Raw genomic sequence first — 55,242 nt, forward strand, 5'->3', positions numbered from 1 at the left:
AGGATTTCCGAAACCGGCCTCGCCGCACTCGATCTGAAGAGCCATCATTCAATCCGCGTCCGTATCGGCGTCAAGGACGACGCCAGGCGCCCCGGCGGGATCAACATTTTCGGCAAGGGCTTTGGAAATTACGATCAGGACATCCTGCTCAGGATCAAAACCGGTTGATATCATCGATCCCGGTTTGAAAAATAGTGAACCCAATTTCAGCTGCTTCCTTTCATCTAGCCAACTCGCATCCAATGGTCAGACTTGCGGCTATCTTGTCACCGGCGCTGAGAAACCGATTGGCACGACTGGTCTCACCGAGGAGTTCGAAGAGAGAATTTAAATGTATTATCTGACGACCAGCTTACCTTGATCCATTTTATACTCTCAACCTGCCTCGTCGCAGGCTTCGCCGACTGCCTACGTCATCCGCCTGGGACATCTAGCCCATCCGTTATCGCTTGACGACCATTGATCCGAAACGGCGACTGGCAGCACCATTGTGATGAGCAAGCTTAATCTGTGCCTTTCTTGGGTTTTGTCGGCGTCCGTCGGCAATGCGACCTGGACGAGGTGGGTAGCCCAGCGGCTACGATTGGATCACGTTCTCTAGGCTACTCTGGAAAGTATGTGCCGATCCAAGTCGCACTTGGCCAAGCCATATCGCCAGCGGTGGTTCGTCGTCTCGCGTCTGCTCTGGTAGAACAAAGTCAATTGCCGGCCTTCGATCATTACGGTCGAATGGCCATTCTCGCCGGGCTCACCAGGGTCGAGAACGGGGCCAACGGAAACGTAGGGACCCTTGACGTCATCGGCGATGGCGAAGAAGACGCGCTGCCGGCTGCCGCGCGGACCTTCGGGGAGGAAGCAGGTGGCGTTAAGAAGCACACGACCGTCCGGGAGCTCGACGAGCTGCGCGCCTTCGATCCCCCATTCGTAATCCGGGTGTTCGCGCGCATTGTGATGCGGCACGTCGAGATGATCGAGTATTTTGCCGAGACGTTTCCATGGCCCGAACCAGGAATCGGATTGGCTGCGCGCCAGATAGACATCAGGCTGGGGCACCCTGGTGAATTTTGGCATGCCTGAATAGACGATATAGCGCTTGCCTCCGATGATTGCGGGGTGGGGATCGTAGATGCCGTCCTCATCGGTGTCGGGCAGCGACAATATCGCCGGATTGAGCACGACCCAATGAAAGCCGTCATTGGACACCACGTGCTCGCAACGTCCGCCGGACTTCATGAATTCGGTCTGGATAAACATGTGGAAGACGCCGCACTCATGAATGACGCCGGGCGCCGCAATGCCCGATCCGGTTACCGGCAAAACGATCGCCTCGTGCTCTGTCCAGGGTCCATAAAGATCCGGCGCTGTGGCGTGGAGGATTTTCCAGCTCTCGGTTGTGACGGTGCCGCTGGAGCCGAAGACGTGCCAGAGCGTGCCATCGAACACCGGACAAGGGTCCTTCAGATCATCCACCGCCTGCGGGTGAAACAGTGGAAAGACGTTGGTTTCAAAGTCGATCTTCATTCGCAAGCATTCCCGCGATTGTTTCGCGGACCCCTTTCATTTGGACCGTCTGCGTGACTCAGCCGAATCGATTCGCAGCCCTCATTTATAACTCCGCCCATGAACGGTTGTTGAACGATTGAACGATTTCAACCGTTCTGTGGCAATGCGCCACATTTTGGGTGAGGTCACGCACGGCGCGGGGCTTCAGCTTCTGGAGCGGCCATCATGTCAGCCGGATGCAGGGTCGTTCGGCTTGACCTTCTCTGTTGAGCCATGGCCGGAATGGAGCGGACCGCTGGCCTCGCCCGAGACAGTTTGGAACTATGGAACAACTTACTGGGATGAAAGTTATATAGATGGCTGCGAATTTCATTCGAAGCTGCCTCGATTAACGTATGTTAGCCGAGGCAATTTCTAATTGTAACGAAGGATTTCTATATGGAAATGGCGGTGGGCACCTCCCTAAAACCAAACACCACCGTACAGTCGTCAATTTTACTTTGCTTTTCCCACCTCCGATGGAATTTTGTATTCCAAAGACCGCAACAGATTCTGACGCTCGCCTCAAAACAGCAGCAGCTAATTTATTTCGAGGAGCCGATCTTCGACGAAAGGCGCCACGCTTCGACGCGGGTGAACGATGTTTCACCTACGATCAGAATTGTGACGCCGCTGATCCCAGTTGGTACTTCCGCGACCAGGGCGAACGCGATCCAGCGCAGGTTCGTCGATCAGATCCTCGCCTCCACGCCGCATGACCGATTGACGACCTGGTATTACACGCCCATGGCGCTACGCTTCAGCGATCATCTCGCCTGTGACGTCTGCGTCTACGACTGCATGGATGAACTCTCCGCGTTCAAAGACGCTCCCGCAGAGTTGACGCAGTTGGAAAAGGCGCTGTTGCAACGTGCCGATGTCGTCTTCACGGGCGGGCAGAGCCTTTACGAGGCCAAGCGAAGCCTGCATCGTTCGATCTTTGCTTTTCCAAGCAGCATCGACGTTGCACATTTCCATCAGGCGAGAGAGCCGGGTGAGGACCCACTCGACCAGGCCAACATACCTCACCCGAGAGTGGGGTATTTCGGGGTCATTGACGAGCGGCTCGACGTCGAATTGGTAGCGGAGACGGCTGCAGCAATGCCGGACGTGCAATTCGTCATGCTCGGCCCTGTGGTCAAGATCGATCCGGCGAGGCTGCCCACGGCAAGCAACCTGCATTGGCTGGGCGGCAAGTCCTATGCCGACCTGCCACGCTACCTCCGGCATTGGAGTGCCGGCTGGATGCCTTTCAAGCTCAACGAGGCGACACGCTACATCAGTCCGACAAAGACTCCTGAATTCCTGGCGGCAGGACTGCCGGTGGTTTCGACAGCGATCGTCGACGTCGTGCGCACCTACGGCGCCGAAGGCCTTGTCGACATTGTCGACGCCGAGGATGTCGAAGCCAAGCTTCGATCCATCCTGGCGCGTCCTCGCGATTTCCTGGTGGAGAAAGCCGACGCCTACCTCGCCGATATGTCCTGGGAGAAGACCTGGAATGCGATGGCGGCCCACATCCAGCGCGCCCACGCGATGAAGAGCGTCGTGCCGTTGCTGAGGGGAGCGTGAGCATGTTCGACTGGCTGATCGTCGGCGCCGGCTTCGCCGGCAGCGTGCTGGCGGAACGCATCGCATCGCAGCGACAAGAAAGCGTCCTGATCGTCGACAGACGAAATCACATCGGCGGCAATGCGTATGACTGTTATGACGAGGCAGGGATCCTGATCCACCGCTATGGGCCGCACATATTCCACACCAACGCCCAATCGATCGTCGACTACCTGTCGCAGTTCACCGAATGGCGGTCTTACGAACACCGCGTGCTGTCGCTGGTCGACGGAAAGCTGCTGCCGATACCGATCAACCTAGACACCATAAATCGCCTTTACGGCCTTAAGCTGACATCCGAGCAGCTGCAGGAGTTCTTCGCTTCCCGGCGAGAGACGGTGGAAGAAGTCCGCACAGCCGAAGACGTCGTCGTGAGCACCGTGGGCAGGGAGCTCTACGAGAAATTCTTCCGCGGCTACACGAGGAAGCAGTGGGGTGTTGACCCTTCCCAGCTGAGCAAGTCGGTGACGGCGCGAGTCCCAACCCGGACCGATCGGGATGATCGCTACTTTGGCGACACTTTCCAGAAAATGCCGGCAGGCGGGTATACGCGCATGTTCCAGCGCATGCTGGATAATCCCAAGATCAAGATCATGCTGCAGACCGACTACCGCGAAATTCGCGACAAGATCCCCTTCCAGCGGATGATCTATACCGGTCCGATCGACGAGTATTTCGACTGGAAGCTTGGTCGCTTGCCCTACCGTTCGCTGCGCTTTGAGCACACGACGCTTGATTGCGAGGAGTTTCAGCCGGTCGCCGTCGTCAACTATCCGCAGACGGAAAACTACACCCGCATCACCGAGTACAAGCATCTGACCGGACAGAAGAGTCCGAAGACCAGCCTGACCTACGAATACCCCTCGGACATCGGAGATCCCTATTACCCGGTGCCGCGGCCCGAAAACGAGGCGTTGTACAAGAGCTACGAAGCGTTGGCAGCGGCGTGCCCACAGGTCTGGTTCGTCGGACGTCTGGCGACATATCGCTATTACAATATGGATCAGGTCGTCGGGCAGGCTTTGGCGACGTTCGCGCGCCTTCAAAAGAGCATGCCGGTAAACGGCATCGGGCAGATGCCGAGGCAGCGCGAGGCGGCGGAGTGAACGATGCGCCGGGATTAAGCTGCATTCGCGGTGACCATTAACATTTGAGATGGCGCAAAGATCAGCCGAAGCTAATATGCCGTTGGAGGGGTCGTGCGTACGAGACGTTTCACAAAGCCGATAGTCGTTCAACCGGCCGGATCGATCGCGACAGGGTTGTTGTCTCGGTAACGGACGCGGCCGAGGTTCTGCTGAAGGATTGGCCGGAGCCGGCTTGCAAGCGTCGAGACTCGCAACAATCGAGGCGTGCCTTGCCGTCATGCGCGGTGAAAAGTCGCCAAGAGTCGCACGCGAGGCGATCATCGCTGCGGCCAAGGACCCCAGGATCTTTCTCGGTGGACAGATTTAGGCTTACCGCGTTGCCGATGCAGTTAAAGCGCGGCGCACTATCGGCGGGGCTATACCGCGCCTGCTGGCTCGTTGTCGAAGGCCTCGAACAATCGGCGTTGGCGCTCCAACTCGTCGGCAAGCGGCTTGTGAAGAGTGCGCGAGCCGTTCGCATGAATGGTGGAGAACAAGCCTACTTCGGCGTGGCGCGAATTGTCCCAACCGGGGTAGGCCGTCACCGGGTACAGGCATATGCCCTGAATAGGTGCGCCGAGGCTCATCGCATCGCGCACTTCGTCGCAAACATAATGGAGCCAAGCCGGCCGTCCCGACCCCTCGGCGCCGGTCTCGGCAATAATCATCGGCTTCTTGTAGCGCTCGTCGACCTCGACCAGCATTTCCGAAAGCGCCCGGTATTCGTGGTGTCCCATCGGTATCGTTGGCCCATTCAAGTACCATTGGTTGTGCGGATAGAAGTTGAGGCCTATGACGTCGACAAGGTCCTCGCTGCCACCCAACTCCGGCTCAGCGCGCCCGACCAGCATGTCGTAAGCCTCGAACTGGCCCTGACGAGCATTTTCGGCGCGCCGCCGCTCGGCGCGACTGCGGTCACGAGGAGCAATATGGATGAGCGGTTCAGCCCAGATGAACCTGCAACTGGGTTCGGCCTCCCGCATTGCTCTGGTCCCGGCGATCGCTGCCCTGACAAGGTGGCGTTTGAACCATCCGCGCTTATTCTGCCCGGCGCGCGGGAAATAGCCGACCTCCACCGCCCACGCAAAGAAAGAAATTTCGTTGATCGGACACACCAGGGGAGCCACTCCGGTGGCTAAGCGATGAACCCGAACAGCTTCCGCGGCGAAACGGACATAGGCCTCGACAAAGCCGGGGCCACCTTGGTCGACGTGGTCTGGCGAACCATAGTGGAAGATATCCCAGATGACCTGCACCCCGGCCGCCTGGGCTGCTTCGATCACCAACATCCAGCTCGACCAGTCAAAGACTCCCGGCGCTGTTTCGATCAAGTGCCAGCGCAAGCCGTCGCGGATCGTGTGAAGCCCAAGCTCGGCACAGTGGCGATAGTCGCCGGATGCATGGGTGTCATGTGAGGTCGCACGGATCAGATCAAGGCGCACCCCGTCGGCACGTCGATGCGAGGAACACTCGAAACCAGCCATGAAAAAGCTCTCGATGCCAGAAGGATCTGCCGCGGGCCGACGAGCCGGTTCCTCGTTCATACCGGCATCCTGTCGGCCAGGGATGGCGCAAGTACTTGCGTTCGGCGACCGCCCTTTGCCAGGTTCGGTCGCCTCTTCGATTTCGATGAGGCTGCCGTCACGTCGAGGTGTTGGCCTTGCCTGGCGTTCACAGCCATGATTTCCTCGCGCAACACGGAGACGAGATCGGGCTGGTTGCGGTTGCGGCGCTCGTAAGCCAACAGCAGTTGCAAGCGCTCGCGCGCCACGGACGCGCTGCCGCGGCGCTTGAATATATCGAGCAGGTTCATGCTGCCCTCCTTCCCAACAGCCGGTCGAGGAGGCCCCTCCGCTCGAAAGGCAGAATGACCGGCAGGTCCTCGCCCTCGAGTCTTCTTGCTGCGTCGATACAGGCGCGTGCGGCGGGGTTGGTGTTTTTGCATAACCGGCGCGCCCACATTGGTGCGCGTAGTAGTACAATGCGGTTAGAGCCAAAACACGTGTGCTCGACGGGCAAGCGACAGAGGAAATGGCCAAATCCGAATTCGCCCATTGCGCTGCTCACGAAGATGCAAATTTCGGATTGGCCACCCCAGCAATGCGCGACCTCACGCGGCCTGCTGCATTGCCCGTTCGTTGACGCCAGTTTCGCCGAGTTGGGTGAGCGCCTCATCGGTGGCTTTTTCTTCTTCGAGAGTCTGTTCCAGAAGTGGGACTGCGTCTCGTAGGCCGAGCAAGCCCGCCCACGTCACAAGAGTGCCGTAGCGCGCGATTTCATAATGCTCGACCGCCTGGGCTGCAGCCACGAGCCCTGCGTCCAATGCTGGAGCGTCTCCGAATTCTTCCAAAATCTCCTGCCCCTCCTCGATCATGCCATCGATCGCTGGGCACGTCTTACCCTGAGCCCTCTTGCCAAACGCGTCGAAAACCTGCTGCAGGCGCTCGATTTGACCTTCTGTCTCGTCTCGATGCTTTTCGAACGCGGCCTTCAGCTCTTCGGACTCTGCGCCCTTTGCCATTTTCTTTAAGGCGGTCAGAATCTTCCGTTCGACGTAGTAGATGTCCTTCAGACCATCGTAGAAAAGGTCTTCCAAGCCCTTGGAACTGCCCTGTGATCTTCGCGTCGTCGCCATTCTCATCTCCTGTTGAAAGCTATCGATGGATGTACGGCTCTAACGAGGCCAGTGCCTTGTTGTTCCTTCACGATGGCCCCACTGACGCCGACTCATGGTGGCGAGCGGCGTCGCTTGCAGGTCATCAAGATGCGTGGGGCATAAATACGCGGCGGCTATCACGACTTCGTCATCCAGCCGGACGTCGTTACCGTCTTTGCGCGGCTGGTAGCCGCCGAGCACCCTAAAGCCGAACACGGCTCGCCGGCCTTAAGCGGAAATTCCGTGGACACTCTGATCGGCGGCCGCCTCGATCGGGGCACAAGCTCGCTCTTGATCGGCCCTCTCAGGTGTCGGGAAGTCCACCATCGCTTGCTGCTACTCTCACGCGGCGCTCTCAAGGCCGCCTCAAGGTGCGATGGTGGATCCGCGGTTCCGCGGCTGAGCAGGTTGTTTACCTCGACCGGCAGGAGCGAAACGGCCCCGCCGTGGAGCCCCTGAAGCGGCGAGGCTTTGGAACGACATTGCTGGGAAAGGTAGTTGCCGTGCATTGCAATGCAAAGATCGAATTACACTACAACCCCGAGGGACAATCCCGAGGGCCTGCATTTCACCATGGCGTTGCCATTGCGCGAGCCAGGCTCGTGCCAGCATACTCCTGAGCGCCGGGTCGAACGCAACGTGGGAAGCATGCAGCTATGCCCCAGCAACCAATACTTGGTAACCAAATTGGCGGTTCGGCGTTTCCTTTCAACGTGGTCCACGGTGCACTCACGGTGCGGTTTTGCAGTGTCAGGATTTCTGAATGGTCGACAGAGACAAAGCGCGCCGCGATCGGATGTTTGACTCCCTGGTTGTGGGCGGCGGGCCAGCAGGCCTCGTGGCCGCGACCTACCTTGGACGTTTTCGGCGTCGGGTAGTTGTCGTCGATGCAGGTCAAAGCCGGGCAAACTGGATTCCCTTGACGCGCAACTGCCCGGGCTTCCCGCGCGGAATCACCGGCCCTGACCTGCTTCACCGCCTCAAACTGCAGGCCACCCGGCACGGCGCAGATTGGGTGTGCGATACGGTCGTGGGCATTCGCATCGCGGAGAATGGATTTTTAGCGCAGGCTTCATCTCCCATTCATGCCCGCTCACTGCTTATTGCCACTGGTGTCGTCGACAGCCTCCCCGACGTTCCGGGCACCGCCGACATGATTAAAGCCGGAGCCTTGCGATTGTGCCCTATCTGCGACGGCTATGAGGTCATTGACAAACGGGTGGCCGTCATCGGACCGGCCGAACACGCAATGAAAAAGGCGCTGTTCATGCGGACCTTCACTCGAGACGTAACTTTGCTGATTGCTGATGCAGCCCAGCCCAGCCCGGATGACGTTCTTAGGCTAAAAAGGGCTGGAATCGAGTTCGGCGCATGCGCCCGAGACGCAATTTCAGCTGAGGGCCGTCGGGCAGTTGTCGAACTCGTCGACGGCAGGACGCTCTCGTTTGACACCATCTACCCTGCGATGGGGTCGATCATCCGCTCGAGGCTAGCGACCGACCTTGGTGCAGAATGTGACCGAGCCGGCAATCTTGTCGTGGATTCGCACCAGCGCACCGCCGTGCCGGGACTCTATGCAGCTGGAGATGTCGTCGACGAGATCAACCAGCTTGCCGTCGCGTTCGGGCACGCAGCGGTCGCGGCAAGTGACATGCATAACTATCTTGCGAAGGGCGAAGGGGAGCACTGATTGCAGGCTGAAAACACCGCGTAGTGACAGTCCTACGCGAACGGCGTGCCCGGCGCTGACGTTAAGATACCGACAATCACAAACCATTGGGCTGCTGCCATATGTGTCTCTTTCCGATCCTGCTGCCTCGCGCGAACAATTCCGGCAGACCGTTCCCCAAGCAGGAATTCGACCCGACAAGGCCGAGCTGGCTAGCCGTTCGCCGGCGTCATGGCTTTTCTGCAGTCACTGGCCGAAGGGGTGTGGCGGCAAGGCGGCCATTCCAACATTGACGACCTCGTCATGTTGGAGATGATGACGGACGAGATCGACTTGCCGCGCGGAACTCGAGCGGCGATTTCGCCAGGACGAAAATGACCATCCGTTCCCTATCGATCTGCGTCGTGTAGCGCACGCAGCGCTTCGGTTCGACCACGCGTGCTTGCCGTTCCGGCTCCTCTTCGGTGTCGGTTGCACAGGGGTGCCCCCTTGCAGCCTCCAAGCGCACTCCCCGATCCGAGCGGTCTTTGCATCTCGTGCTGCGCGCTCAGCCTCGATCAGTGCTCGTACAGCATCGATGTTCGGTTCTCTCTCACTTGTCTCTTTTCTCAGCCGCGCTCCCCGCCTAGTTAACCGAACCATCGTCGCAAACGGGTGTTCCACCACGACAACAAAAAGCCCGCCGGCCGGAACCGGCGGGCTAAGTGACCCAACAGCGGAACACAATTGCTAGGGGTCGGTGGAGTACGAGATTCCAACCGACGAATGCGCAGAAGGTTCCGCAACTGCTAATGTAACGTAGGAGGAGTTGGGGGAACTGGAATTCCGGTCGTAGACCTGTTCGTATCCGAGCTGCTACACCCGGCCAACGAAGCCCGTCAATGAACGATGGCGGAGCGTGCTGCCCTGCTCCGGCGCACGGCGGCAACAATCAAGACTATCAGCCTGACCGACTATTCCGGATCTCAGCCAATGACAGCGCCTCAGGCGTGTAGCTTTCGACTTTGAGTCGATGGCGGTTGTAGTGGCGATTTTCCGGCCACCAACACGCGAGCTGGAGGGTGGTGAGTGCATCAAGGCCGGCAGAGCGCTGTTGGGCCGAAAGCTGAAACTCCGCCGCCGGCTCAGTACGGCCCACCGCCGAGAGGTATTTATAGCCGCCGGTGGTCGTCTAGCGAGCGCGTGCGAGATGCACTTCCCAAACACGAACGCCCGCTCGGAAACGACGGCTGGATGCTCTGCATAGCCAACGAGATCACAATCTGCGGGCTTCGGGAGCGGGGCTAGTCTCCATGACGTCAGGGCACGCCGCCGCTTCCGGTCTGTCAGCTTGGTGCATGTGTCAACAGTTCGGAGCCGAAGCAGTGCGCCGCCCTCCCAGCCAAAGAAAGTTGGCTCGCCCGACTGGCAGAAGAAGGCCCCGATGCTTCGCGCCTTCGCGGGGCCGTCAGCCAGACCATCGTCGGTGAGCCGCCGAAGGAACATGGCATCGTTGCCGCGCTGCGCCGATCCCGGCTGCCGGAGCCGATCTCCAGGTCAAGATCTGATGCGACATCTGCTCGATACAAACCGACTCGGAGCCCCTGCTCTAAAGGACAGCCGAACGAAACGACCATAACCTTTTCATCTCCTCCCTCACAGTCGCCGAATTCGTCGCGGTGTACTTGAGAAGCTGTCGGGCAAGCGGCGTGACGAACTCGAAAAATGGTTCGCGGCGTCGGACGGTGCGCAGATGCTTTTTGCCGGTCGGGTCCTGTTGTTCGACGAGAAGGATGGTCCGGCGAGGCAAAGAGCCGGGCCCAAGGAGAGCCTGCTCAGCCTCAATCGCATCGGCCAGCGGTTCTTTGAATTCGCCGTGATCCACATTCATGCAACCACTGCCCTTGTCTTCGCGTTTAGCCGCGTTCAATCGTGGGGAGCGACAAGAATGCGGGCCTTCAGTCCAATTACAATTTGCCTCAATCGCAACCTGACGGTGGTCGCGTCCATAGCCGACGCAATGAAGGTGCTTCAGCAGCCATGGCCTAGAATGGGAAAGCCGGGGCGGCTCAAGGCGATCCGAATGGTCGAGGAATCGCTCGCCGGGCATTGCAGCCAGCAAGCTGCGTTCGAGGCCTTCAAGGCGGCCGCGGCTGAACAGGGACTCCTTAGAACAAGAGGGACCAGCACAGGTCTGGGGAAATGTGCGCGGATGGTTGAAGACCTGATGTGAGGTCATGCCGGCCTCGCTAACACTGAAGAGCCACCCACCTGAAGCCCGAAATACTGCCTTCTCCCGCGAGAGCCGAAACGCCTCAAAACGGGCTATTAGCCCGGACGCGAGAAGGCCCTGGCTTCGCGTCCGGGACAGCCACTTATCCGACGGTGAATTCTGCGCTGGCCAAGCAGTGCGCTGCACCCCATTTGCGATCGCGTTTGGGATCCACATTGAGGTTACTCTGACGGTCTGCCCCATCTTGTCAGAAGAAGACATTTCGCTTGACCTTGCGACTAAAGGAAAGCAATCAGCCTTGACAAAAATCGCGATCAGAATTGCGCGAAGAGCCGGGCTTGACGAGCAGGTGGTTCTCCGTAGTCTCTTCGACCGCGAGGATTTCGGCTCGACGGGCATCGGTCGTGGTGTCGCGATCCCTCACGCTCTACTGGGTATGATCTCTTCGCCTGTCGCGTCTTTGACACGCTTGGCCCAGCCTATCGATTTCGACGGCCCCGACGACGACCCAGTCGATCTCATTTACACTGTACTCTGGCCGCGCTCTGCTACTTCCGCCTTCCTCCCTGCCCTTTCGCAAATATGCCGGGTGCTTCGGACATCTCAAGTTCGGGAGCGACTCCGACAGGCACAGTCATCCGATGAGGCCTTGGCGATTCTCGAAACTGAGCCGCTTCCGAGAATTTCACCAAATTTGCATACTTGCCGCGTCGGCGGGGGCTCGCTACCAGCCGATGAGGCGGTCTTCGCGGGGGATTGACGCATCTTCGGGTTCCTTTTCTGCGCGGTAACCCAAACAGAATGTCTGCGTCGTCATTACTCCGAGGCCGCGCCGCGCTCCGGCAACGCGCGGTCTGGTCCCCGCGGGTACTGCGATCGATCAGCCCCGCATCGTTGAGCGTAGGATGGCCTGCATGTGCTCTTTCAAGTCGAGTTCGCCTCGTGCCTCAACAGTCAACAGGTACTCGGCCTTGACCCGGCGGTCGCCTCGGCTGGTCGCAGGATAGGAACAGATGGCCAGCAAGGCTTGCTCTTCAATTCGGTCTGCCGTCTTGCGGTCGTGCCAGTTGCTGCCCGCTCGATGAACAACCCTGTGGAGCGCGGCATAGGCGGTTTCATGCCTTGCGATCAGCGCCTGCAGTTCGCGCGAGATACCTTCGCCTTCAGCAAACGTCGGTTCAATGACAGACGCAACGGCGGTGAACGCAAGAAGTGTACGGCGGGTGACTGCGGGCATGCCTCATATCCTTGCCGTCTGATGAGTGCGGGCACACCATAGCACCGGCGCAGCGTTCGGAGAGATGCTTTGCAACATGACCCTATTTTCTGCTGACAAAACGTTTCCGATCCCGCGGCTGCTCCTCCTGCAATGGCTGGCAGCTTCAGTCTCCTGAAGGTCCCAGGTGGACGCTAGTATGCCATTGAACGCCACCCACAACTCAGATGCTGTGTGAGCGCCTGCCCCCAGCCGGCACATTTGCCTGTGTCTTATTCCAGACTGTTCCCGCGTGCACAGTGCCCCTGTGCGATCGGGAATCGACGCTGGCCTTTTAAAGGCCGCTTCCAGATCTCGCCTCCCGAAGTCAGTTTCGGCGAGCGTTGAGAGCACGTGCGAGGAGCCGGGTGTCAGTTAGCTGGATCACGCACGTCTCGAACGCTTTGGTCGGGCCGCGCCAGCGCAGCTCTTCGACGTCATCGAACAGCCGAGCGTCCGTGCGAAGCGTCGCGAGATTTTTGAATAAAAGCGCGAGCTCTCTACGCTTGCCGAGGGCTTCAGGCGGAAAGCTTTCAAGAGGGCCGTAGCGGCCAAGCAGCCGGGCGGCCGAGACCAGGCCGATGCCTTCGAGACCCGGATAGCCATCGGCGGCATCACCGACGAGCGCGAGGAAATCTGGAATGAGGGCCGGCTCAACTCCGAACTTCTCGCGTACACCCGCGGCATCGCGAATTTTCTGGGTCCTGCGGTCTACCTGGACCACATGGTCACCGCGCACACACTGCGCGAGATCCTTGTCCGGCGTCCAGATGCACACCTTCTGCACGCGCCCATCGGCAGCCGCGCTGTGCGCCGCGGAGGCCAGCGCGTCGTCGGCTTCCAGCTCGATCATCGGCCAGACCGCCACTCCCATCGCCGCCAAGGCTTTCTCGAGGGGGTGAAACTGCGCGAGCAATGCCGGCTCGATGCCATCCCCGGTCTTGTAGCCCGGCCAGAGCTGATTTCTGAACGATTCTACTACATGATCGGTAGCCACCCCAATGTGTGTGGCGCCATTCTCGATCATCTCCAGCACTGTGTTCAGCACGCCGACGACGGCGCCAAACGGCTTGTCTTGGCCGTTGTTGAACCGGCGTTGGCCGTAGAAGTGGCGAAACAGTTCGTATGTGCCGTCTACTAAATGTACGATCATCGCAATCCTCGAGAAACAGCATCCGGCCCCGTCTGCAAAGCTAGACCGACAGTTGGCCTTCTCCAAACCTTCAAGTAGGTGCGCTCGGCCGTGCCCGTACGCCCACCGCAAGCCATGCCTCTCACCGGCACTTAGCAACAGCTTACCTTCAAGGGCAGGCGATATTTCTCGCCCCGCCGCCTCGCTTTTGCGCCAGGCGGCCATTTGGTTCGCGAGAGTATCCCTTCTTCCAAACGCAGCGAAAAACGACTTGGCGATGCTGTCGCGACTAGCGCCGGCCGCGCAGGAGGCAGCCTGGGCCGATATTGCGACCAGCTTGCGATGTGGGGAAGCCCGGACGGGTGGGTTGGCCCGAACACACTGCTCCTGACGACAGAATGGAAATGACGACGTTCAGACGCTCCGATCTGCGGCGGCAGTTCCGTCATGACGATGATATGGAATGCATGCCCCCGGTTTGGGGTTCTCATTCCTGTGACGGCCGGCGAGGCGCACCCCGCCTCTTGAAACCTTCAAACATTTTGCAGTTGTTAGGACTCACCTCGTTGACGCACTTCGACACAAAACCCGATGTCGGTAAATTGCGCAGCTTCGGAGGTGGCACAGGCGCAGCCTCTAGCACCTGGTCTGTGATCGGTCGGGTCCCAAGCCAATTTCCGCCTGCCGCGCTTCACGCTATTGCAAGACGTTCAAATTTCAAATTTGAGCTTCCGCACTCATGCTTTGTCGAGAGTATCTCTTAAAGTCACTTAAACCTTTTGCGCAGTAAGTTTTAGCCGTTCTGAATCGCCGTCGGCGACGATGACGATGAAATAGGAGGACGCAATGGCTCGCAGTCACGTTGAACGTCTTGGTGAGTTCAGGGAAATCCTGGTCGCGACTCGACGCGAAGGAGTCCGTAACGTGCACCATACTCGCGACGCAATGCGGGCAAGTGGCTTTCAGATCGGGGACAGCGACGGCTCCAGCTACGGAGCCGAGATGAAGGTGCTTCAAGAGGAAATTGAGGCAGTCGATCGCGCCATCGAAGACGAGAAGCGGCTGGCTTTGGCCATCGAGGGCGCGGCTCAACCCCGCCGACCGACTAAACCGAGAATCGTGAAGGGAACATAGAGTCAGGTACGGCCCTTGGCGCCGTCGCGTCGATCGCCTGCGGTATGGTGTCGGGCTCGTCGCCGCCGTGGTGCAGCACCCTGACGTCATCCATTGCCATCAAACGTCAGGAAGGGACGGCCGAAGCCGCCTCTGCCGGCGTCGCTGACTGCTCAGCTTTCATCTTCCCCGTCGATTTCGCCGTCTCCATCGTGACGATGCTTCGCTAATCTCGTGAAGGCGTTCTTCAGGTGTCCGAGTACGGCCTGAAACGCGACATTTGGACACGAAATCACGGAGGTCAGCTTCGAGGCGCGAAGCGGGGCGTGGCGGTGGAATATTGCGGCGAGCAGTTCGATAACGATGGCAGCATGGTCTCTGCAATCCTCAAAAATATGAAACGGGTGATGGCAAGCGAGTACAGCCGCGAGCTGTCCCCAAAGGTCTCCAGAGCGCAGCTGCAGCAGGCTCGTCTCGGATTCAGCCAAAGGGGGACCCGTGCCCTACGGCGTCCGGCGAATGTTGCTGGATAAGGATGGGGAGCCCCGTTACGTTCTCGGCTCTGGAGAACAGAAAGGGCTCGCTGGCGAACGTGTTCTCCTTGTCCCTGGCCCGCCAAACGAAATCAGGCTTGTGAGGGGCATCTTCAACATGTTTGTTGCTGAAGGGCAGAGCATGGCTGGTATATCAGTTCGTCTGAACAAAGAGGGAGAGCCGTCCACATACGGCGATGTGTGAACGCCTGCCCGAACAGCCCGCCGCCGACGATGAAGTTGTTGGGGCTATGAAGCTTGAAGAGAAACAGTTCGCCCGGTTGGAGCGCTCGGAACTGCGACCGCCCCCCCGGGCTGCCAGAAGTTCACCTCGTCAACGTCCTGGCGGCGCGACAGAAATTCGAACCAATCTAGATCGGTGACGCCGACATAGATCTTGATCCCATGGGTGCTCATGAAAACGCCTCAGCGCGGTCGCGCACGATCGCCTTCACTCGCTCCGCCGCTGTTTGAGCGGGATCAGCCCGTTCGGCAAAGGACGGCAGAGCGAGCATGCGCGCTGCTTCGCGCAGGGCAGCGGCGATCGAACCTATCGCTTCTTCCGCGCGAGTGACCGGCAACTCGATCGTGCGCGCGAGAGTTAGAAAGTCCTGCCGTGTAAGCCGGTCGTCCTTACCGTTGAGCTTCAGCGCCATACGATCGCCACCAAGCCCCGGAAAGACGCGGGTCGTCACGGCGTCGTAAAGGGATGCGAACCGGACGGTCTCGAACCGCTTGGAGCCAGGGCCTGCAATCTTGAGGAGCGCCAGGTTCTTGAGATGCATGTCCCCGTCGGCGATCAGCCACGCGAAAAACGCCCGGCGGAACAAGGTCTCGATATCGGCGGCAGGGTCGGTCGAAAGCGGCCGCAAACCGCGCGCCATGCGTTCGATTGTGCCGTCGTATTTGGCTGAGGTCGGCAGATCGAGAACCGAACAGAAGTCCTCGAGCGCTAGGAAGCGTCGATCATCGGGCCCGCGTCGCACGTCGAATCGCTCGACGACCAATGCAGGTGACATCCCATCCGGCATGTCGATGAGCGCGGCGGCCGGAACCTCGAAGCCCGCTGCGCGACCAAGTTCAAGACAAAGCCATTCGACGACCGGCAGCATTTCGAAGCCCGCGGTTCCGGCCGGCTTAAGGATGTGAGTGAATGGCAGATCGATCGCGGGTAGCAGCGCGCCGTCCGATGCCAAATTCATCGGCGCCTTAATCTGGACACCCGATAATCTCGGCATTTCCGCGCGCGCAAACAGCTGAGCCAAGTTGTGCTCGAACGTCTCCTGGATCTCGCCTCGCGACGGGCCGACGTATCGACCAGTGAAGCGCCCATCGTCGGTGAACGCGACAAGTTTGGTGTCGAGTTCGTCTCGCGGCAGGACGTTAAGCTCGGCTTGGCTCTCGACGACCGCGATATTTGACATGTAGCGCTTGCCGCTTCGCAGCGCTTCGCGTTCATCCCGCTGACGGAGCACTTGCGCGAGCCATCCTTCTGGGAGGAGCGACTCGATGAAAGCCGGCAGCTTGCCTGGTGCAGTCTGTCGAACGAGTGGCGGGCCGCTGCGCCTCACAGGCTTCCAGCGCCACTCGAATCCATCGTGGATTAGACGACCGAGAGGATCCCCATGCCATGCCACAAGGAAATCCAGGGCCGCCTTGTTAACGGGGCCCTTGGCCGCCGCCGGGCGCGCAATCAGATAACGCTCAGCGCCCTCCCCTTCGCGGTACCATCCGTTCTCGCGGGCCAACGCCCAGACCGCGTCAGCGGCCACCTGTGGCGAGCCGTGTTCTTCTATGAGTCTTGCCGCCATGTCGGCCCGCATCAGTTCGGTGATGGCGCTAGCATGCTCGCTCCGCAAGCGGAATGCTTCCAGGAAGCGTTGGCGCGGCGAGGAAACGTCAACTCGCAGCTCGCCAAGATCGTCCCCTACCACCGCAGAGGCAGTCGAAGGATGGGGAGGCGCCTCGTTTTGGATTATTTCGAGCGTCCGTAGCCGGGTTCGTTGATTACGCCGACCGCTAACGAACAGGCGGCCGTCAGGTGTGGGAGCAAGAAGTTGGGCAGAGGCCGATGATAGATAGGCAGTAGGATAGAGGTAGCGCGCGATGCGTACGGCGTGGCCTAAAACTGCTTGCTCAACGTCGTCGCCTGATCGTGCATAAACACCGCGGACGAGCGGGACGAGTTCCCCTACCACCGCTAGCGCAGAGGCGTCAAGAGTCAAGGACTTTCTCGAATCTGAAATGCGAGAAAGTCATGCCTGTCTACGGGCGTCGCCAGTCTGCTCGGCCGCATTCTCGATCTGCTTTTGCCGAATGCACTGGTATTACGGTCGAGCAATGGAGCCCCGTCGAATGAGGGCTCGCGCCGAGCGGAAGCGACCAGTCCAGTACGGGTCATGCCCCTGCCCTGCGCACTTTTCCGCAGATCAACGTTCGTTGTTGTCATCCTCATAGCCTTCATAGTTGTCCTGCGGCGCATAATATTCCGCTGCGTCATAGACTTGGGTCTTCTTGTAGCGCTCTCCAGGCCAACCGCAGCGAGGCGCGAAAAGCCGTTGATCATCAAGCCGCAGGCGATGCACTCGAAACGATTGGGCAGATATCTGCGTCTCGGTGATCTCGCCGTCCTCGAGTTTCTGTGTCGGCGCAGTGACGGGCTCACCCACGACCAAAGCTTGGGAAGCGCACGATGGACAGTTCACCCGATGGCCGGCCGGGCGGATTGCCCAACCGGCCGCCGACTGGCTGAGCGTGGTGCGCTCCTCGTTGCTCTTGGCGGCCCAGGCGTTCTTGTGAGCGTCGACATCTCCCAGGACCGCCTTAGCGCCGTCATCGGCAGCGGCGGCGATGAGTTTGGCGGCGACTTTCGCCTCGGCATCCCCGATGAAGTCAGGCAGTGACATGCCCATCGAACCAAGGAGAACCTCGCATAACCGCCAGGCGATCGATGGATTGCGGTGCAATCTCGCAATTGATGAGCCCGTCGGCGACGACGATGCCGATATCGGACGACTTCACCTTCCTGAGCTTGGCAAGCGAGCGGTCGACGATCGGGTGCGGCGACGCAGCTTGGTCATCGCCACCAACGCCGCAAATCGGTAACACCTGGTAGTCGCCTTCGAAGGGCTTCCTGCTTTTCACCGGGACGTTAGATCGCCAGCGCTGCTGTTTTTCCCCGGTGTACAAACCCCTCTTTTGAGCGGCCAGTTGACTGCCGTCCAAAATGATTATTAAGTTCGGTGACAGAACGAATTAATCGGAGCTGCTGTTGAACGACGTGCCACGCATTTCTCGTCAGTTCTCGCAGCGCTCCGTCATGGAGGCGATCGTGCAAGGTGGGCCGATCTCGCGCGCTTCAATCGCAAAGCAGACCGGCTTGTCTAAGCAGACAATCTCTGAGATCGTCAGGACACTCGAGCAGGAAGGCTGGGTGCAGGAAACGGGGCGCACGAGCGGACATGTCGGACGCACGGCTGTCACTTACGAACTCGTATTTAACGCGGCCTACATCGCGGCGGTCGACCTCGGCGGCGCCAAAGTCCGGGTCGCCCTCACCGATCTTGCCTGCCAGATATTCGCGGAGGAAACGGCGCCGACCGATCCTCGGGGCGGACAGTTCGTCGTCGACCAGATCGTGGATCTAGCGCTTCAGGCGGCCCAGAGGCACCGCATCTCGCGCACAAAGATAAGGCTGGCGGTGATTGGTGTTCCCGGTGCACCCGACAAGAAGACCGGCCGCGTCCTGCTTGCCCCGAATATTGCCGGCTTTGGCACAATGAATGTCGTTCGCGCTTTCGAGCACGCATTCGGGTTTCATGTGGTGATCGAGAACGATGTCAATCTGGCGGTGCTCGGCGAGAACTGGCAGGGGTGCGGCCGCGGTATCGACAATCTCGCCTTCATAGCGCTGGGTACCGGCATCGGCAGCGGCCTCATGGTTGGAGGCAATCTGGTGCGGGGCGCCAGCAATGCAGCCGGCGAGATGGGCTTTTTGCCGATTGGCGCCGATCCTTTCGCGCCGACATCGTTGCGCGCCGGCGCTTTCGAGCGCGTGGTCGCAACCAACGCCATGGTTGAACGCTACGCGGCGCTGACGGGCAACATCGTCAACGTGCCGACGATTTTCCACAGTGCATTGGCCGGAGACAGGCATGCCGCGACGGTGCTCGACGAAACCGCGCGCTACCTGGCGCAAGGCATTGTGGCCATAGCGGCAATTGCCAATCCGCAAAAGGTCGTCCTGGGCGGCTCGATCGGGCTGCGGCCGGAAATCCTGTTGCGCGTTAGGGACCTGCTGCCGCGCTGCTTCCCCTATCCTATCGCCGTTGAGGCCAGCGAACTCGGGTCGCGGGCAGCGCTCATCGGCGCCGCCGCCATCGGGCTCGGCCAGTTGCACAACAAACTGTTCGGCGTCGACGCGCCCGACGGACGCATTTCGCTTCCCCCAGCCAGTTCGGCCGTGCTGCGCGAGGCCACGCTATGACCGCTTCAAAGGACATCACCGCCCGCTTGCGCGCCGCCCTCGATTGCGACGCAGCGGTGGAGCTTCTGCAGGGGGCAATCGGCCGCGAAAGCATAACCGGTCACGAAGAAAACTTTGTCGCCTTCCTTGAACACCGCATGCGCATGCTTGGCTTGAGCGAAATTCGGCGTGCGGAATTCGCGCCCGGCCGGCCCAATGTCTGGGGTGAGCGCAAAGGTGCCGGCGCCGGCAAGCGGCTGCTCTTCATCGGCCACACCGATACGGTTCATGTCGAGGGCTGGCGCGAGCACTGGGCTGGCACCGCCAGGCAGGATCCGTTTGCCGCGCCAATGATCGACGGGCAGATCTGGGGCCGCGGCGCCGGCGACCTCAAGGCCGGCATCTGCTCCGCGCTGTCGGCACTCTCTCTGCTCGACACGGCCGACATCGAACTGGCCGGCGACGTTGCCTTTGCCTTCGTCGGCGACGAGGAGAGCGGCCAGCCTGGAATCGGCGTCTCCGCCGGCATCAAGGACTTCGTCGGCCGCATCGAGAGAGGCGAAGTCGTGGCGCCCGATTTCATCGTCTATGTGGAGCCTACCCGCCTTTCGGTTTATCCGGCCCAAATCGGCTTCTTCATTACCGACATCACCGTCACCGGACGATCGGCCTATTTCGGCGTACCCGAACTCGGCAAGGATGCCTTGCGTGCAAGCCACGCCGTCATGAGCGCGCTGTGGAAGCATTCGGAAGATGTTGCAACCAGAGCCGAGCACCCGCTGATTGGGCGTGGCTTCCTGCTGATCACCGGGCTTGCGGGCGGAGGCTACATCGCGGTGCCCGAACGCTGCACGTTGTCGCTGATCCGCAAGCTGTTGCCCGGCGAGTCACTGGACGAGGCCGCCGCCGAAATCGAGGCAGTGGTGCGCGGCGCCATCACCGATCCTGAAATCATGTTGGCGTTCGCCTATCCGGCAGGCCGCGATCATCCGCTCGGGGGTAACGCCGCCGAGATTGCACCTGACAGGCCGGAGGTCGGCGCCCTTGCTGCCGCCATGGCCCGATCGATGGCTGGTCGCGGCGCCATCGAAGGCGCGCCATTCTGGTCAGAGTCATCATTTTTCACCAACCGGCTCGGCATCCCCGCCGTGTACTGCGCGCCAGGCGACATTCGCAACTGCCACACCTTCGACGAACACGTCGATGTCGAGGAATATCTGGCGGGCATCGTAGGCTTCGCCCGGTTCATGGCGGAGTATTGCGGCGTTACGGAATAAAGGACAACTGAGAGCGAAAATGGGAGAACTACCATGCTGATAGACAGACTTGTTGCTACAGCACTTGCAGGCAGTCTGATGCTGTTGGCCGGCGGAGCCGGCGCACAGACAGTGGGACCGAGCGGCGAGACGGCGACGCCCAGCGCCGAGGTTACTCTGTCGGACACAGATCTGGCCGCAGTGAAGGAGAAGGGCTACAAGGCCGCGCTGCTGTGGCACACCTCGTCCGACTTCACCAATGCGGTCAGCGCCGGCGCCAAGGATGAATTTGCCCGTGCTGGCATTCAGATCGTCGTGACCACCGACGCCGGCTTTGACGCGGCGCGCCAGCGCAGCGACATCGAAACCGCGCTCGCAGCCAAGCCAAACGTCATCCTGTCGCTGCCCCTCGATCCGGTCACTTCGGCCGAGGCTTTCCGTCAGGCGCTCACCGACGGCACCAAGCTGGTATTCCTTTCGAATCTGCCGAAAGGCTACAAGCACGGAACCGACTATGCCGCCATCGTCACTGACGACCTGTTCCAGATGGGCAAGCACGCGGCCGATGCACTGGCCAAGGCGCTCGATGGCAAAGGCAAGGTCGGCTACATCTTCCACGACGCCAGTTACTATGTGACGAACCAGCGCGACCAGGCTTTCAAGACAACGATCGAGAAGGATTATCCCGGTATCAAGATCGTCGCCGAGCAGGGGATCTCCGATCCGGCGCGGGCAGAAGAGCTGGCCAGCGCCATGCTCGTGCAGCATCCCGATCTTGACGGCATCTACGTCACCTGGGCCGAACCGGCCGACGGCGTGCTGTCGGCCTTGCGGGCAAGCGGAAACACCAAGACCAAGATCGTCACGCTCGACCTCGCCGAACCGGTGGCGCTCGATATGGTCAAGGGCGGCAATGTGACCGCACTGGTGGCCGACAAGGCGTATGAGCTCGGTCGCGCCATGGCCGCTGTCGGCGTCAAGGCGCTGCTCGGCCAGGAGACGCCGGCCTTCGTCGTTGCCCCGGCGCTTACCGTGACCAAGCAGAACGTTGCGCAGGGCTGGAAGGATTCGTTGAACCGCGACGCACCGCAATCGGTGCTCGACGCGGCCAAGTGACAGGCGAATGCCGGCGGCCAATGAGGGCCGCCGACACCATAAAAACAAGGGGAACTGACATGCGCACAGCAATTGGAATGTTGTCGGCACTGGTAGCGCTCGTCGCCGCCAACGCCTTCGCAGCCGACGGCACCACCACGGGACCGAACGGGGAAAAGCCGACGCCGGCAAAGAGCGTCGTGCTCACACCAGCTGAGGAGCAGCAGATCAAGGACGGCAAATACACCGCCGCGCTGGTCTGGCATGAGATGAGCGAATACACCAACGCGGTGAACAGCGGCGCCCAGGACGAGTTGAAGCGGCTCGGCATCACGGTGGTCGCTCAGACCGACGCCGGCTTTGATGCAGCCCGGCAGAAATCCGACGTCGAGACAGTACTCGCCAAAAAGCCCTCGATTATACTGTCCCTACCGGTCGATCCCGCAAGTGCGGCCACCGTCTATGATCCTGCGCGCCAGGCCGGCGTGAAATTGGGATTCGTCGACAATTCGCCAGCAGGCTACGTTCACGACAAGGACTATGTGACCATCGTTTCGGACGACCTTTTCCAGATGGGCAATAAGGCCGGGATCGCAATGGCCGACGCGCTCGGCAAGCAGGGCAAGGTCGGCTACATCTTTCACGATGCCGATTTCTACGTCACCAACCAGCGCGATGGAGCATTCAAGCACACAATCGAGCAGGACTATCCGGACATGAAGATCGTAGCCGAGGCCGGAATGGCCGACCCCGCGCGCAGCGAGGAAATCGCGCAGGCGATGATCACACAGCACCCAGACCTCGATGGTATCTACGTCACCTGGGCTGAGCCGGCGCTTAGCGTGCTGTCCACATTGCGGGCGGCCGGCAACAGCCACACCAAGATCGTCACGCTCGACCTGAACGAACCGGCGGCACTGGACATGGTGAAAGGCGGCAACGTTGCGGCACTCATCGCAGACGAAGCCTATGACATCGGCGTGACGCTCGCACGCGCCACGGCCGCCTCGTTGATCGGCAAGAAGGCCGCGCCGTTCATGGTGGTCGATTCCCTCGCCGTCACCAAGGACACTGTCAAGGACGGGTGGAAGCGGTCCCTCAACAAGGACGTGCCCGCGACCATCGCGGCCGCCATGAAGTAGCGGCAGACAATGGCGCCCCGCCGGAGGAAGTGAGAATGTCGAGTATCAACACCAGCCCCGGCCGGGCAGCGAGCTTGGTCAGCCGCTTCAACCTGCAGCAATATGTCGTCTATCTCGGATTTCTGGCGATCTTTCTGTTCTTCGCGATCGTACTGAAGGACAGCGGTTTTCTGACGGTTCGCAACCTGTCGAACATCGTGCTGCAGACGGCACCCGTGACGATCATGGCGATCGGCCTTGTCTTTGTCATGTCGGCGGGCGAGATTGATCTTTCGATAGGTTCGATCGTTGCCGTGGCAGCTCTTGCTGCCGCGGTGGCGATAAACGCCTGCGGCTTGGTGGCCGGGGTGCTGGCTGGCCTCGGCGCCGGCCTGCTGATCGGCCTGCTCAACGGCGCCCTCGTGGCTTACGTCAAGTTGCCTTCATTCCTGGTAACGCTGGCGACGCTCGGGCTGTTTGCCGGCGTATCTCGCTCGATGACCGATTTGCGGTCGATCCCGGTCACCAACGACGCCTTCACCGGCTTCTTCGGCTCGGGTTCTTTGCTGGGTGTTCCGTCCTTGATCTGGTGGACGGTCATTGTCGTTGCGATCGCGCATCTCGTCTTTCGCGAGACGCGCTTCGGCGCCCATGTGCTGGCCACCGGCGACAACAGCCGTGCCGCCAGTGTTTCCGGCATCAGCGTGGCGCAGATAAGGCTGGCCGTTCTGACCATAAGCGGCGGGCTCGCCGGCCTTGCCGGGCTGCTCTATGCCGGCCGGCTGCAGGCCGCGAAATATACGCTCGGCGAAACCGACCTTATGACGGTGATAGCGGCCGTCATTGTCGGCGGAACCCTGCTCAACGGCGGCAAGGGATCGATTGTCGGCGCGCTGGTCGGCTCGCTGATGATGGGCATGCTGAACAACGGCCTCATCCTGATGGGCCTGTCCGTCTCCGATCAGATGATCGTGCGCGGATTGATCATTCTTGCGGCGGTCGCCGTATCGCTGCGCGAAAAGTCGCGTTGAAGGAGTTTTGTCATGTTCCTCGCTGTTCTGCGGCGCCGCAATCCGAGCTTTATAGAAAGCGCCATGCGCCTGCACCAGGAAGGAAAGCTGCCGGCTAATTCGTATGTGCTCGACCTCGATGCCGTCGAAAGCAACGCCCGGGTCCTGAAGCGCGAGGCCGACCGGTTTGGACTGAAGATTTTCGCCATGACCAAGCAGGTCGGCCGCGCCAGTTCGTTCTGCCATGCGCTCAAGCGCGGCGGCATCGATCAGGCCGTTGCCGTCGACATGGCCTGCGCGCGGGCAACGCACAGAGCCGGCCTGAGGCTCGGTCATCTTGGCCACCTGCAGCAGATCGCAAGGCACGAGGCCAATGCGGCGGCCAAAACGTTCAGGCCGGACTATTGGACCGTCTTCAACGACACCAAGGCTGAAGAAGCCGCTGCCAGCGCAAGGCTCGCCGGGTACACGCAAAACCTGCTTGCCCGCATCCGCGCCGATGGTGACGTTTTCTACCGCGGCCACGAAGGTGGTTTTGAGGCGGCCGATATCGCCGCGGTCGCCGAAAAACTGGATGGTCTCGACGGCGCACGATTCGCTGGCATCACCACCTTCCCGGCGCTGCTGTTCGACCAGACCACGCGAAAGGTCCTGCCGACACACAATCTGGCGACACTGGGCGGAGCTGCCGAAGCGCTCGCCAAGTCCGGCCGCAGCAACATAGAGGTGAACGCGCCCGGCACGACGTCGAGTGTCCTGCTTGGCGCGCTGGCCGAAGCCGGCGCCACGCAATGTGAACCGGGCAATGGCTTGGCCGGCACCACCGCGCTGCACGTCATGGAGGATCTGCCGGAGCTCCCTGCCGTTCTGTATTTGACCGAGGTGTCGCATTTGTCTGGCGGCAAAGCCTACTGCCTTGGTGGCGGCTTCTATATCGATCCGATCTTTCCGGACTATGAGGTGAAGGCAATCGTGTCCGCAGATCCCACCACGGCCGCCGCCGCGCTCAGAAGCGTCGAGGTGCCGCCGCCTGCGGCAATCGACTATTACGCAATGATTGACGCTAGCGGCGCCAATGCTCCACGCCCCGGCGACACGGCGGTGTTCGGCTTTCGCGGCCAGGCGTTCGTGACCCGCGCCTACGTGGTCGGCATCTCCGGTGTCTCAAAGGGGGCCCCCCAAGTCGAAACGATCGAAAACGGTTTTGGCGAAACCGCTGCCTGGCCCGTCTAGGAGCAAGCGATGAACGCGACCATGACCGGCACGGCCCCTGTTTTGCAGCTGCGCGACATCCGCAAGAATTTCGGCGGCCTGACCGCCATCGAAAATTTCTCGCTCGAGCTCTATCCCGGCGAAATAGTGGCGTTGGTCGGCGATAACGGTGCCGGCAAGTCGACGCTGGTCAAGATCGTGACGGGGGTGCATGCTCCGACATCCGGGACGATCATCATCGAGGGGCAGGCGGTGGCAATGTCAAGCGCCACCATGGCGCGCGCCCACGGCATTGAGGTGGTCTATCAGGACCTGGCGCTCGCCGATCAGCAGACCGTCTACATGAACATGTTTCTTGGCCGCGAGCCGGTGAACCGCTTCGGCCTGCTCGACCGACGCCGGATGATTGACGACACCGAAAAGCTGGTGAAGGATCTCGACGTTCGCATCCCATCGGCTCACGCCACCATCCGCGATCTCTCGGGCGGCCAGCGCCAGGGCGTGGCGATCGCGCGCGCCACGCACTGGGCAAGCAAGCTGATCCTGCTCGACGAGCCAACCGCGGCGCTCGGCGTTGCCGAAACCGCCAAGGTCGAGACGATCGTTCTGTCGCTGAAGCAGCGCAATATTGGCGTGCTGATCATCAGCCACAGTCTCGACCAGGTGTTCAGGCTCTCAGATCGGATCTGTGTTCTGCGACGTGGCAAACAGATCGGCGTGCGCAAGACCAGCGAGACCGACAAGAACGAGATCGTCGCCATGATCACCGGGCTTCAGCACTAGCCTGGTCGATAGAGGCGCGCCGTTCCAGATACTGCGTTACCCGAGCAGTGAGTGGCATCACTTCAGATCCACGATCAGGCCTCGGCCAGAGAATGTTGCCAGCATCAATCTAGAGCACGCAGGTAGCGAATGGGGCGACCGCCGGCAATCCGGTCGGCCGCTGTGGCTATGGAATTGGCGTCGATGCCGAAATGCCCGTAAAGGTCGCCGATCGTGCCCGACTGGCCAAAATGCTCGACGCCGAGACTACGCGTGCGATGGCCGTAGACCGAGCCCAACCAGCCGAGCGCGGCCGGATGGCCGTCGGTGACGGCGACGATGGCGCAATGCGCCGGAAGGTCGGCAAATAACCTTTCGACATGGCTCCTGGCATGAACAACGCCGCGTTCGCGTGCCCGGCTCGCGGCAGTCCAGCCTGCGTTCAGCCGATCGGCCGAGGTCACCGCCAGGAGACCGACATCGCGACGGTCCTCCGCCATAATGCCGATAGCCTCGATGGCTTCCGGCGCAACCGCGCCGGTATAGGCAACAATTACTTCGGCATTAGGACCCGGATGCCGCAGCCAGTAGCCGCCGTCGATGATCTCCTGCTCGAGTACGGGCGTCACGCTACGCGTGATCTGCTCGACCGGGCGCGTCGAGAGCCGCAGATAGACCGAGCCGCCGGTCTCGTCGCGCAGCCAGGTGCGCTCCGACTGCACGGCGTCGCCGTCGCGCTGCATATAATCCAGGGCAAAGCGCATGATCACGCCCAACTCGTCGACGAAGGCCGGCTCGTAGGCGGCAAGCCCGTCTTGCGCTATGCCGATCAACGGTGTGGCGATCGACTGATGCGCCCCGCCTTCCGGCGCCAATGTGACCCCCGAAGGCGTCGCGACAAGGAGGAAGCGCGCGTCCTGGTAGCAGGCATAGTTGAGCGCATCGAGACCGCGCTGGATGAACGGATCGTAGAGTGTGCCGATCGGCAGCAGCCGTTTGCCGAAAACCGAATGCGACAGCCCAAGTGCCGACAGCAGGATGAACAGATTATTCTCGGCGATGCCGAGTTCGATGTGCTGGCCGGAGGTGCCGAATTCCCATTTCTGCGCCGAGGCGATGCGTTCGCTGCGGAAAGTGTCCGCGAGTGACTGACGCGCGAACAGGCCGCGCCGGTTGACCCAGGGGCCGAGATTGGTCGAAACCGTGACATCGGGTGATGCCGTGACGATCGCGTCGGCGAGCGGCCCGCCAGCCCGCGCAATCTCGTCCAGAATTCTGCCGAAGCCGACCTGCGTGGAGACGCTGCCTTTGGCTTCCGCGACGAGACGACCAGGGATCACGATGCGCTGGGCGTGCCGGCGCCGCTGGCCCTTTGCCGCGAACGGAACGGCATCGAGGAACCCTTGCAGCTCCAAATCCCCAACAGCCAATCCCTCGAAGGCGTCCCACTCCCGCCCGTCGCCGACCGACATCGAGGCGCGAAGGACCGCCATCTGATCCTTGGTCATCAGGCCGGCGTGGTTGTCCTTGTGGCCGGCGAGCGGCAGGCCGAAGCCCTTGATCGTGTATGCAATGAAGCAAGTCGGTCGATCGTTGCGGCGTGCCGTCCCGAAGGCCTCGATCAGGCCTGGCAGGTCATGGCCGCCGAGATTGGTCATCAGCGCGGCGAGCTCGGCATCGGAGCGCCGCTCGAGAAGCGATGCCAGGCCCGGCTTGTCTCCGATGTCGGCGATCAGGCGCTTGCGCCAGGCGGAGCCGCCCTGATAGGTCAGCGCCGAATAGAGCTGGTTCGGGCAGGCGTCGATCCAGGCCTTTAGCGCCTCGCCGCCCGGTTCGGTGAAGCAGGCTTCGAGCAGCGAGCCGTATTTCAGGATGACGACGTCCCAGCCGAAATTGCGGAAAATGTTCTCGAAGCGTTCCCAAAGGCCTTCGCGAACCACGGCATCGAGGCTCTGTCGGTTGTAGTCGACGATCCACCAGCAGTTGCGCAGGCCGTGTTTCCACCCCTCCAACAGCGCCTCGAAGATGTTGCCTTCGTCCATCTCGGCGTCGCCGATCAGCGCCACCATGCGGCCCTCGGGCATGCTTTCGTCGCGGGCGCTGAGATAATCCTGCACAAGAGAGGCAAACAGCGTCTGCGCGACACCGAGCCCAACGGAGCCGGTCGAGAAATCCACGTCGTCGACATCCTTGGTCCGCGACGGATAGCTTTGCGCGCCACCGAGGGCGCGAAACCGTTCGAGCTTCTCCCTCGTCTGGTTCCCAAGGAGATACTGGATAGCGTGGAATACCGGCGAGGCATGCGGCTTCACCGCAACGCGGTCGTGTGGCCTCAGCACCGAGAAATAGAGCGCGGTCATGATCGTCACCAGCGAGGCCGAGGATGCCTGGTGCCCGCCGACCTTTAGGCCGTCGGTGCTTTCGCGCAGATGATTGGCGTTGTGGATCATCCATGCCGACAGCCAGAGCACCTTTTTCTCCAGCGCCGAAAGTGCCTCCAGTTTTTGCTTGTCCATTCTGCAAGACTCCCGGTTGCGATCGCCGCAATCATAGGGCTGACCAAAAACCGATTGTCGCTAAACTTGCATGAGATTGGCAGCTGAGTTAGCTGTTTTCGCCAACATCGACGACAGGAGTGACGTTTCGTGCCAAAAAGCCGACTGGACGATATCGACCGGAAGATCATCGCCGCGCTGCAGGTCGATGGCAGGATGACGGCGCAGCAGCTTGCCGACCAGGTCGGCCTTTCGGCCTCGCCCTGCGCCCGCCGGGTCCGCCTGATGGAGGATATGGGCGTCATCACCGGTTACGCCGTGCTGATCGACCAGGATTTGGTCGGCCTGCCAATCTCGGTGTTCGCCTCAATCAAGCTGGAACGCCAGCGCGAGAACGAGCTGCAGCGGTTCAATGCGGCGATCGCGCGCTGGCCGGAGGTGGTCGATTGCTATCTGATGACCGGCCAGCGCGACTATCTGCTGCGTGTCGTGGTGCGCGACCTGCACGCCTATGAGCGCTTCCTGAACGAAAAGCTGACCCGGCTCGACGGCGTCGCCTCCATCGAATCCAGCTTCGCGCTTGCCCAGATCAAGCGATCGAACCGGCTGCCGGTAGAGGCATGACCTTTGCGCGTTGGCAGGTCATTCACTCAATTCCATGGTTGCCGCAAGTTCTGGGAGAGCATGATTTCAGCCGGTCGCGAGTGGCGCTGTGGAGCCTTGATCAAAGTTTTGGCCGATAGAGATGGCTGCGCCCCCGCGGATGGTGTCCGGTGAGGCGAGCTGTCCGATTGCACTTTCGGCCCAAAGCACAGGCTCCGTTATGCGGTAGAATTGTCGCGTCGCGCTCAAGGCTGATGGGCTGACATCAACCATCAGACCGATGATTGTCATATCATCATGTGCGAGCGAAGGCCCGAGCTGCTTCGGACTCCAGCCAATCGATGCGAGGCGGTCGAACCAGTACTCCTCGCACACGATTGTCAGATTGCTGATATGTCGCTGAATACAGAATTCCAAAATTCCGCAGTAGATTACGCCGGCTGCCTGGCAAGGTCGGCCGGGCTCACGAAGATTCCGCGCCACGAAGAACCTGGTCCATTCAAAGATATTGGATCGGCGCGGAACGCCACCGTCGGCGAGTTGCGGAAAGGTTTCGCTCATCAGATGTGGCCGAAGGCTCGGCACGAAACGGGATCCGGCAACAACGCCTCTTCCTGGCTGGATGCCGAGCAGATAAATCGCTTCTGGAGTATCGAACGAGTCTATCTCGCGACCGTCGGGGCGTCTCAACTCGTGCCATCCACGTTCATCGACATAGATTTCATGCCGCAGGCGAAAGTAGCTGTCGAGATCGCCTCGATAGGCAAAGCTGTTTGACGCGTCGACGACATGGACCTGAATCATTGCGGTTCCTCGAGATGGAACCCCATCCGACCACGCGACGATTGCCCAGGAAATACCCAGATATGGGGATGGATCAAAGTTCGATTTCGTGCCTGCGAAAAGCCTCGACGATCGCGTGCACAACGTTGGCGGTGCTGAGCTTCTGCTTGATGTTGCGCAGGTGGGTCGTCACAGTGTTTTCCGAGATGCCAAGTATTCGGGAAACCTCCCATGCGGTCTTTCCTCCCGCGACCCACTGCAGGATTTCACGTTCTCGTTGGGAAAGCTTTTGTCTCGGCCGCCTGCGCGAGTTGCCAACGAGTCGTTCGGCAGCCGAGTAGGCATGGCGCGCAAGGGCATGAATGGTACGGCGCACCGCCGGCGCCAAGTCAATTTCGCTTCCAGCAACCGTTACGCAGGCCGGATCGCCAAACGCACTCTGGATTGGGATGCAGATGCCGTCGCAAAGACCAAACTCTTTCGCTTCATCCATCACCCTCCTGGCATTGCTGTTCGTCAAGTCGTGATAGACATCCCTCCAAAGGAAGGGCCCGATCGCACCACGGCACAAAGCAGCGCAAGGGTCATGACGATAGTGTCCGGCAGCCATGTAGTGGTCGTACCATTCCTGCGGCCAACCGTTCACAAGGATGTGTTCATTCAGGGACCCGGTGTCCTGGCGTGGCAATTCGGTGACGAGACAGGCTGCGTAGCCGTGACGTTCGATGCTCTTGCGCAGTTGCCGAATGATTTCTGTGGCGCTGGTTGCACGATCAATCTGCGCGGTTGCTTCAAAAATTTGTATTAGCTCATTTTGCAAAACGCTCCCGTGAACCGCAGCCATTGCACGTCCTTTCAATGTACTGAGACAAAGAAACAATAAGAAACTTAGGTCCGACCGCAACCTGCGCCATGACGTTTGACTACTATAGTAGGTGGCACTAAAGGGCGCGTTCTGACTGCCTCGCCGCATGAGGCTGAGGTCTGTTTTTGCTCGCAATCTGAGGTTGCTGCGCCAAGGCATGGGCTTGTCGCAGGAGCAGCTCGCGGACCTTGCCGGCCTCGATCGCAACTATGTCGGCAAGCTCGAGCGGGAGGAAAACTCACCGACCGTCGATACGCTGGAGGTACTGGCGTTGGCATTGCAAGTTGACGTGGAGCAGCTCATCCGTCGAAATTCGCCATGATGCACTGGCCAGCAGGCCGCCGAGAGCATCAGGATTTTCCCTTGCGCCGCTCACGCGGCGCCACAGCACAATCGCCAGCTGGGGCCCGGGCGTTTTTGCCGGGGCGTTTCGTCAGCTCCTCGATGTCGACGCTCAATGCAGTGGCAAGCTTTGCCAGCGACAGGAGTGTGGGATTGCGACGGCCGGCCTCGAGACCACTCAGATAGGCGCGCGTGAATCCTGAACGGAACGACAGTTCCTCTTGAGAGAGGGCCTGTGCGCGCCGAATCCTCTGTACGTTGAGGCCGACAACCAACCGTAGGTCCATGACGGCATGGTCGTCGCTGCGCACACTTTAGGGCGACACACTATAATGAACATTCGTCATTGACAGGCACGGCCATTGCTGCTTTTCTCATCATATTAAGGAACGCCATTCCGAAATAAGGAACGTCAGTGACAGGAAATCTTTCGTTGGAACGTGGGCTTGCGGTTCTCAATGTCCTCAAGGAAGCGGACGAAGCTGTCGGAGTGCGCGAACTCGCCCGCCGGCTTGAGCAGAGTGCTCCCGCCGTGCAGCGAATTCTGAATACCCTGGCAGAGCAGGGCTATGTCGAGCAGTCGCCAGACTCGCGGCGCTACCGGCTGGGTCACTCCGTGCTGGCGCTGGCGCGGAAGGTCCTGGGCAGAGATCGCCTGGTTGGTTTGGCTGAAATCGAACTGCAGGCGCTGGCCGCCGAAGGGTGCTTCAACGCATTCCTCGGTATCAGGCGGGGCAGCTGCGGAATTTATCTCTTGACAGTGCAAAGCAAGAGTCCGGTCGTCATTCGTTCTTCGCCTGGCGAGACCTTCCCCTTGCATTCCACCGCGTTGGGTAAGGCGCTCCTGATGGAGCTGAGCGGCGAGGCGGTCATTGGGATTCTTGGACGAGGTCCACTGGAGCAGGTTGCCGTACGCACAGTCACCGATCCGCACAAACTCGTTGCTCAAATCAGAGCGTCCGAGCCCATTGGTTACACAACATCCCTGGACGAGAACTTTACCGGGCTGATTGCGGTCGGCGCACCGCTTCGCGATGCATCAGGCACAATCATCGCGGCTATAAGTGCGGCCTACCCCCGGTCAGTGGGACCGCATGTGGAGATCGCTGAGATTGGAGAGGCAGTAATGGCGGCTGCGGCGCGCATTTCCACCGGCCTCGGCTTTCTGGAAGCAAAACAGGCTCGGGATTCCCATCATGCTGCTTAACGAAGCGCGCCTGAAACAATGCATGTCGGCAGTCGGGCTTGACGCAATTATAGCGACTGCCCCGGAAAACGTGACCTATATGAGCGGCTTCTGGGCTCTGCCGCAATGGATCCGTCGCGGCCCGCAGGCTTATGTGGTGTGGCCGGCTCCTGACAAGGGCACGCCTGAAATCATCGCAAGCTCCAGCACCCTCGACCTCGTTGCCGATCAGGAACTGTGGGTAAGCAAGGTTCGGCGCTATGGCGACTTTTACGCCAATGTCGGTTCCTCGACCACCGTGGACCTCGCCAATGAACGACACCTCCAGCTTCGAGACCTGCCGAGGCATGGCGATGCCATTGCGGCTTTGGTCGCCGCATTGGAAGAAGCCAAGCTCGGCCGTGGGCGGATCGGCATAGACGAGGCGGGGCTCGCGCCAGGATACCAGGAAACCCTCAGAGCCCATTTTCCCAATGCGTCGTTCCTACCAGCCACCGCATTGCTTCGCGAGGTTCGTGCCGTAAAGACGGCAGATGAAATCGAACGGCTCGGCCAAGTTGCCCAGATTGCCGAACGCTCCATTCAAGCAGCACTCGCAGTTGCTCGGGAAGGCGCCACCGAAGCAGACCTGGCGCGTGCTTTTCATGTCAAGACGGTTGAGGAAGGCGCCCTGCCCGTACTGGGATGCATCGGCTTTGGCGAGCGCAGCGCGCTCATGAACGTCCAGCCGTCGGACCGCAAGTTGCGCGCTGGAGAAATCATCCGCTTCGACGTCGGTGGCCGGTTTCGGCACTACCGCGCCGACATTGCCCGCATCGCCACGCTGGGCGAGCCGCCGCCGCAGGCGCATCGGCTTCAGCAGGCTCTGCTGCGCGGCGTTCAGCACGCCTGCGACATTATCCGGCCCGGCATGGCAGCAGCACAGCTCTTCGAGGCGGTGATGCGTGTGGTTCAGCGCGAAGGAATTGCCCACTACGAGCGCGATCACGTCGGCCATGGCATCGGCCTTGATGGTTATGATGCGCCGACGCTCTCGGCGCGCAGTACAGACGTCCTTGAAGAAGGCATGGTGCTGTGCGTGGAGACGCCCTACTACGAAATCGGCCGCTGGGGCCTCCAGGTGGAGGACATGGTTGTTGTTCGCCAGGGCGGAGTGGAGCGGCTGACGCAAACGCACGATGCAATCACGCGGGTGCCGTCATGAACCGCGCGGCAGGTCTTTCCTGTATTCGATGCGGCGTCTTGTTCCGGATCGATACCAAAATCGACTCTCGCGGCTGCCCGATATGCTGTGCGGAAGCGCCAGCCAATCTTAGGGTCGTCTACGATCCATCAGGAGCTACATCGGCCGCTTCCGCAGCGGGTGCCGCGCTGCCCTCGCTCTGGCGCTACGCCGACATGCTCCCTTGTGCGCTCAGCGATGCAATCTCTCTGGGCGAGGGTCTGACGCCGTTGCTGAGCGCCGAGAGGCTGGGGAAGCAGCTCGATGTCCCCAAGTTGCTTATCAAGGACGAGGGCGCAAACCCCACCTGGTCCCACAAGGACCGCTTCTCGACCGTGGCGGTGTCGATAGCACGTTTGAGTGGCGCACGCGTCGTGGCGACGGCTTCGTCGGGCAACGCCGGGGCCTCACTTGCCGCCTATGCTGCTCGGGCAGGCTTGAAATGCGTCGTTGTCACATTCTCAGGCACTGCTGGCGCAATGTTGGCGCAGATCCGCAAATACGGCGCCAGCGTCGTATCCCTGGCCGACAAGTCCCATCGCTGGCCATTGCTGGCCGCTGGTACCGAGCGCCTCGGATGGTTTGCGACGTCGCCGTTTCACAGCCCCGTCGTCGGCAGTCATCCTGTTGGGATCGAGGGCTACAAGACCTTGGCTTACGAGATCGTCGAACAGATGCACGGAGCCGTGCCGGACTGGTGCGCCTTGCCTGTTTGCTATGGCGACGCGCTTGCCGGGCTCTGGGCGGGATTCAAGGATCTTCTTAGCCAAGGCAGGATCGATCGGTTGCCGAGACTCGTGGCGGCGGAAGTGCACGGATCCTTGGCCAAAGCGCTTGCCGGCAAGGCCGATCTGGTCGCCGAGGTTCCCGCGGGTTTCGACACGCTTGCCATCTCGATCGGCACCACACGAAGCACGTTTCAGGCGCTCAATGCGCTGCGTGAATCTGGCGGCATGGCAATGCCGGTCGGCAACTTCGGCCTGATAGACATGCAGCAGCAGCTTGCGGCCACCGAGGGAGTGTTTGCCGAGCTTGCCTCGGTGACGCCATTTGCGGCCATTGAATCCTTGAGACGGGAGGGCACGATCGCGCGCTCGGACAGCGTCGTTGCCATCGTGACAGCGAGCGGCCTCAAGGATTTGGATCGTTCGACCGGCCCGGACCACGCACCACAATCGTTTCGGTCAGTTGCCGACGCGTGGCAACATCTGGCCGGGGACTGTGACCATTTCACGCCCTCTCATGAACAACGCGCGGCGAAGATGTCCTGAAGAGAAGATAGAGACGATCATGAACAGATGCGACTTCTGATCGACTGATCTCGTCCATCACTGGACGGTATTGCGACTTCCAAAAGCTATCCACGAGAGGCAAATTCAACTCGCTTAGCGAGCGGAACCTCGATTCAAACACGATGAAAGGCGAATTTTCATGCTTCGCAAAACGCTCATCGGCTGGCTCGCAGCCCTCAGTGTCGCAATGGCAACTCAGACGATGGCTGAGGAAACGCTCAGAGTCGGCGTCACGCCAACCGGAGTGCCGTTCACGTTTGTCGACACCGCAACGCGAAGGCCGACTGGCGCGATGGTCGATCTGGCAAGTGCGATTGCCGCGAACCTTGGTACGACCGCTGACTTCCAGGTAAATGCTTTTCCAGCCCTGATCCCGGCATTGACGACCGACAAGATCAATCTGATTTCCGCAAGCATGTTCATAACGGACAAGCGCAAGCAGGTGATCGATTTCAGCACGCCGGTTTACGCCTATGGCGAGGCGATGTTTGTTGCTGCCGGCGACAGCAAGAACTACACGATCGAAGAGCTGAGAGGTGAGACCGTCGGGGCGCAGATCGGCTCGACCTACGCTGACGCCCTGGAAGCGATTGGCGTCTTCGGTCAAGTCAAGCTCTACGACTCAATCGCTGACATGATGCGTGATGTGGTCTTGGGCCGCATCAAGGCCGGCTTTGGTGACGCCCCGATCGTCGCATATCAGCTTTCAAAGAACCCCGAACTGGGTGTTCGCCTCGTCGACGGCTATCGGCCGATGAAAAAAGGCGAAGTCGCGTTGGCGGTTGCCAAGGAAAATCCACTGCTTCTCGAAAAGGTGAATGCCTCCATCGCCAAGCTGAAGGAAAGCGGCGAATTAAGCCGAATATTCGCCAAATATGGCCTCTGAAGCCATCCCGCAATGACCTCGAAACAAGCGCCGGCTGGCAGGGCCATAGGATTGCATCGGAATGACCGGCTGTGACGGCCGGGGTACGTGCCAAAAGGAAGCCGGCCATGACCAAGTTCATCGCGCACGCAACGGAATATCTACCGCTTCTTCTTCAAGGCGTTTGGCTGACCATCGTGATAACCCTTCTTGCGCTGTGTCTGGCGACGGCGCTCGGCCTTGTCTGGGCGCTGTTGAGGACATCGGGGATACGCTGTCTCGCCGTGCCGACGCGGCTCCTTGTCGACTTCGTGCGCGGCATACCACTGCTGGTGGTTCTCTTTTATATCTACTTTGTCGCGCCCGAGATCGGCATCAACCTGACTGCGCTCCAGGCTGGCACGATCGGGCTGGGCCTGGCTCACTCCTGCTATCTCGGGGAAACCTTCCGGGCGGGCATCGAGGCGGTCGATAAGGGTCAGGTCGAAGCGGCAAAATCGATCGGGATGAAGCGTCCGTTGATGATGCGCCGCGTCGTGCTGCCGCAGGCAGTCAAGATTATCCTGCCGCCTTACGCCAACAACATGATCATGCTGCTGAAGGACTCCTCGCTTGTGTCGGTGATTTCGGTTCAGGAGTTGACCATGCAGGGTAAGATGCTTGCGTCGTCCACATTCGACAACATGACAGTTTTTACCTTGGTGGCACTGCTTTACCTGTGCCTGACCGTTCCGCTGAACCTGTTTATGCGCAGAGTCGAGAGCTATCTTGGGGCGGCGGGATGATCACCTTCGACGATGTGCACAAGTCCTTCGGCGCCCATGAAGTCCTCAAGGGGATCAACGCCGAGATCGTCAAGGGACAGGTCGTATGTTTGATCGGGCCCTCGGGTTCCGGCAAATCGACGCTTCTACGATGTGTGAACGGGCTTGAGACCTATCAGCGCGGTCGCATCAGCATCGACGGCACCGTGGTGGATGCCGCCTCACCTCAGGTTCACGCCATCTGCACCCGTGTTTCCATGGTTTTCCAACGCTTCAACCTGTTTCCGCACCGCACAGCCCTGGAAAACGTCATGGAAGGCCCGCTCTACGTGCTGAAGGAAAATAGGAACCAGGTGCGCGAGCGGGCCGTGGCATTGCTCAATCGCGTCGGCTTGGCCGACAAGACGAATGCCTATCCCGCGTCATTGTCGGGCGGCCAGCAGCAGCGCGTGGCCATCGCCCGCGCCATGGCGATGCGCCCACAGGCCATTCTTTTCGACGAGCCTACCTCCGCACTTGACCCCGAAACGGTCGGTGAGGTCCTGCAGGTCATGCGCGCGCTCGCAAACGAGAACATGACCATGCTCGTCGTTACGCACGAAATTCAGTTCGCGCGCGAGGTTTCCGACAGCGTCCTCTTTCTCGACGGCGGCAGGATCGTTGAGCAAGGCCCGGCCAAGGAGCTCCTTCGACATCCGAAACACGAACGCACTAAGGATTTTCTTCACCGGGTCATGCACCCTGTCTGACTCCTAGCCGATGCTGGTTTGTCGCGCCTAACTCTGAATTCGGACCTGTCACTGCGTAGGGGACAGGCCGTCCAGCCCTGCGAGGACGACGTTTAAAGCTCTGCGGTTCCAAGGGAATCTCGTCCATGCCGTCTCTTCAGCCGGACGAATTTGCGTGAGAACAGTTGGTTCAAGAGGAAGTGAGATTGGCCAATCCTTCAAACCGGCGAGCCAGTCGGGGTTGTAGACTGTATCGGAATGACGATGCCCTTCATCTGGCATTATCACGACGGTGGAGGCTTCCGGATTCTGCCTGGCGAACCAGGCGGCGACCAAGGCTGCGCCGCCGCTGGTCGGCCCCATGAAGAGCCCGTGATCGCGAAAGAGCCCATGCGCCATGGCGTAAGCCGGCAATGCACCCACCCAATGGATATCGTCGATCATCCCATGACGAACATTTTCCGGCAAAACACTGTTACCGAGCCCGCGCAGCATGCGACGTCCGACAGGCTGGCCAAAGAGCATGCTTCGGTGGGTATCGACAGCAATCATCCTGAGATCAGGAAAAAGCTCACGAAGGAAGCCTCCGGTTCCACAAAGCGATCCCCCAGTGCCCACGCAGCCGACGAGGCAATCGATACGGCCGAATGATCGAACAACGAGGTCGGCCAGGCGCGCATAGGCAAGGCGGTTTTCCGGACTGTCGTATTGTCGAGGCCAATACGTGCCCGGGCTGTCCCGCAGGGTCTGTTGAAGATACTGGAGCCGACCGCTCTGATTGCCGTCTCCTCGAGGATCGTCGATGGCCATGACTTTGGCACCAAGTTGTTCCAGTCGCCGCCTGAGTTTCAGGTCGATGAGGCTGGAGGCCGTGACAAGTGTAAGCGCATAGCCACGCACCGCAGCTAGCATGGCGATGGCGAGGCCGAATGTGCCCGACGTCGTTTCGATGATGTGACCTTCCTGCCTGAGGCGCCCTGACGCTTCTGCCTGATCGACCATGAACCGGGCGGGCATCAGCTTCATGAGGGAAAAGCAGGCGGCGTTGAGATTAGGTGCGAGTTGGGCAAATCGCGGCGTCTCATAGGCGCGTAAATAGTCTTGCGCCGCGCTCACTGGATTAGCCCCGTTTCGGCATTGAGGGCAAACGTATGGACACCTTGGAGGCCTGCGCCACTCACCTGCCTTGCGAGTTCAGCAGCGCGCATGGCCGCCCTGGGTGCAGTGGCATCCAGAAGGATGCCGATCAATGTGCCACTGTGGGCCACCTGCACACCGCACGCGTCATGCGCCCGCGCTATATCCAAAACGGTATTGAAGGATGCCTTCGGCAGGTGCCTCTGACTGATACTGGCGCTGATGGTTGCGACACGTCCAAGCAAGCGGGGATCTTGTTGCCGGATGGAGCGGTTCGCCAGTCCCCGCAGAACACGGAACAGCCCGATTTCCTCACCATTGTAGCGTGCCCGTGGCATACTTAGCGTATTGATCGGCCGGGCACTGCTGTCCCTGAAACCTATCAAGAGAAGGGGCGGGAACTCGCCACCGAAGTGTTCGATTGTACGGCCTTCCCGGTGGGCGAAGAGGATAGGCTGGTCGCCGTACGCAATGGCGTCGCTTGCGCCTTCTGCGGCCACCGCCAGTCGGGCAACCGTTGATTGGCGCAGCGTGAGGCCCGCTGCAGCTGCCACCGCACGAATCGCCGCAATGACGTCTGCGGTCGAGGAGCCGTAGCCATGCCCTATCAGAATAGGGCTTTCGATCGTAAGCTCCCCACCTCCATCGGCCATTCCGATATGCTCGAGCGTAAGGGCTGCCGCGCGAGCCGCTTTGGTCCGGTTTGCAGGCCGCGGTCGAATCCCATTTTGTTCATGCGGCCAGAAAGTCACTAGCGACTCTTGCGACGTGAGCGGCAGGGTTACGAGTCCGCGACAAAGCCTTCCGTTTTCCCCTTCAAAGACGCCTTGGAGGAATTCCCCATGATGGGCGTGCGCTCGTCCGACTCCTACCGCAAGTGGCAGCCTGATCGTCTCGTTGTTGATGTTGCTCGAGTTTGTCCGGTGGCCGGATCTCAGCATCCCCGTCTTTGTCACCACGTCATCTCCTCACCTGGAATTGACAGATGATGTGTATGACTGATCCATGCTGTCACTCGCCAAATCTTGGTAGTGCCATTGGCAGGCGCATCATGCAAAGATACAGACAAGATCGCCCCACCAATTAGGGCGCCCAATACTCGACTAGACACAGCAGCACTCGCCGAGCGCGGTTGGCCATGCGGACAACCGTTCCGAAACGAGTGCGCCATGCACGGTGTCTTCATTATTGTTCTTGTAAGGAGGGTTGGACTGCTCACCTGTGTCAATACTGAGATTTGGCGATAGCCCGCAGCGGCCAAAAGCGCTCAAACGCGTTTTGTCGCCAACTTGACTTTGAGCAGAGATGCGGAGCTCCATCCAACTCGCGACCCTCAATTATGCGCTTGTGGTCGCGGAGGAGGGCAGCTTTCTTCGCGCCTCGCAACGCGCAGGGATCGATCACTCCGCGCTCAGCCGGCGCATACGCGATCTCGAATATGCGATGGGAACGAGGATATTTCATCGCCATGCTCGCGGCGTCGGCCCAACCCCGGCAGGCGAGCGCTTCCTGGAGCGTCTGCGCTCCGTTCTGCTCGAGCTTGACAATACTCTCACCCTGGCCAGGACCGGCATCAAAGATGAACACCAAAAGCTTTCCATCGGCTCCAACGGGATCATCCTTGCCGGGCGAGCGTTGGATGCAATCATCGAGTTCGGGCAATCTCATCCCAATGTGACCGTCAGCTTGACAGAGAGTCCTTACCCTTCGCCTGAGGCTACACTGGGTGCCACGCAGGTCGACGTCGTCGTGACCTCCTCGTCCCGATTTGCCGGCGGCGCATTCGAACTGACGCTATGGAAAGACACTTTGGCTATCGTTCTTGCCTCAAATCATCCTCTGGCAACCCGTTCCGTGATCGAGTGGCACGAGTTGCACCAGGAGACATTGCTGGTGCGCCAGGGCGAAGCATTTCTGCTCGCCGACGTTGTTGGACGCGGCGTGCAGCTTCCTCCAATCGTCGAACATCACGTCAGTGCGGGCATCCTTTTGCGCCTTGTCGGAAACGGGCTTGGAGTCGCTCTGATCCACGATCAAGATGCCGACAGAGTTCCTCAGGATGCGGTCTGTCGTAAGCTGCGGATCGGGGGCAAACCAATCCAGATCTCCAGTTTAGCCCGTTGGCGTCCCGACAACGCCAATCCTGCCCTGCCGACCTTCATCTCATTCCTGCGCGATCGGTATTCGTCCTGACAGTCATCCGACCGGCATGACCCGAACAGTCACCCGGTTTCAGAGCGCGTTGGGGCCTAGCAACGCTCTGTCTGTTGTCATGAACCGTGTCAGCATCGGTTTGAGCGGTTCGGGGCCAAATCTAACCAAGGCGTCCGCGCTTTAACGCCACTTCCTCTTCCGCCCGTCTCGCGCCGCCGGGCCGCGGTTCTTCCTTGCAAAACTGGAATCATACTTGCAAGGATGATTGAACCCCGCATCAGCACAGAACTCACCGAGATGCTGGATAGCATGCCGGCTGTGGCGCTGCTCGGGCCGCGTCAGGTCGGCAAGACAACCCTGGCGCTGGAGATAGCCGAACGGCGTCCTTCGATCTATCTCGACCTCGAATCGGACGCTGACCGCGCCCGGCTTGCCGAGCCGGAGCTTTACCTGGCCGAGCATCCGGACAAGCTGGTTATCCTGGACGAGGTCCACCGGCTACCGAACCTGTTCCAGAGCCTACGCGGGCTGATCGACCGCGGTCGGCATGGCGGTCGCAAAGCCGGCCGGTTCCTGCTCTTAGGTTCGGCGTCGATCGATCTTATGAGGCAGTCAGGCGAGACCCTTGCCGGCCGCATTGCCTATCTCGAAATGCATCCGATCGATGGCCTCGATGTCGGCGTCGCCCACCTTGGGCCGCTATGGGTACGCGGCGGCTTCCCCGACAGCTTTCCAGCGATGGCGGCTGGATTTCATCCGCACTTATCTGGAACGCGACATCCCCCTCCTCGGTCCGCGCATTCCGGCCGAGACGCTGCGCCGCTTCTGGACTATGCTGGCGCACCACCAAGCCGGCCTGCTCAACGCTGCCGAGTTCGCCCGCGCACTCGGCGTCGACGCCAAGACAGCCGCGTCCTATCTCGCCCTACTCGTTGATCTCCTGCTGGTTCGCCGGCTGGAACCTTGGCATGTCAATGTCGGCAAGCGCTTGGTGAAATCCCCGCGCGTCTATGTCCGCGACAGCGGAATCACCCATGCACTGCTTGGTCTCGCCACGCAGGAAGACGTGCTTGGGCACCCAGTGGCCGGCGCCTCCTGGGAAGGCTTTGTGATCGAAACCCTGACCGCCGCCGCCCCCGCCGGCACGCTGAGCAATTTCTATCGAACAACCGCAGGCGCGGAGATCGACCTGCTACTCACGTTGCCGGGCCAACGCCTCTGGGCCATGTCAAGCGCAGCCTGACGCCGAAGGTGGAAAAGGGTTTTCATCAAGCCTGCGAGGATCTTGCTCCGGCACGGCGCATCGTCGTCTTCCCGGGATCGGAGCGTTTTCCGCTCCGGCATGGCGTCGAAGCGATGCCCCTGCAGGACCTAGGCCAGGCGCTGCTTGGCGAAGCATAATAAAATGGCTTTGGTATTCATCCCGTCAGAGCGGAGGCTCAAAAGACCCCACTCGTCCCAGGCTCGAGGCGATGGTGAGGTCGACGGTTCGTTTGTTTGGTCTGAGATGAGGCCACCTACAGGTCCGTCAGCCCTGCTGTCCTTCGTGTTCGTCTGGCCGGTTTCATAGGGTGCGACCTTGATCGCTGGCGGACCGCAATGCTGATCTTGAGCAGATGCGGGGTGGCTCTCAGTGCGGACAACCGTCAGGCCGAGCAGGCAACAGGCCGATCGCTGCCGTTGATCACCCTGACTTCGTCTTGGAACGCATTCGGCCGAATGCCCTGTCCGTTGCCATGAACCGTGCCAGCATCGGTGCGATCAGCTTTGCCGGATCTGCGATTGTCTGGCCGCTTTCACGGCCAAGCACATCGGCATAAGCGACAAGGTCGCGATGAACGGCGGCAGGCAGTTCGGCCGTGATTTTGACCGCACGGTCATCGGGAATGGCGGAGAGTTTCAGCTTGGTCATGATGGATCCTTCGGCGTGCGGTGAGGTATAAGAACAAGGTCGCGATTGACAATCACGCGAACCGGAAAACCGGGCCGTACGGTGAGCGTCGGCTGGACATTGAGCTGATTGCGAACGAGCTGCTGGCCAATATCGGAGGCCGAATCCTGCGCGCTTTCGCGGATGGCCTTGGCGATTTCGCTTTCGTCGTCGCTGGACCCCAGCGATGTCCCAATGCCGAGCAACGTGGAGAGCGCTGCGGCACGGAACATCTGGCTCCAATGGTGGTCGACCTCGTCCTCCAGCCCGGAAAATCCTTCAGCGTCTGCGCCCTGCTGGCGCTCCAGCACGATCGAGGTGCCGTCAGGCATGATCAGCCGGTTCCAGACCAGCAGCACGCGCGACTGGCCGAAGGCGACGTGGCTGTCGTACTGGCCGATCAGCCTCGCACCCTGGGGGATCAGAAGATTGGATCCTGTCGGGCTGTCGTAGACATTTTCCGTCACCTGAGCGGTGATCTCGCCGGGCAGGTCGGAGCGGATGCCGGTGATAAGGGCAGCTGGAATGACGGTGCCGGCTTGCACCACATAGGGCGAGGCCTTCTCGGCGAGCCGATTGGGACTGACGGTCCGACCGTCTGGCTCGGCATTGACGAAGGCCAGCTTGCGATCCTGCATGTTTTGCGCGGCACCAGGATCGATCGGTGGCGGCCCGGGAGGCAGAGTCAGACCAGATTGGGTGTCCGGTTCTATGACTTTGCTGCCAGCACCCTGTCGTGCGGGACCAGCTCTCGTGCTCGTATCGGTGAAGAGCTTCGCCACGCGTGCGGCCTCGATCTCGGCCAGTCGGCGCTGCTCTTCCGGATCGGCGCGCGGTCCACTGACGTTGGACGCCCCAACCGGCTGGCCGCGCTGCTGGGCACGCAAGATCGGCCGGCCCAGATCGCCAGGCAGCGCGGGGCCGAGTTGCGGAACACCGGCATAGTCCTTCGGCAGCTTCTGTAGCCCGTCGGCCGTTGAGCGGTTTTCGGTGGTGAAGAGCTCGGGTGGTTTCTCGATTCCGCGCCGTCTGGTGTCGAGCGCCCAAATCAACGTGCCGAGGATCGCAGCGCTGGCAATTCCACCAACGCCTAACAGCATCTTGCGCGACAATCGCGTGACCCTGGCCGGCTCGGGCCGCAGGCGCAGTTCCTCTCGAATGTCCTGGTTGGGCACATTTGCAGGGTCGCTCATCGGAACAGCCTCGTGCCGGGCGAGGTTCGTTTCCCGTCTGCACGCACGATACGGACGCGCTTCTCGCTCGTCTTGTCGCCGAGCCTCAATTCAGCGGCGGCAAACAGCCGATCGACGACGTAGTAATTCTGGCGAGCCCGGTAGTTGACCAGTTCCGAGCCACCCGATGGGCCGATAACAAAGAGCGGCGGCATTTCGCCCTGCCCTATGCCTGACGGGAACTCGATGTAGACTTTTGCACCGTCATCGAAGGCGCGAAGCGGCCGCCAGGGCGCCGTGTCGCCCTCGATACGATAGCGAAAATTCAGTTTCTGGATGTCGACGCCGGACGCGACCGGCTGTGCGGCGGAAGCCTGCGCATTCTGGCGCCGCAGCGCAATCAGCTGGTCCTGTGGGTACTGCCAGGAGACCGAAGCCATGTAGGTCTTTTCGGTCGAGCGCAGCTCGAGATGATAGGTGCGGCGGTCGCTGTTGATGATGAGATTGGTCTGCAGATCCGGCCGTGTCGGCTTCACAAGAATATGGACCTGCTGGCGCTCCCCTGCCCCGCTTTGTGTGTCGCCGATGATCCAGCGCACCGTGTCGCCGGCGGCAACAGGCCCGGAGCCGACGAGCTGCTCGCCGGGCTGCAAGGCGATGTCGGTGACCTGGCCGGGCGCGGCATAGATCTGGTAGAGCGCGCCCTCGCTCCACGGATAGAGCTGGATGGCGTTGACGAAGCCGTCGCGAACCGGCTGCATTCTTGCTGCCTCATTGGCCTGGCTGATCCGCTGCTTCGGATCGGTGGGCTCCAGCTTCACGTTCGTGGCCTCGACCGGTTTCAACTGACCTGGTAGCGGAAGCGGTTTTGGCACTTCCACCACCTTCACCGGGCCAGGCGGGTCGACCTTGCGCACGGCAGCCACCGCATCGTCGTAGGCGATTTCCGGCGGAATATATTTTTTGGAAGCACAGCCGACGAGCGTCATCGCTGACAGCAATGCCAAGCCAAGCATATGTGCCTTGGGCGCATTGCGCGTGGCCGGTCTCGCCGATCTTCTTGTTCGTGCCGCACGCATCATGAAAGCTCCTTCGACCAATTGATGGCGTTGACATAGACGCCGAGCGGATTGGCTTTGAGCCGGTCGGCGTTGCGGGGTTGCTGAATCACGATTGTGAGGATTGCGGTCCAGCGCTCGGTGCCGGCCAGGTTGCCATTCTCGTAGCGGCGCTCGAGCCAGGCGACGCGGAAGGAGTCTGGCGAAGCGCGGATGACGCTGGAAACCTCGATGGCGACCTGGAGTTTGCCCACTTTGGCAAAAGGGTCGTTCAAGCGAGCGTAATCATTGAGGGAAATGGCGCCGCGGTCTGTGGTGTAATCGTAGGCGCGAAGCCAGTTTTGGCGGACGATGACCGGGTCGGCCGGAATGCTTCTGACCTGTTCGATGAGGCGGGCCAGATGCCAGGCGATCTGAGGATCGGTCGGCCGATAGTCGGCAACGGCCGGGGCGACAACCTGCGCCTCGCCAAACTTGTCGACCTGAACCACCCAGGGAACCACCGACCCGCGCGTCGACTGCCAGACCAATGCGGATGCAAAACCGCCGGCCAGGACGAGCGAGCCGAAGGCCATCAGCCGCCAGTTTTTCGCCTGGACGCGAGCCGAGCCGATGCGCTCGTCCCAAATCTGGGCGGCACGCTGATATGGCGTCTCGGGATGAGGCGTTTTTCCGTAACGAACAAAAGGGCGTTTAAAGGGGGTCATCGGCGGTCGTCCTGATCGAGGGAAACATTCATCGAACCGCCGCCATGATCGCTGGAGTGGACTGAATGCGCGGCGATGCTGGCGCTGTGGCTCATGGCCTGGCCGCGCTTCATGCGTTTTGCCCAGGTTGGCGGCGAGTCTGCACTGGAGTCGGCGGTGTCACCCGAGGAAGCTCTTCCCACTGACTGTTCTCCATTCGTCGCAGCCCAAGCTGCCAAACGGCCGGCCTCGTAGCTGTCGGACAGGGCTGACGCGGCGCGCGACATTGACTGCTTGACGGGTTGAACGGCAGCGCTGGCACCAGCCTTGGCGACACCCGCCATGCCGGCGGCGATTGAGCCAGCACCACTTCTTCCGGATGTGGCTGCGCCAAGTTCCCAGGCGGCCGAAGTGCTGCCGGCCAGGTGTGCGCCGCCGCGTGCGGCTGCTGCCGATATGCGTCCACCGGCATTGAGTGCGCCTGCAGCACCGCCTATTGCGGCGCGGGCACCCATAGCGCTGGCAAGGCCAAGGCCGCCAGCCGCGAGGCTCGTGCCAACAGCGGCACCTGCGCCCAGTTGCGGGGCACCAGAGACCAGCCCCGTCGCAATGCCGGGACCGAAGATCGACAGCCCCATCAGCGACAGAGCACCCAGGACAAGCGACAGCGCATCTGTGATCGTGGGTTGTTCGGCGCCAAAGCCGTGGGTGAACTCGCCGAACAGGCCCGAGCCGATGCCGACGATGACGGCAAGCACTAGGATCTTCACGCCGGAGGCGACGATGTTGCCGAGCACCTTTTCAGCGAGGAAGGCGGTCCGGTTGAACAGCGCGAAGGGGATCAGGACGAAGCCGGCAAGCGTTGTCAGCTTGAATTCGACCAGCGTGACGAAAATCTGGACGGCCAGAAGAAAGAACGCAATCAGTACGATGGCCCAGGCGATCATAAGCACTACGATCTGGACGAAATTCTCGAAGAAAGAGACGTAGCCCATCAGCTGGCTGGCGGCCTCGAGGATCGGATTGCCGGCGTCGATGCCGACTTGCGCGACGCGGCCCGGCTGCAGCAATGCCGAGCCTGAAAGTGCCGAGCCTCCAGCCTTCAGGCCGAGCCCGGAAAAACTCTCGAAGACGATGCCGGCCAGACGGTTGAAGTTGCCGATGATGAAGGCGAAGAAGCCGATATAGAGCGTCTTCTTCACCAGCCGGTGCAGCACGTCCTCGTCAGCGCCCCAGGCCCAGAACAGGCCGGCAATCGTGATGTCGATGACGATCAGCGTGGAGGTCAGGAATGCCACCTCGCCGCCGAGCAGCCCAAACCCGGAATCGATGTAGCGAGTGAAAGTTTCGAGGAAGCGATCGATCACGCCGGTGTCGTTCATGGCGCCACCGTTTCCGGATGATGCCGGTCTTCCGCGAGAGGTGGTGTTGGCGGTTGGAGCGGCAACATTCGGCTCGGGTCTTTTTCGATCGACGGAGCCGCATTTGGCGCTACGGGACGAGATGGCCGCAGGAAGCGTCGGCGGTTTTCCGCCCAGGCTTTCCTGCAGGCGTCGTCATCAATCGCCGCCATGCCAATGTCCCGGCATCGGGCAAGTTCGACGCTTGCCGGCTCGCCGCCCGGATGTGCGGAGCGCGGGGAGGACGCGTCCTGTGAGCCGTCGCCGCGCAGCGCCATGAAGGCGGCGGTCATGGCGGCGCCAAGGGCGAGAACGGCTGTCATCCGAGCGGCGATCTTGAGATCCATGCGTCTTCGCCTCAGTCGTGGAACATTTTTACGGATGACGGGCTGTAGCTGCTGCCCGTCATGAAACGGCTGAACTGTTCCCGCGCCTGCTCCTGCGCTGCCGCCCTCCTTGCCTGCTCAAGGGCCTCGGCTCTTCCTTGTGCCGCCAGCATCGCGGTAAGATCGGCAACTTGCTTGGCCTGCACGGCAAGAAGCTGGTTGCCGGCCTGCGTCGCCTGCAGCACGCCGACAGCCGACTGGCTGGCGCTGACCAGCGCGCTCGTCTGCTCTTGTGTCCCTGCGATGTTGTCGACTGCGACGGCGCCGGTTTTCAGCGAATGCTCGAAGGCAGACACCGAGGTCTGCCAGCGTTGATGCGCACCCTTAACAAGCTGCTGGCTGGAGAGATCCGAACCGAAATTCTTGTAAGTGGAGGTAAACTGGCTCTCGATGTCCTGGACGCTATAGGCCAGCTTCTCGGCCTCGCCGAGCAGGGTCTTCATCTCGGAAAAATTGCCCTCAATCTGGCCAAGCAGCGAGGTCGGCAGCGAAGTGAGATTCTTCGCCTGGTTAATCAGCATCTGCGCTTCATTTTGCAGCGAGGTCATCTGGTTGTGGATCTGCTCCAGGGCACGCGACGCCGAAAGCAGGTTTTCGGCGTAATTCCTGGGATCGAACACGATCAGCGCCGATGCTGGTGCCGATGAAAGCGCCGTGGCGACCGCGATGGCGCCGGCTGCCGCCATGCGACGGATAAGGCTGCCTGCAAGAACGGAATTCATGACGAAATCTCCTCTGTGGACTGGTCGATCACATTGGTGAGATTTGGGATGAGGTCGGCCGCCCAGGAGAGACCGCGCTCCGCTAGCCAAGCCTCGAGAAAATGGTCTCGGCCGGCCTCGGCGATAATCCGTTCGATCGCGGCCTGGTCCGATTTGGACGACGTGGCGCAGAGCGCCAGCGCGATCGGGCCGAGCCCCAGTTCGAACAGACGGTTGCCGCGGCGGCTTTGACAGTAATAGTCGCGCTTCGGTATTGCCCGGGCGATGATCTCGATCTGGCGATCGTTGAGACCAAAGCGTCGGTAGATCTCGGTGATCTGCGGCTCGATGGCGCGCTCGTTTGGCAAGAACAACCGCGTCGGGCAGCTTTCAACTATTGCCGGCGCGATTGGCGATCCGTCGATGTCGGAAAGCGACTGCGTGGCGAAGACCACGCTGGCGTTCTTCTTTCTCAGCGTCTTCAGCCATTCGCGCAGCTGGTCGGCGAAACCGCCATCGTCGAGCGCCAGCCAGCCCTCGTCGATGAGCAGCAGTGTTGGCCGGCCGTCCATCCTCTGCTCGATGCGGTGGAACAGATAGGCAAGCACCGCGGGAGCAGCACCTGTGCCGATCAGGCCCTCGGTTTCGAACGCCTGGACGGAGGCTTCGCCGAGACGCTCATGCTCGGCATCAAGCAGATGGCCATAAGCACCGCCGATACAATAGGGACCAAGCGCCTGTTTCAGTAGCGAGGACTGCAGCAGCACGGACAGGCCAGTCAGCGTCCTCTCCTGGACTGGCGCAGAAGCGAGCGACGTCAGCGCCGACCACAGATGTTCCTTGACCTGCGGCGTGATGGCCACGCCTTCGCGCAGTAGAATGTCGAAAAGCCAGTCGGCCGCCCAGGCCCGCTCTGGCGTATGATGGATGCGGGCAAGCGGCTGCAGCGACACGGTGTGAACGTCGTCCGACAGATCGGCCAAGGTGAGCAAGGACAACGGATCGTCAGACCCCTGCCCGCCTGGGGCATTGCTTCCGAGACTGTGCCAATCGCCATTCATGGCGAGCATGGCCGCGCAGATTGAGCCGCCGAAATCGAAGCCAAAGACCTGGCTGTTTTGGTACCGCCGGAACTGAAGCGCGATCATCGCCAACAGGACCGACTTGCCGGCGCCGGTCGGGCCGATGACGAGAGTGTGGCCGACATCTCCAACATGCAGGCTGAACCGGAACGGCGTGGCGTCTTCCGTTCTGGCGAAGAACAGCGGCGGAGCGCCAAAGTGCTCATCCTCGATCGGCCCTGCCCAGACCGCGGAGAGCGGAATCATGTGCGCGAGGTTGAGCGTGGAAAGCGGCGGCTGGCGAATATTGGCATAGACATGGCCAGGGATACTGCCCAGCCAAGCCTCGACAGCGTTGACGCTTTCGGCGATGCAGGTGAAGTCCCTGCCCTGAATGATCTTTTCGACCCGACGCAGCTTTTCGTCGGAAATCGAGGGATCGGCATCCCAGACAGTCACGGTGGCGGTGACATAGGCTTCGCCGATCTGGTCAGAGCCCAGATCCTGGAGCGCTGCGTCCGCATCGGCCGCCTTGTTGGCGGCATCCGTGTCGACGAGAACGGACGCCTCGTTGGTCATCACCTCCTTGAGGATCGCGGCGACAGATTTCCGTTTCGCGAACCACTGACGGCGTATCTTCGTCACCAGCTTGGTCGCGTCGGTCTTGTCGAGCATGATCGCCCGCGTCGACCAGCGGTAGGGGAAGGCAAGGCGATTAAGGTCGTCGAGAATCCCCGGGAAGGTCATCGTCGGAAACCCGGTGATGGTGAGTGTGCGCAGATGCGCCTCGCCAAGCCTCGGCTCTAACCCGCCGGCCAGCGGCTGATCGACAAGCAGGCCATCGAGATGCATCGGCGTTTCTGGTACGCGAACGCCATGCCGCTTGGTCGAAATGGTTGAGTGCAGGTAACTCAGCGTCTCCCCATCGTCGAGCCAGTCAGATTCCGGAACGAAGCCTTCGATGAGGTTGAGCACGCGGTCGGTGCGATCGACAAAACTCTTCAGGAGCTCCCACGGACGACACCGGTCTTTTCCCGGCCTTCGTAGAGCCAGCTCTCCATTCGCGACGCCTCCTCGGCCGGAGGCAGCCACACGAAGGTGAGAAAGTAGCTGCTTTCAAACAGCACACCGGAGTCTTCGAACTGTTCGCGACGCTCGATGTCGAGAAGTGCGGATGCACAATCCGGGAACCGGCTGTCGGGGTAGCCGCTGGCGGGATTGCGCTGCGCTTCGACAAAAATTGCCCAGCCGGAGCCGAGACGGCGCAGCGCGCCGTTGAGCCGCGCGGTTTTGCCGACCAGCTCGGCCGGCGTGGCGGAGTCCAGATCCGGCCCGCGAAAACGCGCCGTTCTTTGAAAACTGCCGTCCTTGTTGAGCACCACGCCCGGCGCCACCAGGGCGGCCCAAGGCAGATAATCGACGAGGCTGGCACTCTTCTTTCGGTATTCCGCGAGGTTCATCATGGCGAAAACCTCAACATCCGAAATGCGTGGGATAGCGAAGGTGCCGGCGAACCACATCGATGAATTGCGCATCGCGCTTTGCCGCCCAGACGGCCACAACATGCCCGACCGCCCAGATGATGAGCCCCGCGATCCACAAACGAAGTCCCAATCCGACCGCGCCGGCCAGCGTGCCGTTGGCAATCGCGACTGCACGCGGCGCGCCGCCGAGCAGGATCGGTTCGGTGAGTGCGCGATGAACCGGCGCGAAAAACCCACGGATCTCCTCATCCATCAGATCAGCGCTCCGCCGCCGAAGGAGAAAAAGGACAGGAAGAACGAACTTGCCGCGAAAGCGATCGACAGCCCGAAGACGATCTGGATCAGCCGGCGAAATCCGCCTGAGGTGTCGCCGAAGGCGAGCGAAAGGCCGGTGATGATGATGATGATCACCGCCACGATCTTGGCGACTGGTCCCTCGATCGATTCGAGGATTTGCTGAAGCGGCTCCTCCCAGGGCATGGAAGAACCGGCAGCATGGGCGGGTGCAATCATCATGATCGCAGCGGTCGCCGCATACGACAGCTCCACGACAGGCTTGCGGAAAGCCGATGAATTGAAGCGGATCTGGGTCATTCTGAAGCTCCATAGGGCGAGTGGTGATTCAAGGTCGTTGTGGTCTCGAGATTTGCTTCCAGGGTGCGATAGTCGCCGGTGGCCGGATCGAGCCCGTCGACCAAGGCGATCTCGACGAGCCGGCGCGCTGAGCCGCGGCCAGCGAGAACCGCGATGAGATCTATGGTTTCGCCAATCAGTGCGCGCGGAACCGTAACGACGGCCTCCTGCACGAGCTGCTCCAGTCGGCGCAGTGCGCCAATGGCAGAATTGGCGTGAATGGTGCCGATGCCGCCGGGATGGCCGGTGCCCCAGGCCTTCAACAGATCGAGCGCTTCCGCGCCGCGTACCTCGCCGATCGGAATGCGATCGGGCCGAAGTCGCAACGACGACTTCACCAGATCGGAAAGCGAGGCGACACCATCCTTGGTGCGCAGCGCCACAAGATTGGGCGCAGCACACTGCAACTCGCGCGTATCCTCGATCAGCACGACGCGGTCGGCGGATTTGGCCAGCTCCGCCAAAAGCGCGTTGACCAGCGTGGTCTTGCCCGTCGATGTGCCGCCGGCCACCAGCACGTTCTTCCGTGTCTCCACGGCAAGCTGCAGGACGTCAGCCTGGCCTTCGGTCATGATGCCGGCGGCGACATAGTCTTGAAGCGTGAACACCGCGACTGCCGGCTTGCGGATGGCGAATGTTGGTGCCGCGACAACAGGCGGCAACAGACCCTCGAACCGGTCGCCGGTTCCAGGCAGTTCAGCCGAAACGCGCGGCGAGCCCGAATGCACCTCCGCACCGACATGGTGCGCCACCAGCCTGACGATCCGTTCGCCGTCGGCCGCGATCAGGATTTCATTGCTTGCAACGAGTCCTTCGCTGAGACGATCAACCCACAGGCGACCGTCGGGATTCAGCATCACCTCGACAATGGCTGGATCGTCAAGGAAGGCTGCTATGGCCGGGCCGAGAGCGGTGCGGAGCATGCGCGCGCCGCGCGACACCACTCTCTTGCTGGCATGATGGTTGGTCGCCATGCGGGGTCCCCGTTTCTCGCCACGAACTGTTTCGTGCCGCGGTCGGGGATCATTAGAAAAGGCAGGAGCGTCGGCCTTGCAACAAGCAAAGCCGGCGATCGTGCGATGACGTGCAGAGACTTGCGAAATGCGGTGCCGCGACCGCGATAGCTCAGCAACCCGGTGCCCGACTGGCCATCGCCGCTCAAAAAGAACAGGCGGCTATATCTACGAGAAGGCATATCTGCTGCTGGCATCGACCAACAAGGATCGCTTTCGCCGATCGAGACCCACCGACCAGTGTCATCGACCGCCCGACACTTCAAGGGGTGATGTCTTCCATCAGCAGCGCCACCATCTCGTCGGCGTCCCTGCCGCGAAGTTCGGCGCCGCCGCGAGCAGCCGGTTGGCGCGACGAGCCACGTCCACACAGAGGTCGGCCCCCGGCGCGGCGCGGCTGTAGGCGAGGCTAGCAGGTATGTTGAAGAGCCTAGAGAACTATGGTAGAAATTGTCAGAAAGGTAGATTTTTGGAGTTTCTCGTGTCCCTGAACATCAAAAATCCGGCCACCGTTGCTCTCGCCGATGAACTCGCACGCCGCCAGGGTATCACTAAGACAGCAGCCATTCACCAGGCCCTTAGCGAGCGCTTGCATCGCTTGGGCTTTGGAGAGACCGCTCAGGAGCGTCTGGTGGCAGAATTGCGCGCCATCCGAGAAAGAGTGGCACGATTGCCTGAACTGGATAATCGCAGCGACGAGGAGATCATCGGGTATGACGAGCATGGAATTCCTAACTGATGGTGATCGATACCTCAGCTGTTGTAGCGATCCTTCGGAGCGAGCCTGAGGCAGCAAGGCTGGAACGAGCGCTGGTCTCCGACCCAATCCGTCTGGTCCCGGCAACCTGCGTGCTCGAGGCACGCATGGTGCTGGTCAGCAGGCGCGGCGAACACGCGTTGGCCGAGATCGATCTTTGGCTGCGCAAAATCGAGGCCGACATCATTCCTGTCGACTCCGAATTGGTTGATCTGGCGACCCAGGGTTGGCTGACCTACGGCAAGGGCCACCACCCGGCGGCACTGAATTTTGCCGATTGCCTCTCCTATGCGTTGGCAAAGCGTGCAGACGAACCGCTGCTTTTCATCGGCAAAGACTTCTCCCAAACGGATATCGAACCGGCATGAGCACGAGACTCTAAGATCATCGGCTGTCTCCAGCTTGAACCCTGTAATAGCGCCCAATCAGTTTCGATTCTGTCGGCTGGGCCTGCATCAAGGGGCGTCATGCCAATTGGTCCCAAAGCAGAGCAAGCTGGCGTCTTTCGTCCCTTCGATCTGGCGCTGCTGGGCCGCGTCTTCGATCGGTTGGAAGTTGAGGGCCAATCCAGCCGGCCAACATGTAGCTCAGACATTCACGGCCGCGACGCTGGTCGCGCGAATAAATGATGGGCTTCGTCGAAAACGGCCCTTGGTAGGACCCGAAGCTCGCTTGCTTTGTAGGGGAGATGCTCGAGATATTGCGTCGTCAGCCAGGCAACCACTTGCGCTTGGGCCAGGTCGCGACGGCGCTTGATTGGCTCGCGATCAGCTCGTTTTGAGACCCAGAATTTGTGAGCGGCAAAAATACGCGGATCGGGAACCACGAGCCGCAACGGTCCGCCTTTTTCATCGATGGCGATTGCTTCGAAAGCAGGGGCATTTTCCAACCATGCCAGGCCGGCGATCTCGGCGGGCACCAATTCGTCGTCGGCCTTCCCGACAGTTTCCCGGCTCGGCTTCCACGCCGGGTTTGCAAGCGGTTTGATCAGATCCACGAGGTATCCGTCGCGGTTCACCGCGCGGAACGTGGCGGATGAACGCTCGAAAGACCGATCGACCTTGCGCAAAAGGTTGATGAGCGCTCCATGTTCGACGTTGGCGCCAGACATGATCCGGAGGGACTGGCGCGAGTCCATGAGGAGATCGATATCTTGGGTCGATGTGATTCCGGGATCCACGAACACTCCGGCCGCCGCCTCATAGGCGTAGATCGCATTCGTGCCGGCAATACGAATGCCTTCCCCGAGAAGACCGGCGTTATCTATTGCCCTGATAATTCTTGCGGCGATCAGGGGAACACGTCCAAGTCGGAGCGCGCGATTGACAGCAGATTGGCGCTCCATCTGCTCCTGTCGCGCAGAGAGCGTTTCTTGGGCGGACGCGCGAGCTGTTTCCCAATCCGCCTTGACAGCTTCGCTCGCCGGCGAGCGCCGACCCTCTGCCTTTTGGTGTCGTACGCCAGCGGCGTCGTAGTAGCTTCGCATCAAGTGGTCAATGCCGTTCACGGTGTGCCAGACGAGGGATCCCCGAAAGCTCTTCGCCTTCCTTTGGGCCTCCTTGAGCGCAATGAAGCGTTGGTCGGAATTGACTTTTTCCCGACGCTGATCGTTATTTAATTCAACAAAATCAGCCAATTCAACAGTTACCCTGCATTTAGCTCCGAGCTGTTGCAATACACAATAGGCGGCGGAGCGGCCCGTTGCAACAGCTCTCACGTGATTCCATTGCGACTGTTGAAGTAGCTGTATTAATTAAAAAATATGACGACAGAGCAGCTTTTCTACGGCAACGCAGTCGAAGCAAAAGCGCCGCTCGGACACGGCCTTCGCTGGTTCCATTCGATCCGCAGACCGGGCCGGTGCAAACGGTGTGAGAAAGCCTACCAAAGTGGCGGAACAAATCATGATCATTTCTCATTGTGTTGATCATCAAGGGAGATTGATCATGGCCGACCGGCACAACCCAAAAATCGAGACATCGGCAAATGTCGAAAAGGACCCGGAAGATTGGGTCAGCGGAGATGACCCAATGACTCCCGCACAAGCCTCCTATTTGAAAACTCTGGCCGAACAGGCCGACGACCCTGACGCCTATGCTGACGGCCTCAGCAAGGCGGAAGCTTCTAAACGCATTGATGTACTCCGGGAGAAGTTAGGCCTGTAGCGTCCGCTCGTGGGCTTTCGTATCCAGCGAAGGACAGCTCGAGCGGGTCGAATTTGGACAGTTTTGCTGCAGGTTGTGACCCGTGCTATTTAATTTTTCTGATTCAGCGCATTGCCGCTACACTCGCGATCGAGACGACAGACGGCGGATGGGAGCGGCTTTTAGGGTCCAGCCCGGCATCCGCCCTAAGCTCACCAAGACCTCGCGCCCGCTGGTCCAATCCTGCTGTCGAAACAGATCAGGACGTCCCGATGATGGCGATATCAAGCCTCGTGTTGTCCAACCGTCGGTTGGTGGACGCATTGCAGCTGATGCATCTAAAGTCCCTGTGATCCACGCGCACAGGGCATGCCGACCCCGAGCCCCCGCCCGGTGCAACAGCGCTTGATCGCCCCCGCCGCACCAACCTGTGCGGCGGGCTTTTTTACTCACGCGATGGAACACCGGCGCGCAGGGAAAGTTCTGCCCACGCAGCAACTCTTTCCCTCATATTTTTGCTGCCAGATCGGATATCTCCGATCGGCCCGCGTCGTTCTTATCCTCCGGCGACGCGGGCTCGCCGTCCTCGCTATCGGTTGAGTAGCCACAG

57 protein-coding genes and 4 pseudogenes (1 of these 61 only partly in view) are annotated in these 55,242 nt (G+C 60.7%); 30 read left to right on the forward strand and 31 right to left on the reverse strand.

Features of this window, described 5'->3' with window-relative positions; genetic code table 11:
- Positions 1–168, forward strand: a pseudogene (locus NKH29_RS07375) (transcriptional regulator); the annotation flags it as partial.
- A 429-nt stretch (positions 169–597) separates the two neighbouring features.
- On the opposite strand, the gene NKH29_RS07380 reads toward NKH29_RS07375, so the two are convergent.
- Positions 598–1,521: a glycoside hydrolase family protein gene (locus NKH29_RS07380; protein WP_352999306.1), complete on the reverse strand. Its 924-nt coding sequence runs from the start codon at positions 1,519–1,521 to the stop codon at positions 598–600.
- Positions 1,522–2,166: 645 nt separating this feature from the next.
- Between NKH29_RS07380 and NKH29_RS07385 the strand changes: the two genes are divergently transcribed.
- The 3 genes from NKH29_RS07385 to NKH29_RS07395 all read left to right on the forward strand — a co-directional run bounded on the left by NKH29_RS07385 (position 2,167) and on the right by NKH29_RS07395 (position 4,608).
- Positions 2,167–3,114 carry a glycosyltransferase family protein gene (locus NKH29_RS07385; protein ID WP_245278503.1) on the forward strand — a complete coding sequence of 316 codons (948 nt, stop codon included), beginning with the start codon at positions 2,167–2,169 and terminating at the stop codon, positions 3,112–3,114.
- A 2-nt stretch (positions 3,115–3,116) separates the two neighbouring features.
- Positions 3,117–4,259 (forward strand): UDP-galactopyranose mutase, encoded by a 1,143-nt coding sequence (glf, locus tag NKH29_RS07390; protein ID WP_352589208.1) that lies wholly within the window; start codon positions 3,117–3,119, stop codon positions 4,257–4,259.
- 259 nt (positions 4,260–4,518) lie between these two features.
- Positions 4,519–4,608 (forward strand): hypothetical protein, encoded by a 90-nt coding sequence (locus NKH29_RS07395; protein WP_352494395.1) that lies wholly within the window; start codon positions 4,519–4,521, stop codon positions 4,606–4,608.
- Between the two features lie 49 nt (positions 4,609–4,657).
- Here the strand turns inward: NKH29_RS07395 and NKH29_RS07400 are convergent, their stop codons facing one another.
- From NKH29_RS07400 to NKH29_RS07415, 4 genes and pseudogenes are all read right to left on the reverse strand, one after another.
- Positions 4,658–5,824: a beta-glucosidase gene (locus tag NKH29_RS07400; protein WP_352999307.1), complete on the reverse strand. Its 1,167-nt coding sequence runs from the start codon at positions 5,822–5,824 to the stop codon at positions 4,658–4,660.
- Positions 5,821–6,093, reverse strand: a complete 273-nt coding sequence (locus NKH29_RS07405) for a cell division topological specificity factor MinE (protein WP_023717093.1) — start codon at positions 6,091–6,093, stop codon at positions 5,821–5,823. Before NKH29_RS07405 ends, NKH29_RS07400 begins: the two co-directional genes overlap by 4 nt.
- Positions 6,090–6,203, reverse strand: a pseudogene (locus tag NKH29_RS07410) (septum site-determining protein MinD); the annotation flags it as partial. The gene NKH29_RS07405 and the pseudogene NKH29_RS07410, both read right to left, overlap by 4 nt.
- 187 nt (positions 6,204–6,390) lie before the next feature.
- The gene (locus NKH29_RS07415; protein WP_352494317.1) at positions 6,391–6,915 is read right to left on the reverse strand and encodes a YciE/YciF ferroxidase family protein; all 525 of its coding nucleotides are present in this window, start codon (positions 6,913–6,915) and stop codon (positions 6,391–6,393) included.
- A gap of 784 nt (positions 6,916–7,699) precedes the next feature.
- On the opposite strand from NKH29_RS07415, the gene NKH29_RS07420 reads away from it, so the two are divergent.
- From NKH29_RS07420 to NKH29_RS07430, 4 genes and pseudogenes are all read left to right on the forward strand, one after another.
- Positions 7,700–8,626, forward strand: coding sequence for an NAD(P)/FAD-dependent oxidoreductase (locus NKH29_RS07420; RefSeq protein ID WP_352589202.1), 927 nt, complete (start codon positions 7,700–7,702; stop codon positions 8,624–8,626).
- A 1,589-nt stretch (positions 8,627–10,215) separates the two neighbouring features.
- Positions 10,216–10,382 (forward strand): annotated as a pseudogene (locus tag NKH29_RS32590) (PIN domain-containing protein); the annotation flags it as partial.
- A gap of 222 nt (positions 10,383–10,604) precedes the next feature.
- Positions 10,605–10,817 carry a DUF982 domain-containing protein gene (locus tag NKH29_RS07425; protein ID WP_352814477.1) on the forward strand — a complete coding sequence of 71 codons (213 nt, stop codon included), beginning with the start codon at positions 10,605–10,607 and terminating at the stop codon, positions 10,815–10,817.
- Positions 10,818–10,821: 4 nt separating this feature from the next.
- Positions 10,822–11,577, forward strand: coding sequence for a PTS sugar transporter subunit IIA (locus NKH29_RS07430; RefSeq protein ID WP_352999309.1), 756 nt, complete (start codon positions 10,822–10,824; stop codon positions 11,575–11,577).
- A 120-nt stretch (positions 11,578–11,697) separates the two neighbouring features.
- On the opposite strand, the gene NKH29_RS07435 is transcribed toward NKH29_RS07430, so the two are convergent.
- Positions 11,698–12,054, reverse strand: a complete 357-nt coding sequence (locus NKH29_RS07435) for a hypothetical protein (RefSeq protein WP_023717087.1) — start codon at positions 12,052–12,054, stop codon at positions 11,698–11,700.
- 346 nt (positions 12,055–12,400) lie between these two features.
- Complete coding sequence (locus tag NKH29_RS07440; RefSeq protein ID WP_352494320.1) at positions 12,401–13,225, reverse strand: 5'-3' exonuclease; 825 nt, start codon at positions 13,223–13,225, stop codon at positions 12,401–12,403.
- 825 nt (positions 13,226–14,050) lie between these two features.
- On the opposite strand from NKH29_RS07440, the gene NKH29_RS07445 reads away from it, so the two are divergent.
- On the forward strand, positions 14,051–14,338 hold the full coding sequence (locus tag NKH29_RS07445; RefSeq protein ID WP_352483875.1) for a hypothetical protein: 288 nt from the start codon (positions 14,051–14,053) through the stop codon (positions 14,336–14,338).
- Between the two features lie 152 nt (positions 14,339–14,490).
- Here NKH29_RS07445 and NKH29_RS07450 read toward each other — a convergent pair whose 3' ends face one another.
- The 4 genes from NKH29_RS07450 to NKH29_RS07465 all read right to left on the reverse strand — a co-directional run bounded on the left by NKH29_RS07450 (position 14,491) and on the right by NKH29_RS07465 (position 18,039).
- Positions 14,491–14,805: a hypothetical protein gene (locus tag NKH29_RS07450; protein WP_023717084.1), complete on the reverse strand. Its 315-nt coding sequence runs from the start codon at positions 14,803–14,805 to the stop codon at positions 14,491–14,493.
- Between the two features lie 458 nt (positions 14,806–15,263).
- Positions 15,264–17,075: a HipA domain-containing protein gene (locus NKH29_RS07455; protein WP_352999310.1), complete on the reverse strand. Its 1,812-nt coding sequence runs from the start codon at positions 17,073–17,075 to the stop codon at positions 15,264–15,266.
- Between the two features lie 204 nt (positions 17,076–17,279).
- Positions 17,280–17,756, reverse strand: a complete 477-nt coding sequence (locus NKH29_RS07460) for a hypothetical protein (RefSeq protein ID WP_352999312.1) — start codon at positions 17,754–17,756, stop codon at positions 17,280–17,282.
- Positions 17,743–18,039, reverse strand: coding sequence for a hypothetical protein (locus NKH29_RS07465; RefSeq protein WP_352483872.1), 297 nt, complete (start codon positions 18,037–18,039; stop codon positions 17,743–17,745). The genes NKH29_RS07460 and NKH29_RS07465 overlap by 14 nt, the downstream gene beginning before the upstream one ends.
- A 91-nt stretch (positions 18,040–18,130) precedes the next feature.
- Between NKH29_RS07465 and NKH29_RS07470 the strand changes: the two genes are divergently transcribed.
- From NKH29_RS07470 to NKH29_RS07500, 7 genes are read left to right on the forward strand one after another with little or no spacing between them, the layout of a single operon-like run.
- Positions 18,131–19,336 (forward strand): ROK family transcriptional regulator, encoded by a 1,206-nt coding sequence (locus NKH29_RS07470; RefSeq protein ID WP_245278510.1) that lies wholly within the window; start codon positions 18,131–18,133, stop codon positions 19,334–19,336.
- Positions 19,333–20,592, forward strand: coding sequence for a M20 family metallopeptidase (locus NKH29_RS07475; protein ID WP_023717077.1), 1,260 nt, complete (start codon positions 19,333–19,335; stop codon positions 20,590–20,592). Before NKH29_RS07470 ends, NKH29_RS07475 begins: the two co-directional genes overlap by 4 nt.
- Before the next feature lie 33 nt (positions 20,593–20,625).
- Entirely contained in the window at positions 20,626–21,687 is a 1,062-nt protein-coding gene (locus NKH29_RS07480) for a substrate-binding domain-containing protein (protein WP_352589191.1), read from the forward strand.
- A gap of 59 nt (positions 21,688–21,746) precedes the next feature.
- On the forward strand, positions 21,747–22,808 hold the full coding sequence (locus tag NKH29_RS07485; RefSeq protein WP_031193416.1) for a substrate-binding domain-containing protein: 1,062 nt from the start codon (positions 21,747–21,749) through the stop codon (positions 22,806–22,808).
- A 35-nt stretch (positions 22,809–22,843) separates the two neighbouring features.
- Positions 22,844–23,818, forward strand: coding sequence for an ABC transporter permease (locus NKH29_RS07490; protein WP_023717074.1), 975 nt, complete (start codon positions 22,844–22,846; stop codon positions 23,816–23,818).
- 12 nt (positions 23,819–23,830) lie between these two features.
- Complete coding sequence (locus tag NKH29_RS07495; RefSeq protein ID WP_352494326.1) at positions 23,831–25,030, forward strand: alanine racemase; 1,200 nt, start codon at positions 23,831–23,833, stop codon at positions 25,028–25,030.
- 9 nt (positions 25,031–25,039) lie between these two features.
- The gene (locus NKH29_RS07500; protein WP_036244138.1) at positions 25,040–25,792 is read left to right on the forward strand and encodes an ATP-binding cassette domain-containing protein; all 753 of its coding nucleotides are present in this window, start codon (positions 25,040–25,042) and stop codon (positions 25,790–25,792) included.
- A 104-nt stretch (positions 25,793–25,896) separates the two neighbouring features.
- Here NKH29_RS07500 and NKH29_RS07505 read toward each other — a convergent pair whose 3' ends face one another.
- Entirely contained in the window at positions 25,897–28,287 is a 2,391-nt protein-coding gene (locus tag NKH29_RS07505; protein WP_352589189.1) for a thiamine pyrophosphate-binding protein, read from the reverse strand.
- A gap of 129 nt (positions 28,288–28,416) precedes the next feature.
- Here NKH29_RS07505 and NKH29_RS07510 point away from each other — a divergent pair, with 129 nt between their 5' ends.
- On the forward strand, positions 28,417–28,890 hold the full coding sequence (locus NKH29_RS07510) for an Lrp/AsnC family transcriptional regulator (RefSeq protein ID WP_352515862.1): 474 nt from the start codon (positions 28,417–28,419) through the stop codon (positions 28,888–28,890).
- Between the two features lie 66 nt (positions 28,891–28,956).
- Here the strand turns inward: NKH29_RS07510 and NKH29_RS07515 are convergent, their stop codons facing one another.
- On the reverse strand, positions 28,957–29,673 hold the full coding sequence (locus NKH29_RS07515) for an acyl-homoserine-lactone synthase (protein ID WP_352589186.1): 717 nt from the start codon (positions 29,671–29,673) through the stop codon (positions 28,957–28,959).
- 73 nt (positions 29,674–29,746) lie between these two features.
- Positions 29,747–30,496, reverse strand: a complete 750-nt coding sequence (locus NKH29_RS07520; protein ID WP_352515860.1) for an autoinducer binding domain-containing protein — start codon at positions 30,494–30,496, stop codon at positions 29,747–29,749.
- A 127-nt stretch (positions 30,497–30,623) separates the two neighbouring features.
- On the opposite strand from NKH29_RS07520, the gene NKH29_RS07525 reads away from it, so the two are divergent.
- The gene (locus tag NKH29_RS07525) at positions 30,624–30,839 is read left to right on the forward strand and encodes a helix-turn-helix domain-containing protein (RefSeq protein WP_352790884.1); all 216 of its coding nucleotides are present in this window, start codon (positions 30,624–30,626) and stop codon (positions 30,837–30,839) included.
- Positions 30,840–30,867: 28 nt separating this feature from the next.
- Here NKH29_RS07525 and NKH29_RS07530 read toward each other — a convergent pair whose 3' ends face one another.
- Entirely contained in the window at positions 30,868–31,146 is a 279-nt protein-coding gene (locus NKH29_RS07530; RefSeq protein WP_352515859.1) for a helix-turn-helix domain-containing protein, read from the reverse strand.
- Positions 31,147–31,292: 146 nt separating this feature from the next.
- Between NKH29_RS07530 and NKH29_RS07535 the strand changes: the two genes are divergently transcribed.
- The 6 genes from NKH29_RS07535 to NKH29_RS07560 all read left to right on the forward strand — a co-directional run bounded on the left by NKH29_RS07535 (position 31,293) and on the right by NKH29_RS07560 (position 36,937).
- Positions 31,293–32,066 (forward strand): IclR family transcriptional regulator, encoded by a 774-nt coding sequence (locus tag NKH29_RS07535; RefSeq protein ID WP_352846215.1) that lies wholly within the window; start codon positions 31,293–31,295, stop codon positions 32,064–32,066.
- Positions 32,056–33,249 (forward strand): M24 family metallopeptidase, encoded by a 1,194-nt coding sequence (locus NKH29_RS07540; protein WP_352857349.1) that lies wholly within the window; start codon positions 32,056–32,058, stop codon positions 33,247–33,249. The genes NKH29_RS07535 and NKH29_RS07540 overlap by 11 nt, the downstream gene beginning before the upstream one ends.
- Positions 33,246–34,538 carry a threonine synthase gene (locus NKH29_RS07545; protein ID WP_352589177.1) on the forward strand — a complete coding sequence of 431 codons (1,293 nt, stop codon included), beginning with the start codon at positions 33,246–33,248 and terminating at the stop codon, positions 34,536–34,538. Before NKH29_RS07540 ends, NKH29_RS07545 begins: the two co-directional genes overlap by 4 nt.
- 160 nt (positions 34,539–34,698) lie before the next feature.
- Positions 34,699–35,445 (forward strand): ABC transporter substrate-binding protein, encoded by a 747-nt coding sequence (locus NKH29_RS07550; RefSeq protein WP_352999314.1) that lies wholly within the window; start codon positions 34,699–34,701, stop codon positions 35,443–35,445.
- 107 nt (positions 35,446–35,552) lie between these two features.
- Positions 35,553–36,209 carry an amino acid ABC transporter permease gene (locus NKH29_RS07555; protein ID WP_352589171.1) on the forward strand — a complete coding sequence of 219 codons (657 nt, stop codon included), beginning with the start codon at positions 35,553–35,555 and terminating at the stop codon, positions 36,207–36,209.
- Entirely contained in the window at positions 36,206–36,937 is a 732-nt protein-coding gene (locus tag NKH29_RS07560; protein WP_352999315.1) for an amino acid ABC transporter ATP-binding protein, read from the forward strand. Before NKH29_RS07555 ends, NKH29_RS07560 begins: the two co-directional genes overlap by 4 nt.
- Before the next feature lie 48 nt (positions 36,938–36,985).
- Here the strand turns inward: NKH29_RS07560 and NKH29_RS07565 are convergent, their stop codons facing one another.
- Together NKH29_RS07565 and NKH29_RS07570 are read right to left on the reverse strand one after the other, a co-directional pair.
- Positions 36,986–38,032: a cysteine synthase family protein gene (locus NKH29_RS07565; protein ID WP_352999317.1), complete on the reverse strand. Its 1,047-nt coding sequence runs from the start codon at positions 38,030–38,032 to the stop codon at positions 36,986–36,988.
- Positions 38,029–38,706, reverse strand: a complete 678-nt coding sequence (locus tag NKH29_RS07570) for a GHMP family kinase ATP-binding protein (protein WP_352515851.1) — start codon at positions 38,704–38,706, stop codon at positions 38,029–38,031. Before NKH29_RS07570 ends, NKH29_RS07565 begins: the two co-directional genes overlap by 4 nt.
- A 652-nt stretch (positions 38,707–39,358) precedes the next feature.
- Between NKH29_RS07570 and NKH29_RS07575 the strand changes: the two genes are divergently transcribed.
- The 3 genes and pseudogenes from NKH29_RS07575 to NKH29_RS32600 all read left to right on the forward strand — a co-directional run bounded on the left by NKH29_RS07575 (position 39,359) and on the right by NKH29_RS32600 (position 41,450).
- The gene (locus NKH29_RS07575) at positions 39,359–40,246 is read left to right on the forward strand and encodes a LysR family transcriptional regulator (protein ID WP_352895053.1); all 888 of its coding nucleotides are present in this window, start codon (positions 39,359–39,361) and stop codon (positions 40,244–40,246) included.
- 270 nt (positions 40,247–40,516) lie between these two features.
- Positions 40,517–40,810 (forward strand): annotated as a pseudogene (locus NKH29_RS32595) (AAA family ATPase); the annotation flags it as partial.
- Positions 40,811–40,832: 22 nt separating this feature from the next.
- On the forward strand, positions 40,833–41,450 hold the full coding sequence (locus NKH29_RS32600) for a DUF4143 domain-containing protein (protein WP_502911220.1): 618 nt from the start codon (positions 40,833–40,835) through the stop codon (positions 41,448–41,450).
- A 441-nt stretch (positions 41,451–41,891) separates the two neighbouring features.
- On the opposite strand, the gene NKH29_RS07585 is transcribed toward NKH29_RS32600, so the two are convergent.
- The 12 genes from NKH29_RS07585 to trbB all read right to left on the reverse strand — a co-directional run bounded on the left by NKH29_RS07585 (position 41,892) and on the right by trbB (position 51,692).
- Positions 41,892–42,119, reverse strand: a complete 228-nt coding sequence (locus NKH29_RS07585) for a DUF2274 domain-containing protein (protein WP_352515849.1) — start codon at positions 42,117–42,119, stop codon at positions 41,892–41,894.
- Positions 42,116–43,330 (reverse strand): TraB/TrbI/VirB10 family type IV secretion system protein, encoded by a 1,215-nt coding sequence (locus tag NKH29_RS07590; protein WP_352999319.1) that lies wholly within the window; start codon positions 43,328–43,330, stop codon positions 42,116–42,118. Before NKH29_RS07590 ends, NKH29_RS07585 begins: the two co-directional genes overlap by 4 nt.
- Positions 43,327–44,325 (reverse strand): P-type conjugative transfer protein TrbG, encoded by a 999-nt coding sequence (gene trbG / locus NKH29_RS07595; protein WP_352999428.1) that lies wholly within the window; start codon positions 44,323–44,325, stop codon positions 43,327–43,329. Before trbG ends, NKH29_RS07590 begins: the two co-directional genes overlap by 4 nt.
- Before the next feature lie 62 nt (positions 44,326–44,387).
- Positions 44,388–45,074, reverse strand: a complete 687-nt coding sequence (gene trbF / locus NKH29_RS07600; protein ID WP_352857363.1) for a conjugal transfer protein TrbF — start codon at positions 45,072–45,074, stop codon at positions 44,388–44,390.
- Positions 45,071–46,435 carry a P-type conjugative transfer protein TrbL gene (trbL, locus tag NKH29_RS07605; protein WP_352790898.1) on the reverse strand — a complete coding sequence of 455 codons (1,365 nt, stop codon included), beginning with the start codon at positions 46,433–46,435 and terminating at the stop codon, positions 45,071–45,073. Before trbL ends, trbF begins: the two co-directional genes overlap by 4 nt.
- Complete coding sequence (trbK-alt, locus tag NKH29_RS07610; RefSeq protein WP_352589147.1) at positions 46,432–46,800, reverse strand: putative entry exclusion protein TrbK-alt; 369 nt, start codon at positions 46,798–46,800, stop codon at positions 46,432–46,434. Before trbK-alt ends, trbL begins: the two co-directional genes overlap by 4 nt.
- 11 nt (positions 46,801–46,811) lie before the next feature.
- Positions 46,812–47,525 carry a P-type conjugative transfer protein TrbJ gene (gene trbJ, locus NKH29_RS07615; protein ID WP_352999430.1) on the reverse strand — a complete coding sequence of 238 codons (714 nt, stop codon included), beginning with the start codon at positions 47,523–47,525 and terminating at the stop codon, positions 46,812–46,814.
- A gap of 32 nt (positions 47,526–47,557) precedes the next feature.
- Positions 47,558–49,576 (reverse strand): conjugal transfer protein TrbE, encoded by a 2,019-nt coding sequence (trbE, locus tag NKH29_RS07620; RefSeq protein ID WP_502911221.1) that lies wholly within the window; start codon positions 49,574–49,576, stop codon positions 47,558–47,560.
- A gap of 26 nt (positions 49,577–49,602) precedes the next feature.
- The gene (locus NKH29_RS32605; RefSeq protein ID WP_502911222.1) at positions 49,603–50,064 is read right to left on the reverse strand and encodes a hypothetical protein; all 462 of its coding nucleotides are present in this window, start codon (positions 50,062–50,064) and stop codon (positions 49,603–49,605) included.
- Between the two features lie 10 nt (positions 50,065–50,074).
- A complete protein-coding gene (locus tag NKH29_RS07625) occupies positions 50,075–50,338 on the reverse strand; it encodes a VirB3 family type IV secretion system protein (RefSeq protein ID WP_352589142.1) in 264 nt (87 codons plus the stop codon).
- Positions 50,338–50,601 (reverse strand): TrbC/VirB2 family type IV secretion system protein, encoded by a 264-nt coding sequence (locus NKH29_RS07630; protein ID WP_254818676.1) that lies wholly within the window; start codon positions 50,599–50,601, stop codon positions 50,338–50,340. Before NKH29_RS07630 ends, NKH29_RS07625 begins: the two co-directional genes overlap by 1 nt.
- A gap of 74 nt (positions 50,602–50,675) precedes the next feature.
- On the reverse strand, positions 50,676–51,692 hold the full coding sequence (gene trbB, locus NKH29_RS07635; protein ID WP_352589139.1) for a P-type conjugative transfer ATPase TrbB: 1,017 nt from the start codon (positions 51,690–51,692) through the stop codon (positions 50,676–50,678).
- A gap of 520 nt (positions 51,693–52,212) precedes the next feature.
- Between trbB and NKH29_RS07640 the strand changes: the two genes are divergently transcribed.
- Together NKH29_RS07640 and NKH29_RS07645 are read left to right on the forward strand one after the other, a co-directional pair.
- Positions 52,213–52,470, forward strand: a complete 258-nt coding sequence (locus NKH29_RS07640; RefSeq protein ID WP_352814174.1) for a type II toxin-antitoxin system VapB family antitoxin — start codon at positions 52,213–52,215, stop codon at positions 52,468–52,470.
- A complete protein-coding gene (locus NKH29_RS07645) occupies positions 52,470–52,856 on the forward strand; it encodes a type II toxin-antitoxin system VapC family toxin (RefSeq protein ID WP_352589137.1) in 387 nt (128 codons plus the stop codon). The genes NKH29_RS07640 and NKH29_RS07645 overlap by 1 nt, the downstream gene beginning before the upstream one ends.
- 227 nt (positions 52,857–53,083) lie before the next feature.
- Here NKH29_RS07645 and NKH29_RS07650 read toward each other — a convergent pair whose 3' ends face one another.
- The gene (locus tag NKH29_RS07650; protein ID WP_352589134.1) at positions 53,084–54,124 is read right to left on the reverse strand and encodes a GSU2403 family nucleotidyltransferase fold protein; all 1,041 of its coding nucleotides are present in this window, start codon (positions 54,122–54,124) and stop codon (positions 53,084–53,086) included.
- Positions 54,125–54,392: 268 nt separating this feature from the next.
- Between NKH29_RS07650 and NKH29_RS07655 the strand changes: the two genes are divergently transcribed.
- Positions 54,393–54,653: a DUF3072 domain-containing protein gene (locus NKH29_RS07655; protein WP_352999322.1), complete on the forward strand. Its 261-nt coding sequence runs from the start codon at positions 54,393–54,395 to the stop codon at positions 54,651–54,653.
- A 568-nt stretch (positions 54,654–55,221) separates the two neighbouring features.
- Here the strand turns inward: NKH29_RS07655 and NKH29_RS07660 are convergent.
- On the reverse strand, positions 55,222–55,242 hold the 3' portion of the coding sequence (locus NKH29_RS07660) for a DUF2905 domain-containing protein (RefSeq protein WP_352589125.1). It continues 180 nt past the right edge of the window; the window shows 21 of its 201 coding nt (coding positions 181–201); its start codon lies off the right edge, out of view; its stop codon occupies positions 55,222–55,224.

Origin of the sequence: Mesorhizobium sp. M1295, from assembly GCF_040318135.1 — a bacterium.
Lineage (GTDB): Bacteria > Pseudomonadota > Alphaproteobacteria > Rhizobiales > Rhizobiaceae > Mesorhizobium.

What these genes read in the sequence shown, in the direction of transcription:
- NKH29_RS07380 (WP_352999306.1), bottom strand. Translation starts at nt 1,521, where the DNA reads ATGAAGATCGACTTTGAAACCAACGTCTTTCCACTGTTTCACCCGCAG.
- glf (WP_352589208.1), top strand. Translation starts at nt 3,117, where the DNA reads ATGTTCGACTGGCTGATCGTCGGCGCCGGCTTCGCCGGCAGCGTGCTG.
- NKH29_RS07395 (WP_352494395.1), top strand. Translation starts at nt 4,519, where the DNA reads ATGCGCGGTGAAAAGTCGCCAAGAGTCGCACGCGAGGCGATCATCGCT.
- NKH29_RS07400 (WP_352999307.1), bottom strand. Translation starts at nt 5,824, where the DNA reads ATGAACGAGGAACCGGCTCGTCGGCCCGCGGCAGATCCTTCTGGCATC.
- NKH29_RS07405 (WP_023717093.1), bottom strand. Translation starts at nt 6,093, where the DNA reads ATGAACCTGCTCGATATATTCAAGCGCCGCGGCAGCGCGTCCGTGGCG.
- NKH29_RS07415 (WP_352494317.1), bottom strand. Translation starts at nt 6,915, where the DNA reads ATGGCGACGACGCGAAGATCACAGGGCAGTTCCAAGGGCTTGGAAGAC.
- NKH29_RS07420 (WP_352589202.1), top strand. Translation starts at nt 7,700, where the DNA reads ATGGTCGACAGAGACAAAGCGCGCCGCGATCGGATGTTTGACTCCCTG.
- NKH29_RS07425 (WP_352814477.1), top strand. Translation starts at nt 10,605, where the DNA reads ATGAAGGTGCTTCAGCAGCCATGGCCTAGAATGGGAAAGCCGGGGCGG.
- NKH29_RS07430 (WP_352999309.1), top strand. Translation starts at nt 10,822, where the DNA reads ATGCCGGCCTCGCTAACACTGAAGAGCCACCCACCTGAAGCCCGAAAT.
- NKH29_RS07435 (WP_023717087.1), bottom strand. Translation starts at nt 12,054, where the DNA reads ATGCCCGCAGTCACCCGCCGTACACTTCTTGCGTTCACCGCCGTTGCG.
- NKH29_RS07440 (WP_352494320.1), bottom strand. Translation starts at nt 13,225, where the DNA reads ATGATCGTACATTTAGTAGACGGCACATACGAACTGTTTCGCCACTTC.
- NKH29_RS07445 (WP_352483875.1), top strand. Translation starts at nt 14,051, where the DNA reads ATGGCTCGCAGTCACGTTGAACGTCTTGGTGAGTTCAGGGAAATCCTG.
- NKH29_RS07460 (WP_352999312.1), bottom strand. Translation starts at nt 17,756, where the DNA reads ATGTCACTGCCTGACTTCATCGGGGATGCCGAGGCGAAAGTCGCCGCC.
- NKH29_RS07475 (WP_023717077.1), top strand. Translation starts at nt 19,333, where the DNA reads ATGACCGCTTCAAAGGACATCACCGCCCGCTTGCGCGCCGCCCTCGAT.
- NKH29_RS07480 (WP_352589191.1), top strand. Translation starts at nt 20,626, where the DNA reads ATGCTGATAGACAGACTTGTTGCTACAGCACTTGCAGGCAGTCTGATG.
- NKH29_RS07485 (WP_031193416.1), top strand. Translation starts at nt 21,747, where the DNA reads ATGCGCACAGCAATTGGAATGTTGTCGGCACTGGTAGCGCTCGTCGCC.
- NKH29_RS07490 (WP_023717074.1), top strand. Translation starts at nt 22,844, where the DNA reads ATGTCGAGTATCAACACCAGCCCCGGCCGGGCAGCGAGCTTGGTCAGC.
- NKH29_RS07495 (WP_352494326.1), top strand. Translation starts at nt 23,831, where the DNA reads ATGTTCCTCGCTGTTCTGCGGCGCCGCAATCCGAGCTTTATAGAAAGC.
- NKH29_RS07500 (WP_036244138.1), top strand. Translation starts at nt 25,040, where the DNA reads ATGAACGCGACCATGACCGGCACGGCCCCTGTTTTGCAGCTGCGCGAC.
- NKH29_RS07505 (WP_352589189.1), bottom strand. Translation starts at nt 28,287, where the DNA reads ATGGACAAGCAAAAACTGGAGGCACTTTCGGCGCTGGAGAAAAAGGTG.
- NKH29_RS07515 (WP_352589186.1), bottom strand. Translation starts at nt 29,673, where the DNA reads ATGATTCAGGTCCATGTCGTCGACGCGTCAAACAGCTTTGCCTATCGA.
- NKH29_RS07520 (WP_352515860.1), bottom strand. Translation starts at nt 30,496, where the DNA reads ATGGCTGCGGTTCACGGGAGCGTTTTGCAAAATGAGCTAATACAAATT.
- NKH29_RS07525 (WP_352790884.1), top strand. Translation starts at nt 30,624, where the DNA reads ATGAGGCTGAGGTCTGTTTTTGCTCGCAATCTGAGGTTGCTGCGCCAA.
- NKH29_RS07530 (WP_352515859.1), bottom strand. Translation starts at nt 31,146, where the DNA reads ATGGACCTACGGTTGGTTGTCGGCCTCAACGTACAGAGGATTCGGCGC.
- NKH29_RS07540 (WP_352857349.1), top strand. Translation starts at nt 32,056, where the DNA reads ATGCTGCTTAACGAAGCGCGCCTGAAACAATGCATGTCGGCAGTCGGG.
- NKH29_RS07545 (WP_352589177.1), top strand. Translation starts at nt 33,246, where the DNA reads ATGAACCGCGCGGCAGGTCTTTCCTGTATTCGATGCGGCGTCTTGTTC.
- NKH29_RS07550 (WP_352999314.1), top strand. Translation starts at nt 34,699, where the DNA reads ATGCTTCGCAAAACGCTCATCGGCTGGCTCGCAGCCCTCAGTGTCGCA.
- NKH29_RS07555 (WP_352589171.1), top strand. Translation starts at nt 35,553, where the DNA reads ATGACCAAGTTCATCGCGCACGCAACGGAATATCTACCGCTTCTTCTT.
- NKH29_RS07560 (WP_352999315.1), top strand. Translation starts at nt 36,206, where the DNA reads ATGATCACCTTCGACGATGTGCACAAGTCCTTCGGCGCCCATGAAGTC.
- NKH29_RS07570 (WP_352515851.1), bottom strand. Translation starts at nt 38,706, where the DNA reads ATGGCCGATGGAGGTGGGGAGCTTACGATCGAAAGCCCTATTCTGATA.
- NKH29_RS07575 (WP_352895053.1), top strand. Translation starts at nt 39,359, where the DNA reads ATGCGGAGCTCCATCCAACTCGCGACCCTCAATTATGCGCTTGTGGTC.
- NKH29_RS07585 (WP_352515849.1), bottom strand. Translation starts at nt 42,119, where the DNA reads ATGACCAAGCTGAAACTCTCCGCCATTCCCGATGACCGTGCGGTCAAA.
- NKH29_RS07590 (WP_352999319.1), bottom strand. Translation starts at nt 43,330, where the DNA reads ATGAGCGACCCTGCAAATGTGCCCAACCAGGACATTCGAGAGGAACTG.
- trbG (WP_352999428.1), bottom strand. Translation starts at nt 44,325, where the DNA reads ATGCTTGGCTTGGCATTGCTGTCAGCGATGACGCTCGTCGGCTGTGCT.
- trbF (WP_352857363.1), bottom strand. Translation starts at nt 45,074, where the DNA reads ATGACCCCCTTTAAACGCCCTTTTGTTCGTTACGGAAAAACGCCTCAT.
- trbL (WP_352790898.1), bottom strand. Translation starts at nt 46,435, where the DNA reads ATGAACGACACCGGCGTGATCGATCGCTTCCTCGAAACTTTCACTCGC.
- trbK-alt (WP_352589147.1), bottom strand. Translation starts at nt 46,800, where the DNA reads ATGGATCTCAAGATCGCCGCTCGGATGACAGCCGTTCTCGCCCTTGGC.
- trbJ (WP_352999430.1), bottom strand. Translation starts at nt 47,525, where the DNA reads ATGGCGGCAGCCGGCGCCATCGCGGTCGCCACGGCGCTTTCATCGGCA.
- NKH29_RS32605 (WP_502911222.1), bottom strand. Translation starts at nt 50,064, where the DNA reads ATGATGAACCTCGCGGAATACCGAAAGAAGAGTGCCAGCCTCGTCGAT.
- NKH29_RS07625 (WP_352589142.1), bottom strand. Translation starts at nt 50,338, where the DNA reads ATGGATGAGGAGATCCGTGGGTTTTTCGCGCCGGTTCATCGCGCACTC.
- NKH29_RS07630 (WP_254818676.1), bottom strand. Translation starts at nt 50,601, where the DNA reads ATGATGATTGCACCCGCCCATGCTGCCGGTTCTTCCATGCCCTGGGAG.
- trbB (WP_352589139.1), bottom strand. Translation starts at nt 51,692, where the DNA reads ATGGCGACCAACCATCATGCCAGCAAGAGAGTGGTGTCGCGCGGCGCG.
- NKH29_RS07645 (WP_352589137.1), top strand. Translation starts at nt 52,470, where the DNA reads ATGGTGATCGATACCTCAGCTGTTGTAGCGATCCTTCGGAGCGAGCCT.
- NKH29_RS07655 (WP_352999322.1), top strand. Translation starts at nt 54,393, where the DNA reads ATGATCATTTCTCATTGTGTTGATCATCAAGGGAGATTGATCATGGCC.